The 55920-nt window shown below is 72.7% G+C and carries 54 protein-coding genes (2 of these 54 running past the window's edge); 31 read left to right on the top strand and 23 right to left on the bottom strand.

Annotation, left to right across the window (positions count from 1 at the left end):
* Both ABZ622_RS03215 and ABZ622_RS03220 read right to left on the bottom strand, forming a co-directional pair.
* Nucleotides 1–1956: the 5' portion of a molecular chaperone Hsp90 gene (locus ABZ622_RS03215; protein ID WP_360540264.1), read on the bottom strand. Its footprint begins 1251 nt before the window's first position; only the first 1956 of its 3207 coding nucleotides appear in the window; it begins with the start codon at nt 1954–1956; the stop codon falls past the left edge of the window.
* 725 nt (nt 1957–2681) lie between these two features.
* Complete coding sequence (locus tag ABZ622_RS03220) at nt 2682–3617, bottom strand: DUF3027 domain-containing protein (protein ID WP_360539780.1); 936 nt, start codon at nt 3615–3617, stop codon at nt 2682–2684.
* Nucleotides 3618–4085: 468 nt separating this feature from the next.
* Here ABZ622_RS03220 and ABZ622_RS03225 point away from each other — a divergent pair, with 468 nt between their 5' ends.
* The 4 genes from ABZ622_RS03225 to ABZ622_RS03240 are packed head-to-tail and all read left to right on the top strand — an operon-like array spanning nt 4086 to nt 7670.
* Nucleotides 4086–5513, top strand: coding sequence for an MFS transporter (locus ABZ622_RS03225; protein ID WP_360539782.1), 1428 nt, complete (start codon nt 4086–4088; stop codon nt 5511–5513).
* 27 nt (nt 5514–5540) lie between these two features.
* Entirely contained in the window at nt 5541–6020 is a 480-nt protein-coding gene (locus tag ABZ622_RS03230) for a DUF2771 domain-containing protein (protein ID WP_360539784.1), read from the top strand.
* Between the two features lie 35 nt (nt 6021–6055).
* Nucleotides 6056–6763 carry a futalosine hydrolase gene (locus ABZ622_RS03235; RefSeq protein ID WP_360539786.1) on the top strand — a complete coding sequence of 236 codons (708 nt, stop codon included), beginning with the start codon at nt 6056–6058 and terminating at the stop codon, nt 6761–6763.
* Nucleotides 6744–7670: a 1,4-dihydroxy-6-naphthoate synthase gene (locus tag ABZ622_RS03240; RefSeq protein ID WP_360539788.1), complete on the top strand. Its 927-nt coding sequence runs from the start codon at nt 6744–6746 to the stop codon at nt 7668–7670. The genes ABZ622_RS03235 and ABZ622_RS03240 overlap by 20 nt, the downstream gene beginning before the upstream one ends.
* Nucleotides 7671–7692: 22 nt before the next feature.
* On the opposite strand, the gene ABZ622_RS03245 is transcribed toward ABZ622_RS03240, so the two are convergent.
* The gene (locus ABZ622_RS03245) at nt 7693–8076 is read right to left on the bottom strand and encodes a cold-shock protein (RefSeq protein WP_360539790.1); all 384 of its coding nucleotides are present in this window, start codon (nt 8074–8076) and stop codon (nt 7693–7695) included.
* 238 nt (nt 8077–8314) lie between these two features.
* On the opposite strand from ABZ622_RS03245, the gene ABZ622_RS03250 reads away from it, so the two are divergent.
* Complete coding sequence (locus ABZ622_RS03250) at nt 8315–8539, top strand: hypothetical protein (protein ID WP_259931620.1); 225 nt, start codon at nt 8315–8317, stop codon at nt 8537–8539.
* A gap of 36 nt (nt 8540–8575) precedes the next feature.
* Here ABZ622_RS03250 and ABZ622_RS03255 read toward each other — a convergent pair whose 3' ends face one another.
* A complete protein-coding gene (locus tag ABZ622_RS03255; protein ID WP_360539792.1) occupies nt 8576–9604 on the bottom strand; it encodes a hypothetical protein in 1029 nt (342 codons plus the stop codon).
* Between the two features lie 11 nt (nt 9605–9615).
* A complete protein-coding gene (locus ABZ622_RS03260; protein ID WP_360539794.1) occupies nt 9616–10236 on the bottom strand; it encodes an HAD family hydrolase in 621 nt (206 codons plus the stop codon).
* Between the two features lie 178 nt (nt 10237–10414).
* On the opposite strand from ABZ622_RS03260, the gene ABZ622_RS03265 reads away from it, so the two are divergent.
* The 4 genes from ABZ622_RS03265 to ABZ622_RS03280 all read left to right on the top strand — a co-directional run bounded on the left by ABZ622_RS03265 (nt 10415) and on the right by ABZ622_RS03280 (nt 14444).
* Nucleotides 10415–11425, top strand: a complete 1011-nt coding sequence (locus ABZ622_RS03265; protein WP_360539796.1) for an iron ABC transporter permease — start codon at nt 10415–10417, stop codon at nt 11423–11425.
* A complete protein-coding gene (locus tag ABZ622_RS03270) occupies nt 11422–12504 on the top strand; it encodes an iron chelate uptake ABC transporter family permease subunit (RefSeq protein ID WP_360539798.1) in 1083 nt (360 codons plus the stop codon). The genes ABZ622_RS03265 and ABZ622_RS03270 overlap by 4 nt, the downstream gene beginning before the upstream one ends.
* Nucleotides 12501–13361 (top strand): ABC transporter ATP-binding protein, encoded by an 861-nt coding sequence (locus tag ABZ622_RS03275; RefSeq protein WP_360539800.1) that lies wholly within the window; start codon nt 12501–12503, stop codon nt 13359–13361. The genes ABZ622_RS03270 and ABZ622_RS03275 overlap by 4 nt, the downstream gene beginning before the upstream one ends.
* Nucleotides 13362–13448: 87 nt before the next feature.
* The gene (locus tag ABZ622_RS03280) at nt 13449–14444 is read left to right on the top strand and encodes an iron-siderophore ABC transporter substrate-binding protein (RefSeq protein WP_360539802.1); all 996 of its coding nucleotides are present in this window, start codon (nt 13449–13451) and stop codon (nt 14442–14444) included.
* Nucleotides 14445–14750: 306 nt separating this feature from the next.
* On the opposite strand, the gene ABZ622_RS03285 is transcribed toward ABZ622_RS03280, so the two are convergent.
* Nucleotides 14751–15902 carry a hypothetical protein gene (locus tag ABZ622_RS03285; RefSeq protein ID WP_360539804.1) on the bottom strand — a complete coding sequence of 384 codons (1152 nt, stop codon included), beginning with the start codon at nt 15900–15902 and terminating at the stop codon, nt 14751–14753.
* A 107-nt stretch (nt 15903–16009) separates the two neighbouring features.
* On the opposite strand from ABZ622_RS03285, the gene ABZ622_RS03290 reads away from it, so the two are divergent.
* The 3 genes from ABZ622_RS03290 to ABZ622_RS03300 all read left to right on the top strand — a co-directional run bounded on the left by ABZ622_RS03290 (nt 16010) and on the right by ABZ622_RS03300 (nt 21066).
* Nucleotides 16010–18478, top strand: coding sequence for a helicase C-terminal domain-containing protein (locus ABZ622_RS03290; RefSeq protein WP_360539806.1), 2469 nt, complete (start codon nt 16010–16012; stop codon nt 18476–18478).
* Between the two features lie 132 nt (nt 18479–18610).
* A complete protein-coding gene (locus ABZ622_RS03295) occupies nt 18611–19153 on the top strand; it encodes a hypothetical protein (RefSeq protein WP_360539808.1) in 543 nt (180 codons plus the stop codon).
* A 269-nt stretch (nt 19154–19422) separates the two neighbouring features.
* On the top strand, nt 19423–21066 hold the full coding sequence (locus tag ABZ622_RS03300) for a DNA repair helicase XPB (protein ID WP_360539810.1): 1644 nt from the start codon (nt 19423–19425) through the stop codon (nt 21064–21066).
* Between the two features lie 54 nt (nt 21067–21120).
* Here the strand turns inward: ABZ622_RS03300 and ABZ622_RS03305 are convergent, their stop codons facing one another.
* Both ABZ622_RS03305 and ABZ622_RS03310 read right to left on the bottom strand, forming a co-directional pair.
* Nucleotides 21121–21525: a hypothetical protein gene (locus tag ABZ622_RS03305; protein WP_360539812.1), complete on the bottom strand. Its 405-nt coding sequence runs from the start codon at nt 21523–21525 to the stop codon at nt 21121–21123.
* 71 nt (nt 21526–21596) lie between these two features.
* Nucleotides 21597–21797, bottom strand: coding sequence for a hypothetical protein (locus ABZ622_RS03310; protein WP_360539814.1), 201 nt, complete (start codon nt 21795–21797; stop codon nt 21597–21599).
* Nucleotides 21798–22239: 442 nt separating this feature from the next.
* On the opposite strand from ABZ622_RS03310, the gene ABZ622_RS03315 reads away from it, so the two are divergent.
* Nucleotides 22240–24345, top strand: a complete 2106-nt coding sequence (locus tag ABZ622_RS03315; protein ID WP_360539816.1) for a UvrD-helicase domain-containing protein — start codon at nt 22240–22242, stop codon at nt 24343–24345.
* A 148-nt stretch (nt 24346–24493) separates the two neighbouring features.
* On the opposite strand, the gene ABZ622_RS03320 is transcribed toward ABZ622_RS03315, so the two are convergent.
* On the bottom strand, nt 24494–25183 hold the full coding sequence (locus tag ABZ622_RS03320) for a copper homeostasis protein CutC (RefSeq protein WP_360539818.1): 690 nt from the start codon (nt 25181–25183) through the stop codon (nt 24494–24496).
* A gap of 258 nt (nt 25184–25441) precedes the next feature.
* On the opposite strand from ABZ622_RS03320, the gene ABZ622_RS03325 reads away from it, so the two are divergent.
* Nucleotides 25442–27727, top strand: a complete 2286-nt coding sequence (locus ABZ622_RS03325; RefSeq protein WP_360539821.1) for a heavy metal translocating P-type ATPase — start codon at nt 25442–25444, stop codon at nt 27725–27727.
* Between the two features lie 69 nt (nt 27728–27796).
* Here the strand turns inward: ABZ622_RS03325 and ABZ622_RS03330 are convergent, their stop codons facing one another.
* The 3 genes from ABZ622_RS03330 to ABZ622_RS03340 form a co-directional block, all read right to left on the bottom strand.
* Nucleotides 27797–28693: a biotin-dependent carboxyltransferase family protein gene (locus ABZ622_RS03330; protein WP_360539823.1), complete on the bottom strand. Its 897-nt coding sequence runs from the start codon at nt 28691–28693 to the stop codon at nt 27797–27799.
* Nucleotides 28690–29388, bottom strand: coding sequence for an allophanate hydrolase subunit 1 (locus ABZ622_RS03335; protein WP_360539825.1), 699 nt, complete (start codon nt 29386–29388; stop codon nt 28690–28692). Before ABZ622_RS03335 ends, ABZ622_RS03330 begins: the two co-directional genes overlap by 4 nt.
* Before the next feature lie 134 nt (nt 29389–29522).
* A complete protein-coding gene (locus ABZ622_RS03340) occupies nt 29523–30272 on the bottom strand; it encodes a 5-oxoprolinase subunit PxpA (RefSeq protein WP_360540266.1) in 750 nt (249 codons plus the stop codon).
* 180 nt (nt 30273–30452) lie between these two features.
* On the opposite strand from ABZ622_RS03340, the gene ABZ622_RS03345 reads away from it, so the two are divergent.
* Both ABZ622_RS03345 and ABZ622_RS03350 read left to right on the top strand, forming a co-directional pair.
* Nucleotides 30453–31124, top strand: coding sequence for a hypothetical protein (locus tag ABZ622_RS03345; RefSeq protein ID WP_360539827.1), 672 nt, complete (start codon nt 30453–30455; stop codon nt 31122–31124).
* Nucleotides 31125–31284: 160 nt separating this feature from the next.
* Complete coding sequence (locus ABZ622_RS03350; RefSeq protein WP_360539829.1) at nt 31285–32517, top strand: Cmx/CmrA family chloramphenicol efflux MFS transporter; 1233 nt, start codon at nt 31285–31287, stop codon at nt 32515–32517.
* 192 nt (nt 32518–32709) lie between these two features.
* Here ABZ622_RS03350 and ABZ622_RS03355 read toward each other — a convergent pair whose 3' ends face one another.
* On the bottom strand, nt 32710–32994 hold the full coding sequence (locus ABZ622_RS03355; protein ID WP_360539831.1) for a DUF4031 domain-containing protein: 285 nt from the start codon (nt 32992–32994) through the stop codon (nt 32710–32712).
* A complete protein-coding gene (locus ABZ622_RS03360) occupies nt 32991–33359 on the bottom strand; it encodes a hypothetical protein (RefSeq protein ID WP_266913734.1) in 369 nt (122 codons plus the stop codon). Before ABZ622_RS03360 ends, ABZ622_RS03355 begins: the two co-directional genes overlap by 4 nt.
* A gap of 209 nt (nt 33360–33568) precedes the next feature.
* On the opposite strand from ABZ622_RS03360, the gene ABZ622_RS03365 reads away from it, so the two are divergent.
* The 3 genes from ABZ622_RS03365 (at nt 33569) to ABZ622_RS03375 (ending at nt 37111) form a co-directional block, all read left to right on the top strand.
* Nucleotides 33569–34486, top strand: coding sequence for a MurR/RpiR family transcriptional regulator (locus ABZ622_RS03365; protein ID WP_124717189.1), 918 nt, complete (start codon nt 33569–33571; stop codon nt 34484–34486).
* Between the two features lie 90 nt (nt 34487–34576).
* Nucleotides 34577–35542, top strand: a complete 966-nt coding sequence (gene murQ, locus ABZ622_RS03370) for an N-acetylmuramic acid 6-phosphate etherase (RefSeq protein WP_360539833.1) — start codon at nt 34577–34579, stop codon at nt 35540–35542.
* A gap of 48 nt (nt 35543–35590) precedes the next feature.
* On the top strand, nt 35591–37111 hold the full coding sequence (locus tag ABZ622_RS03375; protein WP_360539835.1) for a PTS transporter subunit EIIC: 1521 nt from the start codon (nt 35591–35593) through the stop codon (nt 37109–37111).
* An 87-nt stretch (nt 37112–37198) separates the two neighbouring features.
* Here ABZ622_RS03375 and ABZ622_RS03380 read toward each other — a convergent pair whose 3' ends face one another.
* Nucleotides 37199–37804, bottom strand: coding sequence for a Uma2 family endonuclease (locus ABZ622_RS03380; RefSeq protein ID WP_360539837.1), 606 nt, complete (start codon nt 37802–37804; stop codon nt 37199–37201).
* Nucleotides 37805–38069: 265 nt separating this feature from the next.
* On the opposite strand from ABZ622_RS03380, the gene ABZ622_RS03385 reads away from it, so the two are divergent.
* The 4 genes from ABZ622_RS03385 to ABZ622_RS03400 are packed head-to-tail and all read left to right on the top strand — an operon-like array spanning nt 38070 to nt 42752.
* On the top strand, nt 38070–38669 hold the full coding sequence (locus tag ABZ622_RS03385) for a hypothetical protein (RefSeq protein ID WP_360539839.1): 600 nt from the start codon (nt 38070–38072) through the stop codon (nt 38667–38669).
* Entirely contained in the window at nt 38669–39352 is a 684-nt protein-coding gene (locus tag ABZ622_RS03390; protein ID WP_360539841.1) for an ABC transporter ATP-binding protein, read from the top strand. The genes ABZ622_RS03385 and ABZ622_RS03390 overlap by 1 nt, the downstream gene beginning before the upstream one ends.
* Nucleotides 39349–40119, top strand: a complete 771-nt coding sequence (locus ABZ622_RS03395) for an ABC transporter ATP-binding protein (RefSeq protein WP_360539843.1) — start codon at nt 39349–39351, stop codon at nt 40117–40119. Before ABZ622_RS03390 ends, ABZ622_RS03395 begins: the two co-directional genes overlap by 4 nt.
* Nucleotides 40116–42752: an ABC transporter permease gene (locus ABZ622_RS03400; RefSeq protein ID WP_360539845.1), complete on the top strand. Its 2637-nt coding sequence runs from the start codon at nt 40116–40118 to the stop codon at nt 42750–42752. The genes ABZ622_RS03395 and ABZ622_RS03400 overlap by 4 nt, the downstream gene beginning before the upstream one ends.
* Here ABZ622_RS03400 and ABZ622_RS03405 read toward each other — a convergent pair.
* Nucleotides 42738–44123 carry an ATP-binding protein gene (locus ABZ622_RS03405; RefSeq protein WP_360539847.1) on the bottom strand — a complete coding sequence of 462 codons (1386 nt, stop codon included), beginning with the start codon at nt 44121–44123 and terminating at the stop codon, nt 42738–42740. The two genes, ABZ622_RS03400 and ABZ622_RS03405, sit on opposite strands and share 15 nt — an antisense overlap.
* A 25-nt stretch (nt 44124–44148) precedes the next feature.
* The gene (locus tag ABZ622_RS03410) at nt 44149–44838 is read right to left on the bottom strand and encodes a response regulator transcription factor (RefSeq protein WP_360539849.1); all 690 of its coding nucleotides are present in this window, start codon (nt 44836–44838) and stop codon (nt 44149–44151) included.
* A 164-nt stretch (nt 44839–45002) separates the two neighbouring features.
* Between ABZ622_RS03410 and ABZ622_RS03415 the strand changes: the two genes are divergently transcribed.
* Together ABZ622_RS03415 and ABZ622_RS03420 are read left to right on the top strand one after the other, a co-directional pair.
* Nucleotides 45003–45677, top strand: a complete 675-nt coding sequence (locus tag ABZ622_RS03415; RefSeq protein ID WP_360539851.1) for a response regulator transcription factor — start codon at nt 45003–45005, stop codon at nt 45675–45677.
* Between the two features lie 38 nt (nt 45678–45715).
* The gene (locus tag ABZ622_RS03420; protein WP_360539853.1) at nt 45716–47089 is read left to right on the top strand and encodes an ATP-binding protein; all 1374 of its coding nucleotides are present in this window, start codon (nt 45716–45718) and stop codon (nt 47087–47089) included.
* Here the strand turns inward: ABZ622_RS03420 and ABZ622_RS03425 are convergent.
* The 3 genes from ABZ622_RS03425 to ABZ622_RS03435 all read right to left on the bottom strand — a co-directional run bounded on the left by ABZ622_RS03425 (nt 47070) and on the right by ABZ622_RS03435 (nt 48615).
* Nucleotides 47070–47915 (bottom strand): hypothetical protein, encoded by an 846-nt coding sequence (locus ABZ622_RS03425; protein WP_360539855.1) that lies wholly within the window; start codon nt 47913–47915, stop codon nt 47070–47072. The two genes, ABZ622_RS03420 and ABZ622_RS03425, sit on opposite strands and share 20 nt — an antisense overlap.
* 228 nt (nt 47916–48143) lie before the next feature.
* Nucleotides 48144–48377: a hypothetical protein gene (locus tag ABZ622_RS03430; protein ID WP_360539857.1), complete on the bottom strand. Its 234-nt coding sequence runs from the start codon at nt 48375–48377 to the stop codon at nt 48144–48146.
* Nucleotides 48367–48615 (bottom strand): hypothetical protein, encoded by a 249-nt coding sequence (locus ABZ622_RS03435; protein WP_360539859.1) that lies wholly within the window; start codon nt 48613–48615, stop codon nt 48367–48369. The genes ABZ622_RS03430 and ABZ622_RS03435 overlap by 11 nt, the downstream gene beginning before the upstream one ends.
* 114 nt (nt 48616–48729) lie before the next feature.
* Here ABZ622_RS03435 and ABZ622_RS03440 point away from each other — a divergent pair, with 114 nt between their 5' ends.
* Complete coding sequence (locus ABZ622_RS03440; protein WP_360539861.1) at nt 48730–49572, top strand: helix-turn-helix transcriptional regulator; 843 nt, start codon at nt 48730–48732, stop codon at nt 49570–49572.
* Nucleotides 49553–49819, top strand: coding sequence for a DUF397 domain-containing protein (locus ABZ622_RS03445; protein WP_360539863.1), 267 nt, complete (start codon nt 49553–49555; stop codon nt 49817–49819). Before ABZ622_RS03440 ends, ABZ622_RS03445 begins: the two co-directional genes overlap by 20 nt.
* A gap of 21 nt (nt 49820–49840) precedes the next feature.
* Here the strand turns inward: ABZ622_RS03445 and ABZ622_RS03450 are convergent, their stop codons facing one another.
* Complete coding sequence (locus ABZ622_RS03450) at nt 49841–50374, bottom strand: SMI1/KNR4 family protein (protein ID WP_360539865.1); 534 nt, start codon at nt 50372–50374, stop codon at nt 49841–49843.
* 208 nt (nt 50375–50582) lie between these two features.
* Between ABZ622_RS03450 and ABZ622_RS03455 the strand changes: the two genes are divergently transcribed.
* Both ABZ622_RS03455 and ABZ622_RS03460 read left to right on the top strand, forming a co-directional pair.
* Entirely contained in the window at nt 50583–52196 is a 1614-nt protein-coding gene (locus ABZ622_RS03455) for an adenosine deaminase (protein WP_360539867.1), read from the top strand.
* Nucleotides 52197–52648: 452 nt separating this feature from the next.
* The gene (locus tag ABZ622_RS03460) at nt 52649–53266 is read left to right on the top strand and encodes a hypothetical protein (RefSeq protein ID WP_360539869.1); all 618 of its coding nucleotides are present in this window, start codon (nt 52649–52651) and stop codon (nt 53264–53266) included.
* Between the two features lie 31 nt (nt 53267–53297).
* On the opposite strand, the gene ABZ622_RS03465 is transcribed toward ABZ622_RS03460, so the two are convergent.
* Entirely contained in the window at nt 53298–53882 is a 585-nt protein-coding gene (locus tag ABZ622_RS03465) for a TetR family transcriptional regulator (RefSeq protein WP_360539871.1), read from the bottom strand.
* 112 nt (nt 53883–53994) lie between these two features.
* Here ABZ622_RS03465 and ABZ622_RS03470 point away from each other — a divergent pair, with 112 nt between their 5' ends.
* Together ABZ622_RS03470 and ABZ622_RS03475 are read left to right on the top strand one after the other, a co-directional pair.
* Nucleotides 53995–55185, top strand: coding sequence for a cytochrome P450 (locus tag ABZ622_RS03470; RefSeq protein WP_360539873.1), 1191 nt, complete (start codon nt 53995–53997; stop codon nt 55183–55185).
* A gap of 5 nt (nt 55186–55190) precedes the next feature.
* On the top strand, nt 55191–55409 hold the full coding sequence (locus tag ABZ622_RS03475; protein ID WP_360539875.1) for a ferredoxin: 219 nt from the start codon (nt 55191–55193) through the stop codon (nt 55407–55409).
* 153 nt (nt 55410–55562) lie between these two features.
* On the opposite strand, the gene ABZ622_RS03480 is transcribed toward ABZ622_RS03475, so the two are convergent.
* On the bottom strand, nt 55563–55920 hold the 3' portion of the coding sequence (locus ABZ622_RS03480; protein WP_360539877.1) for a MerR family transcriptional regulator. The gene runs 98 nt beyond the window's last position; 358 of the gene's 456 nt are visible here — the last part of the coding sequence; its start codon lies beyond the right edge, outside the window; it ends in the stop codon at nt 55563–55565.

Consider the following 55920-nt stretch of genomic DNA (forward strand, 5'->3'; position numbering starts at 1 on the left):
CTCGTCGGGGAGGGCGAGCGCGCCGAGCCAGGGCTCGTCGCCGGGTGCCAGATCGGCGTCCCGTACGAGGGCGAGCACGGTCTCGGCGAGCTCGTCGGCGTCCAGCGCGTCCTCGTCCCAGATCTCGCCCGCGTCCAGCGACCCGGCGACGGCGGCCCGCACCTGCGGGGTCGTCAGCACGGCGCGCGGGGTGGCGGGCAGGGCGCCCAGCTTCTCCAGCAGCGGATGGGCGGCGTCCGGGTGGGCGACCTTCAGCCCGAGCCGGGCGAGGCGCTCCAGCACCGGTCCGGCGAGCGCGTCGGGCAGCGGCAGCAGCACCTGGCGGGGCCCGATGGTGGTGCGGGGCATGGCCGGGGCGCCGGAGGCCGCGGCTTCCGGTGTTCCGGCCAGCGGCACGGGCAGGCCGGAGAGGCGGTCCGGGTCGATGCCGGAGAGGCTGTCGTACAGCCGCCGCCACCAGCCGGCGTCGCGCTCCAGACCGGCGAGGCGGTCGATCGCCTCGGTCAGCGGGACCCGGGCGACCTGGAGCGTACGCAGCTCACTGCGGCGTTCCAGTCCGGCGGGCAGCAGACACGGCAGGACCTCGGCGAGCACCCGTACGGTCTCGGCGCCAACCCCTTCCAGCACCTCGGCCTCGATGGGCCGCAGCGCCGCGGTGGCCGTCTCGGGGACGCCCTCGGCCCCGGTGTCCCAGCTGTCCCACCGGTCCGGTTCGGCGGTGGTGTCGCGCGGGGCGGCGGGGGCCAGGAACGCGACGCGCGGCAGCCGCTCCAGGATCGCGCCGCGCAGCGCACCGTCCAGTTCGCCCTTGCCGAGCGGTCCCGGTACGAGGTCGATGGTGTCGACGGACACCGGCTGCCAGCCGGCGAGCAGTTCGGCGTACGCGTCGGCGGCGCGCTGCACCAGGAAGTCGGTGAGCGGTCCCGGGGCGAAGTGCCGGCGGGCGGTGTCGAGCGGCAGCGAGGCGATGAGCAGGGCGGGGATGCCGAGGGGTTCGTCGGTGGGGGTGGGCGCGTGGACGACGGGAAGGGTACGGGGGCGTACCGGGGCGCCCTCCGCGTCCACCGGAACCGCCCAGGTGACCGACCAGTGCGGGCGCAGCCGCTCCTCGCGGGGGCGGTCGGCGAGCAGCGCGGGCTCGACGGGGCCGTGGTGGGCGACCGTGCGCCAGCGGTTCGTACCGTGTGCGGAGTCCTCGACGTGGGTGTACGGGCCGTGCTCGGTGCGGCGCAGCGTCCGTACGGTGTCCGGGGTCTCGATCACGATCTCTTCGAGGCCGCGCAGGGTGAGCAGCAGGGCGTCGTCGACCGCGTCGAGCAGCCGGGCCACGAGGTCCTCGGCGCCGCCGTCGCGCAGCGGGAGGACGACGACGGTGTCGTACCCGTCGGGTGCGGTGCCCTCGGCGGGCAGCGGGAGCCGGAGCAGCGGTACGTGGCCGTCGCGGCGGCGCAGTTCGTCGCCGAGGCCGGGGCTGGCGACGGCCGTCCGGGCGGCGAGGTCGCGGGCCTCGGCGAGGGACCAGCGGACACCGCCGTGCCGGCCGACGACGGCGGGCTCGTCACTCACCGCGAGCACGGCGGCGAACCCGACGCCGAACCTGCCGACGGCTCCTTCGTGGCCCTCGCGCTTGGCGGAGGCGCGCAGGGTGGAGAGGGACTCCACGCCGGTGGCGTCGAGGGGCGCGCCGGTGTTGGCGGCGGCGAGGACGGCGGGGTTGTCCGGGGTGGCCGGGTGCAGGGTGAGCCGGAGCCGGCCGGGGACCCGGGCGCGGGCGGCGGCGTCGGCGGCGTTCTGGGCCAGCTCGACGACGAGGCGGTCGCGGTAGCCGCCGAGCGCGAGGTCCTCCTCGGCGTTGGCGTCCTCGCGGAACCTGGCGGGGCCGGCGCCCCAGGCGTCGAGCACACCGCGCCGCAGCCGTGCGGTCCCGAACGGATCGGCCCCCTCGGTCGCATTCATGCTCACGCTCTGACTCCGCTCTTTTCGATAGCGCACTGCCCGTGCCGCCAAGTGTGCGCCCGAAGGTACCGGGTCCTCGCACCGGACGGGGCCCGCCGAACAGTGCTTCGGCCGGTTCGGGCCCTTGGGCTCCGCGTTTGGCTTCCGCGTTGGCTTCTTGCCTTGGCTTCTGCCTTGGCCGGAGGTTGCCGCACCGCCCTCCACGGCAAGAGTTCCGTCCTCAATCGCCGGACGGGCTGGGTTGGCCGGGCCGGAGCGGATCGCCCGGCCCGGGTTGGCCGGGCCGCACGCGGATTACCCGGCCTCGGTTCGGTGAGCCGACGCGGATTGCCTGGCCCCGGTCGGTGAGCCGACGCGGATTGCCCGAACGGACGGAAGATCCTCGGACGCGCTGAAGATCCCCCGGACCGGCGGAAGCCCCCAGGACCGGCGGAAGATCCCCGAACCGCCGGAGGATGCCCGGACCGCCGGAAGACCCCCGGACGACGAAATCCCAGCCCTCGGCGAATCCCCGGACCGACGGCAAAACCCGGGGCCGCAGAAAGTCGGTCCCGGTCCCCGGACGAGCGACAAGGTCAAGCCCGTCCGGCGATTGAGGACGGAACCGGTCCGCCGGGGGTGCCCGGCATCCCGCTCAAGCCCGTCCGGCGATTGAGGACGGAACCGGTCCGCCGGAGCAACCCGCACCCGCGCGCCGCGGGAAGCCCCGCCGCCCCGGCCACCGCCTACGAGTGGCCGAGGTCCTCCGTCGGCGCGTCCGCCTCCGCCGGGACGGAACCGGAGTCCCGGGCCGGCCGCAACGGATACTCGTCCACCTGCATCGTGTCCAGCGCGTGCGGCGCCGGCTTCGGCGGCTTCGGCATCACCGCCGCCTCCGAGTGCCCACCGCACCCGTACGACAGCGACACGACCCGCCCGTCCGCCGGACCGAACTCGTTCGCGCACACCCCGAACGCCTGCCGCAGCGAGCCCGCCAGCGGCACCAGGAACGCACAGGTCACGCAGGAGGCCGGGGCCGCCTGGGCCATCGGCGTCTTCGCGCCGAACGCCTCGTCCCACCGGTCGGCCGCCGCGTGCAGCCCGTACCGGGACAGCACCCGCGCCCGCCGCATCCCGAGCTCGTCCGCGACCGCCGCGATCGAGCCCCGGCTCGTCGTCGCGCGGCGGGTCGTCAGCTCCGCGTCCTCCGCGTCGACGAGGTCGGCCAGCTCCTGCGAGACCTCGGAGACCGCGGAGTTCGGCGGCGGCTCGTCCTCACCGGTGTAGCCGGGCTCCAGGCGGATGTCGTCCGCCTCGGTGGGCAGCAGATCGCCCGGTCCCATGTCGCCGGGGCGCAGCCGCTCGCTCCACGGCACCCACTCCGGGGCGAGGATCGCATCACTGCCGGGCAGCAGCACCGTTTCGTCGAGGGTGACGTTCTTCGCGCGGGAGGCCCGCGCGACGGTCACCGCCCAGCGCCAGCCCCGGTAGCCGGGCTCCTCGCACTCGAAGAAGTGCGTGACGACCCGGTCCCCCTCGGAGACCACGGCCACATGCTCACCGACGGCCCCCGGCGCGGCTGCCTCCTCGGCCGCCGCGCGGGCCAGATCTACCGCCTCGGCGCACAGACGGTCGGGAACAGGGGTACGGGCCGTACGGCTTCGCGTCGTCGCAGCACTCACAGGTCTCGCTTCTCTCCTACGCCAGTCTCACGAGCGCGCCAGCACATCCATCGATTTCGGCCATGACGGGTGAGGGCGGAGCGGACCTGGGGGCCGCGTCGACGTCCACACCCGTTACTGCCTGCCTCGGGCACACCTTCTGCAACCCATTCTGCGGGATCGCCGAGAGGCGCGCGGCCGAGAACAACCGCCGGTGGCGCGCTACGCACGCTACCCTCTCCGCCGCCCCCCGCCCACCTGCCCGTCCCAAACAACGCCGGATCCCGTGCCGAACAACGCCGGATCCGGTGGTGAACAACGCCGGATCCGGTGCCGTGTCGCCCACGGGGAACGCCCGCCGGAGCCCCCGTCCGGCCACCGTCCCGGCCCCGTCCGGCCGGGGCGGATCACTGACCCGACAGGGCCAAGTACGCCGCGCCCCGTGCCGATGCCGGTTCACCGCCATCGCGGCTGGGGCACTATGACGAAGTGACTTCCGCCAGGTCGCACGAAGAACCCGGCCCGCTCCGCAGGACGGGCCGGGCGGTCGGTCATGCCCTCCACAAGCCGTTCACCGGCACCGCGAAGGGCATCCGGAAGGCGACACACGCGCACGGCGCCGGAGAGTCCGGGCTCGGGAAACTGATCGAGCTGCATGCCGTGAACGGCGCGGGCGACGTGATGATCACGGTCGCGCTCGCCTCGACGGTCTTCTTCTCCGTACCGACGGACGAGGCCCGCGGCCGGGTCGCCCTCTACCTCGCCGTCACCATGGCCCCCTTCACGCTCCTGGCGCCCGTGATCGGCCCGCTCCTGGACCGGCTGCCGCACGGCCGCCGCGCCGCGATGGCCGGGGCGATGCTGGCCCGTGCGGTGCTGGCGCTCACCATGTCGGGCGCGGTCGCCACCGGCGGCCTGGAGCTGTATCCGGCCGCGCTGGGCGTACTGGTCTGCTCGAAGGCGTACGGGGTGGTGCGCAGCGCTGTCGTACCGCGCCTGCTGCCGCCGCGTTTCTCCCTGGTGAAGGCGAATTCCCGGGTCACCCTGGCCGGGCTCCTGGCGACCGGGATCGCGGCCCCGATCGGGGTGGGGCTCCAGACCGTCGGGCCCGGCTGGCCGCTGTACGGCGCGTGCGTGATCTTCCTCGGCGGGACCGTGCTCGCCTTCACGCTGCCGCCCAAGGTCGACTCCGCGAAGGGCGAGCGGAAGGCCCAGCTGGTGGAGCCGCACGCCGTGGCGGTCTCCCGGAGCGAGCCGGGGCGCGGCGGAGGCGGGCGGCCGGGCCGGGCGTGGCGCCGGGAGCGGAACGGCGAGAAGCGGCCGGGTCTGCGGTCCGTGGGCCCGTCCGTGCTGAACGGGCTCCAGGCCAACTCCGCGCACCGGGCGCTCTCCGGCTTCCTGATCTTCTTCCTGGCGTTCCTGCTGCGCGAGCACCCGTTCTCCGGGCAGAGCGCCGCCGTCTCGCTCGGCATCGTCGGCGTCGCGGCCGGTGTGGGCAACGCGTCCGGTACGGCCGTCGGCTCCTGGCTGCGGGCCCGCGGCCCCGAGGTGATCGTCGTCTCCGTGCTGGCCCTGGCCCTGCTCGTCGCGGTGCTCGCCGCGCTCTTCTTCAGCACGGTCATGGTCGCCGCGCTCAGCGCCACCGCGGGTTTCACGCTGGCGCTGTCGAAGCTCTCGCTGGACGCGATGATCCAGCGCGACGTACCCGAGGAGGTGCGCAGCTCGGCGTTCGCCCGGTCCGAGACCGTGCTGCAGATGGCCTGGGTGGTCGGCGGCGGCATCGGCATCGCCCTCCCCCTCAACGGCGTACTGGGCATGTCGGTCGCCGCGGGCATCCTCGCCCTCGGCGCCGCAACGTCCGTACGGGGTCTGCTGAGCACTGCGCACCGCGGCTCGCCGCACCCCCGCGTGGCGTGAACCGGAGCGACCGATAGCCTTCGGCCCATGACCGTTGCGTTCTTCTCCGGTAAGGGCCGCCGAATCGGCGTCGCTCTTGGTGCCGTGTCCGCGGGACTCCTTGTCCTCTCCGCCTGCGACAAGCCGACGCCGCTCGCGACCGTAACGGTCGGCGGCAACTCGGTGAGCACCGAGGCGTCCTGCTACAACGACGGCGAGGCCCTCAAGAAGTCCGAGTACCAGAGCTGCCTCAACAAGAAGGCGGAGAAGTCCGTCGAGGTCGCGATGGACGACAAGGTCCGCTTCGGCGTCGACCCCGAGGTCGCGGACAACGGCTGGACCCTGTTCATCAACGGTCAGCAGGCCGAGCAGGAGCCGTACAAGAAGACCTACCGGTCCATCCCGGGCAGCGCCTTCTTCTCCAGCCAGACCGGCGAGACCACGAACAAGACGCAGATCAGCATCGTGGAGACGAAGGGCAAGGAGCTCGTCGGCATCTGGCACTTCGAGCTGAAGAAGACCTCCTGATCCCCTCCCCCTCCTGACCTCGGAGGATTCGCCCCGTGCGTGTACTCGTCGTGACCGCTGTCCCAGCAGAACGGGACGCGGTCACGCGTGCGTCCGGGGCCGCCCCCGAGACGCCGGTGCGCCGGGTTCCGGGCGCGGAGATCCACCGAGCGGGCCCCTTCGACGTCCTCGCGGGCGGCGCGGGACCGGGTGCCGCGGCGGCCTCGGCGGCCTTCGGTCTGGCCTCGGACGAGGGCTACGGACTGGTGATCTCGGCCGGTATCGGCGGCGGGTTCGCCGGTGTCGCCCCGGTCGGCTCCCTCGTGGTGGCCGACCGTATCGGCGCGGCGGACCTGGGCGCCGAGACCGCGACGGGCTTCGTACCGGTCACCGAACTCGGTTTCGGCCGCACCTGGCATCTCCCGCCCCAGTCGCTGGTACGCGCGACGGCCGCCGCCACCGGTGCCCTCACCGGCGACATCCTCACCGTCTCCACCGTGACCGGTTCCGCCGACCGCGCCGCCGCCCTGCTCGCCGCGCACCCGCGGGCCGCCGCCGAGGCGATGGAGGGCTTCGGGGTCGCGGAGGCCGCCGAGCTCGTCGGCCTGCCCGTCCTGGAGATCAGGGCGGTCTCGAACGCCGTGGGCCCGCGCGACCGGGACGCCTGGCGCATCGGCGACGCGCTGGCCGCGCTCACCGGGGCGTTCGGGAAGCTCGTACCCGTACTGGAAGGTTGGACCCACCATGACCGACACGACTCCTGACCCGTCGAACGATCTGCCGGACAGCCCGTCGGGCACTCCGTCCGCCACCCCGTCGAACGCCTCGTCGGCCCCGCTGCAGATCGCTTTCTCGCCCTGCCCGAACGACACCTTCGTCTTCGACGCCTGGGCGCACGGAAGGGTCCCCGGCGCGCCCGCCCTCGATGTCACCTTCGCGGACATCGACATCACCAACGGGATGGCCGAGCGCGGCGAGCTCGACGTCCTCAAGGTCTCGTACGCGGTGCTGCCGTGGGTGCTCGACGAGTACGCGCTGCTGCCGTGCGGCGGGGCGCTGGGGCGGGGCTGCGGTCCGCTGGTCCTCACCAAGGAGGCGGGCACGGACCTGACGGGGAAGACCGTCGCCGTACCGAGCGAGCGCTCCACCGCGTATCTGCTCTTCCGCCTCTGGGCGGCCGAGGTGGTGCCGGGCGGGGTCGGCGAGATCGTCGTGATGCCGTTCGACGAGATCATGCCCGCCGTGCGCGACGGCAAGGTGGACGCCGGTCTCGTCATCCACGAGGCCCGGTTCACGTACCAGAACTACGGGCTGCACAACCTCGCGGACATGGGCCGGCACTGGGAGGAGACGACCGGGCTGCCGATCCCGCTCGGCGCGATCATCGCCAAGCGCTCGCTGGGCGCGGACACGCTGAGGCTGCTCGCCGACTCGGTGCGCACCTCGGTGCGGATGGCCTGGGACGACCCGGAGACGTCCCGGCCCTACGTGCTGGCGCACGCCCAGGAGATGGACCCGGCCGTGGCGGACCAGCACATCGGGCTGTACGTCAACGAGTTCACCGCCGACCTGGGCGAGGACGGCTATGCGGCGATCCGCGGACTGCTGACCCGCGCGGCGGCCGAGGGACTGGTACCGCCCCTCGGCCCCGACGCGCTGTCGTTCGTCTGAGCCGCGCTCCTTCTGTCGGTTCTCAGACGTCGAGCTGGTCGGCGACCGCGCGCAGCAGGCCGCCGATCTGCTTCCCGGCCGCCTTGTCGGGGTAGCGGCCGCGCTCCAGCATCGGCGTGATGTTCTCCAGCAGGGTGGTCAGGTCCTGCACGATGGACGCCAGCTCGTCCGGCTTGCGGCGCTGCGCGGCCGCGACGGACGGGGTCGGGTCCAGGACCGCCACCGAAAGCGCCTGATCACCTCGCTGACCTGCGACGACCCCGAATTCGACGCGTTGGCCGGGCTTGAGGGCGTCGATGCCGTCGGGGAGCACGGAGGAGTGCACGAAGACGTCGCCGCCGTCGTCGCGGGAGAGGAAGCCGAAGCCCTTCTCGCTGTTGAACCACTTGACCTTGCCAGTCGGCAAAGTACGCACCCCATCTCAACCCGTATGCAACCTGTATGCCGAACCCGGAACAAAGCCTCAGCAGGTCAGGCTATCCAGTGGTGGTGCTCCCCTGCTGGCAGCAGCCTCCCCAGGGGGAGTACCCCTCGTCAAGCCTGGTCATCCGGACTCTGTCCGGAAACGGCGCTTGCTTTCCGCGCCGGTGGCCGCGGGGTTGACCGCGGGGCGGTTCTCCGCCGCCGGGAACTACCCTGGCCGGGTGAGTACTACACCTTCTGGCGCTGGTGACCGGCTGGTCAGGATCGGCGCGATCGTCTTCTTCCTCGGCGCACTGTCCACCCTGGTCACGATGGCGCCCCTCTTCCTCGGCACCCACCCGCTGCCGTCCATCGCCTGGTCGCTGTGCATGCTGATGGGCGTCGGCTTCCTGATCGCCGCGGCAGGCGTGATCCGGTCGGTGCGCGCGGGAGCGGCGAAGCGGTAGCAACCGCGGCGAAGGCGTAGGGGTTCGGCCGCTGCGTCAGGGGCAGTTCATGGTGGCGGCGACCGTGGTCAGGACGGCGCGCTTGATCGCCGTGTACTGGGCGTCCGTGCCCGAGGCGTACACGTGCACGTACCTGTTCCCGGAGCCTTCGGCGCACACCAGAGCCGTGACGGCGTCGCGGTCGTAGCGGAGGGCCTCGGCCGTCAGGTTCAGGGGTTTGCCCGATGACACCGGTACTTCGGCGCGTACGCCGGTCGGCGAGAAGGCGTCCACGGTCGCCCTGTCACGCAGGACGACCGCCGAGAAGAGTCCCAGGTCGTGCTCGTCCTCGCCGTCCTGGAGCACGGAGCACCTGCTGACCGGGGCGTCATCGAATGCGCCGAGCCGGGTCACCTCGCCGCCGGCCCATTTCCGTACGGTTTCGGCGTCCGCCACGCCGCAGGGCGACTCTCCCGCGGAAGGGCGCACCGGCTTCAGCGCGGGCCAGTCGAAGCTCTTGGGCACGGGGAAGGGCTTGCCGCCGCACTCGGCGATCCGGGCATTGCCGACGGCGACCAGGGTCCTGGCGGCGAGGTCCGCCGCGCCGCGCAGGTCCGCCTTCGCGCCGGGGACGTCGACGTTCACCAGTTTGTCCGGGCACTGCGGGAGATGGAGCCAGCCGTCCACCCGGTCGCCGTTCGTCTTGATCATCCCGGGCAGGTCGTGGGGCAGCGGAAACCTGCCGAGGTCCCACCACAGATGCGACGTGAGAGGGGTTTTCATCACGGTGGTGCTGAGCTGCCAGTCACCCCTGCTCACCGTGCACTCCGGGTCGCCCCAGTGGTCCTTGCTCTCCGTGACCTTCCAGGAGCCGTCGCCCGACGGGGCCGCCCCGGTCAGCAGCGACTGGTCGATGGAGTTCCAGCACGCGCGGTCCGGCAGGCCGCCGCTCCAGGGCCACTTGTCGCCCACCGCGGCCCATACGGCGACGAGCAGTGCGACCGTTCCCAGTGCGACGGCCGCCCGGAGCCGCTTGGTGCGTGGGGCGCGGTTGCCGGTGCCTGCCGAGTGTTCGAATTCCCCCATGGATGATCAACCTAGTGCTGGGCCGCGTACGTCTCCAGCCACGCCGGGAACTCCGCCAGCGACGACAGGACGACGTCCGCCCCCGCCGCCCGGAGTTCCGCCGCGTCGCACGGGCCCGTGGTGACCGTCACCGACAGGGCGCCGGCCGTGCGGGCTCCGCGTACGTCGCCGGTGTGGTCGCCGACGTAGATGTGGGCGCCGTGCTCGCGCAGGGCGTGGCCCTTCGCCTCGGCCCACAGACCGCCGATGACCGCGTCGGGGGCGATGCCGAGGTGGGTCAGGTGGAGTTCCGCGTTGGGGTGGTGCTTCGCGGTGACGACTATGGCGCGGCCGCCGCGCTTCCGGATCGCCGCCATCGACTCCCGCGCACCCGGCAGCGCCGGGCTCGGGGTGATGGCGTGTGTGGGATAGATCTCCCGGTAGCGGTCGGCGGTGGCGGCCACCGCGTCGGCCGGGAACCAGTTCCGCAGCTCCTCCTCGACCGGCGGGCCGAGCCTGCTCACCACCAGATCGGCATCGATCGGCGTCCCGGTTTCGGCGGAGAGCGCCAGGTAGGCGGCCTTGATTCCGGGGCGGGAGTCGATGAGCGTCATGTCGAGGTCGAAGCCGACCGTCAGGGGGTGTGAGGGCATGACGTCCATTGTCGCGGGGGCGGGCGCCGGGTCCATCCCCCGGTGCGGCGGGGGCGGGCGCCGGGTCCGTCCCCCGGTGCGGCCTTCGGGCCCGAAACGGTGATGCTTAGACTTAGCCAAGCCTTACCTTCGCATTGTTCTTCGCCATTTGATGTTCTTCGCCATGTGATTGGGTCCGATGTCAGCCGCCGCACCACGCCGCTCCAGACGCGCACTCGCGACGGCGGCGGCCGTCGTGGCGCTGCTCGTGGCGGTACTCCTCAGCCTGGCCGTGGGGGCCCGTTCCATACCCCCGTCCGAAGTGTTCGACGTCCTGCTGCACGGCGGGCACTCCGACAACGCCGAAGTCATCCGGAACATGCGCGTGCCGCGCACCCTGATCGGGCTGATGGTCGGCGCCGCGCTGGCCATCGCGGGCACGGTGCTCCAGGGCATCACCCGTAACCCCATCGCCGACCCCGGCATCCTCGGCATCAGCCAGGGTGCCTCGGTGGGTGTGGTGCTGGCCATCGCGTTCGCCGGGGTGCACAGCCTGACGGGGTACGTGTGGTTCGGCTTCGCGGGGGCGGCGATCGCCTCCGTCGCCGTGTACGCGATCGCTTCGAGCGGGCGCGGCGGCGCCACCCCGGTGAAGCTCGCGCTGGGCGGTGCCGCCATCAACGCGCTGCTGGTGTCGGTGGTCTCGGCGGTGCTGACGACCAAGGCGTCCGCGCTGGACGAGTTCCGGTTCTGGCAGGTCGGCTCGATCGCCGGACGCGAGGCCGAGGTGGCACAGCAGATCTGGCCGTTCCTGCTGGTGGGGGTCGTGCTGGTGCTGTCCGTCGCCCGTGGGCTCGACGCGCTGGCGCTCGGCGAGGACGTCGCGAAGGGGCTCGGGCAGAACGTCGCGACGGTCCGGGTCGTCGGCGGTGTCGGTGCCACGGTGCTGACCGGTGTCGGTGTCGCGGCGGCCGGGCCGATCGCGTTCATCGGGCTCGCCGTCCCGCACATCGCCCGCGCGGTCGTCGGCTCCGACCACCGCTGGGTGCTGCCGATGGCGGCCCTCATCGGGCCCGTGATGCTGCTGGTGTCGGATGTGATCGGCCGCGTCCTCTTCCCGCCGAGCGAGATTCCGGCGGGTGTGATGACTGCGCTGATCGGGGTGCCGTTCCTGGTCGCCCTCGTACGCCGGAAGGCGGTGCCCGCATGAGTGCCAAGACCGCGGTCCGAGTGCGGCCCGCCGGGTATCAGGTCGTACGGATCGGGGCGCGGGGAAGGTTCCTGCTGCACCGGCGGGCGGCCCTCGTCGCCACCGCCCTCGTCGTGCTGCTGGCCGCCGTCTGTGTCGCGTACCTCTGCGTCGGCGAGAGCTTCGTCGCGCCCGGCGAGGTCGTGAAGGTGGTGCTGGGGCAGCCGTCCCCGGACGGACTGGTCGTGGGCACGCTGCGGCTGCCGCGGATGACCGTGGGACTGCTGGTCGGCGTCGCCTTCGGGATCGCCGGCGCACTGATCCAGACCGTCGCCCGCAACCCACTCGCCAGCCCCGACATCATCGGCATCAGCCAGGGCGCGAGCGCGCTCACGGTCGGCGCGATGACCTTCGGCATCACCTCGTACACCGTGCTGCCGTACCTCTCCGTGATCGGCGGGGTGGCCGCGGCGGCGCTCGTGTACGTCTTCGCCTGGCGGGGCGGGCTGCACGCCACCCGCTTCGTCCTCATCGGCATCGGCTTCGCCATCGCGCTGCGCTCGGTCACCACGCTGTTCCTGACGAAGGGCGACTACCTGGTCGCCCAGCAGGCGCACATCTGGATGACCGGCTCGCTCAACGGCCGCGGCTGGTCCGAGGCCGCGCCGATCGGCTGGACGCTGCTGATCCTGCTGCCCGCCGTGCTGTGGGCGGCCCGCGCCCAGCGCACCGTATCGATGGACGACGACACCGCGACCGCCCTCGGAGTACGGCTGGGGCGGGTACGGCTGGGTCTGGTCGCGCTCGGCGTGGTCCTGGCGTCCGTGGCGACGGGCACGGCCGGCCCGGTCGACTTCGTGGCGCTCCTCGCCCCGCAGATCGCCCGCCGGATGACGCGGACCGCGCAGATCCCGCTGCTCTGCTCGGCGCTGCTCGGCGCGGTGATCGTGGTGTTCGCGGACCTGCTGGCGCGCAGGCTCTTCTCCCCCACCGAACTGCCGGTGGGCGTACTGACGGCGGCGGTCGGCGCCCCGTATCTGATCTGGCTGATCATCCGCGGTCAGGGCGGCGGTCGTGGCCGTAGTGGAGGCACAGCATGAGTTCGACCCCGATGTCCGGCACCACCGTCGCCGGGACCGCGACCGGCCGGCTCACCGCACGGGAGCTGACGCTCGCGTACGAGGACCGCACCGTCGTCGACTCGGTGGACCTCGACATTCCGGACGGCCGGGTCACGGTCATCGTCGGCCCGAACGCCTGCGGCAAGTCGACCACCCTGCGCGCGCTCGGCCGGCTCCTCAAGCCGCGCGGCGGGGCGGTCCTCCTCGACGGCACCGAGCTGTCGAAGATCCCCACCCGCAGGATCGCCCAGTCGATCGGGCTGCTGCCGCAGACCCCGGTGGCCCCCGAGGCGATCACCGTCAGCGACCTCGTCGCCCGTGGCCGCCAGCCGCACCAGCACTGGTGGCAGCAGTGGTCGGACGAGGACGAGCGGGCGGTGACCGACGCGATGGAGCGCACGGACGTCATCGCGCTCGGCGACCGGTCCGTGGACGAGCTGTCCGGCGGTCAGCGCCAGCGGGTCTGGATCGCGATGGCGCTCGCCCAGGAGACCGACCTGCTGCTGCTCGACGAGCCGACCACGTATCTCGACATCGCCCACCAGGTGGAGGTCCTGGACCTGGTGCGCCGGCTCACCGCCCCGGCGGCGGACGGCACCCGCGGCCGGACCGTCGTCACCGTGCTCCACGACCTCAACCAGGCCGCCCGGTACGCGGACCACCTGGTCGCCATGAAGGCCGGCCGGATCGTCGCCGAGGGCCGCCCCGACGACATCGTCACGGCCGGTCTCGTACGCGAGGTCTTCGGCCTGGAGGCGGTGATCGTCCCGGACCCGGTGACCGGTTCGCCGCTCGTGGTGCCGGGCGCGCCGTGGCAGGCCGGACCGGCCTCGTGAGCCCGCGCACCGGCCCCGGTCGCCTCGGGGCACATCCCCACTCCTGACTCCTGGTTCCTGACTCCTCACTCCTACGAAAGGCATCCGATGGCCCCCTCCGTCCGCCGTCCCGTCCACCGCCGCGCCCTCGCTCTCGGCGCCCTCTCCCTGGCCGGCGCCCTCACGCTCTCCGCCTGCGGATTCTCGGAGTCCGGCGGGAGCGCCAGCGGCTCCTCCGACTCCGGAGAGGCGAAGACCCACACCGTCAAGACGGCCATGGGCGACATCGAGGTCCCCGTGCACCCCGAGCGCGTCGTGGTCCTGGACACCGGTGAGCTGGACTCGGCGCTGACCCTCGGCGTGCAGCCGGTCGGCGGGACGCACTCGGCGTCGGAGGACAGCTTCCCCTCGTACCTGCCCGCGAGCCGGACGAAGGACATCAAGCAGGTCGGCGAGATCGCCAACCCCAACCTGGAGACCGTCGCCTCGCTGAAGCCGGACCTGATCCTCACCAGCAAGGTGCGGGACGGGGACCGTTACGAGCAGCTGAAGGCGATCGCCCCGACCGTGATGACGGAGTCCACCGGGTCTGCCTGGAAGGAGAACTTCCAGCTGCACGCGGAGGCGCTCGGCAAGCAGGCCGAGGCGAAGAAGGTCGTGGCCGACTACGACGCCCATGTCGCGAAGGTGACCGAGGCGGTCGGCGGCAAGGAGAAGGCCGCCGCCACCGAGGTCAACTTCGTCCGCTTCGTCGAGGGTGCCGACATCCGCATCTACGGCAAGCAGAACTACATCGGCTCGATCCTCGCCGACCTGGGCATGGGCCGCCCCGCGATCACCGACAAGGCCAAGGACGGCTTCTCGTACGACGTGTCGCCCGAGAAGATCGACCTCGCGGACGCGGACGTCGTCTTCACGTCGACGTACGGCGACCCGGCGAAGGCGGGCACGACCAAGACGATGAACAGCGGTCTGTGGAAGAACCTGAAGGCGTCCAAGGACGGCAAGGTCTTCAAGGTCGACGACCGGCTGTGGATCGCCGGCATCGGCTACACCGCCGCGGACAAGATCCTCGACGAGTTCCAGGCGAAGATGACCGGCTGAGACCGGGGAGCGTCGATGGACTGGACTGGACTGGACTGGGCTGAGCGGGGCGGGGCTGGGCCGTCGGCCGAGTCCGGGACGCACCTGCGGATGGGGCGGCCGGCTCAACCCAGCGGCCGGCTCAAGCCGGACGAGCCCCGGGGCGAAGGACAGCCGGCTCAGACCCGGCAAACCCGCGGGTGAAGAACAACCGGCCCGCGCCCGGCCCGCAACGGACGGGAACAGCCGACCCACGCCCGGCATGCAACGGGCGGGAACAGCCGGCCGACTCCGGCGGCCGGAGCCGGCCGACTCGCCGCCCGGTCGTCAGGTGCGTGGCCTCCGCGACCGCCACAGCAGGTAGAGCGCGGACGCGACGGCCGCCCCCCGCACCACCCACGGCCACATCTCGCCGATCGCGTCGCCCAGCTGCCCGGCCCCGATGGGCTCGCCCCAGCGGCCTTCGGTCCTGCCCCACAGCCAGACCAGGGCGCCCGCCGCGACCACGCCCGGCAGCCCCATCGCGGCCCACTTCGCTTCGGCGCGGGACAGTGTGCGTGAGCTGTACGCGAGGAGCCAGCCGCCCGCCAGGGCCAGCCAGGAACCCGTCGCGACGCCCGCCACCAGCAGTACGGCGGCGAGCAGCAGCAGTGGGTGGGAGAAGCCGTGGCCGCCCGCCCCGCGCTCGCGCGGCGCGCGGCGGCGCAGTCCCGGAAGCCGGCGCCGCCTCGGCGCCGCCTCCTCGTCCTCCTCCGGGCCGCCGTCCTCGGCCCCGTCACCGTCACCGGCCCCGTCCTCGTCACCGCCACCGGACGCCGGTCCGTTCCCCGCCGTGCGCGGGCGCGGCACCGCGTCCCGGGCCGGGGGCGGCTGCATCATGTCCGGGATCTCGACGCCGCCGAGGAACCCCGGTACATCGACCCCCTCGCCGAACGGCCCCGGCTCGACCCGCCACCAGTCGGGCTCGCTCCCGGACGGACCCAGCTCGTCCGTACCGGCCGTGTGCGGCGGCGACGGCGCCCGGCCGCCCCGCGCCCCGGGTACGCCGGGCGCACCGGGTGCATCGGGTGCGTCCGGCGCGTCGGGTGCGTCCGGCGCATCGGGTGCGGGCTCCGGCGGCCGCGACGCGCCCTTGCCGGAACCGTCTTTCCGGCCGTCCTTGCGGAGCATCCCCTTGCGCGGACGCGGAATGCCCCGCGCCTCGTCCGGCACGGGCTCCGGCCGCCCCGCGAGCTCCACCGTGCCGTCGCCCGACGCGGCCGCGGCGGCCACGAGTTCGTCCGGCTCGCCGAGCCTTCCGATGATGCGGCGGACCGCTGCCGGGCTGTCCCCGGACTGCTTTCCGCGCTGCCGGTCGATCTCACCCCGGAGCGTCGAGACCAGCCTCATCCGGGCGGCCGAGGACAGCTGTTGCTGCTGTGCCAGGTCCCCGACCCGGCTCAGATAGTCGTAGACCAGCTGGTCGCTCTCGATCCCCACGCGATCGTTCCCCTCTACCGCCCTGCACCGACGGTAGCGCCCCCGGGCCTGCCCGGGGGCCTCCGGACAGACCCTCGGGCCGGTCCGGAGCGGCTACCGTGGGACGGATGGGGATGACCACACCACCGCGGACGCTCGCCGAAGCTCTCCGGGCCCGGGACGACGAGTCGTTGGCCGGGCTGCTGCGCGCCCGCCCCGATCTCCTCAACCCGGTGCCGGGCGACATCACCCAGCTCGCCACCAGGGCCGGCACCCGTGCCTCGGTCGTACGCGCGCTGGAGCACCTCGACCGGTTCGCGCTGCAGACCGCCGAGGCGCTCGCGGTGGCCACCGACCCCGCCACGTACGAGACGCTGCTCGGCCTGCTCACCGGCGACGGCCGGGACGACGGCGAGCGCCTCGACGACGCGGGCGGGGCGATCTCCGACGCGCTGCCCGGCGCCCTGGCCACGCTGCGCGAGCAGGCCCTCGTCTGGGGCGAGGACGAGCGGCTGCGGCTGGTGCGCACGGCACGCGAGATCCTCGCGCCGTCCCCGCAGCACGCCTCCCCCACCGGCCTCGGGCCGACCGTCGCCGAGGCGACCTCCGGCATGTCCCCGGGCCGCCTCCAGGAGATCCTGACCGCGGCCGGGCTGCCCGCCACGCACGACCCGGTCTCCGCCGTGACCGCCCTGGCCGCGCTCTTCACCGACCGGACCAGGATGGGCGAACTGCTGGACTCCGCCCCGGCCGAGGCCCTGTCCGTGCTGGACCGGCTGGTGTGGGGGCCGCCGTACGGGGAGGTGACCCCGAACCCCACCCCGCCGGTGAAGTGGCTGCGCGACCACGGGCTGCTGCTGCCGGTGTCGACCCGCACCGTGGTGCTGCCCCGCGAGGCCGCCCTGCATCTGCGGGCGGGACGCGCCCACCGCGTACCGGAGCCGCGGCCGCCGGCCGTGGATGCGGTCGCCAACCGCGATCCACAGGCTGTGGACAGCGCGGCGGCCGGTCAGGCGCTGCTGGCCGTGAACACCGTCGAGGAGCTGCTGAAGAGCTGGAACGGCGGCGGGCCCCCGATACTGCGGGCCGGCGGGCTCAGCGTCCGCGAGCTGAAGAAGACCGCCACCGCCCTGGAGGTCCCCGAGCCGGTCGCCGCGTTCTGGGCCGAACTCGCCTTCGCGGCCGGGCTGCTGGCCTCCGACGGCGAGGCCGACGAGCGGTACGCGCCGACGCCCGCGTACGACGACTGGGCCGAGCTCCCCGCGCAGGACCGCTGGACGCACCTCGCCACCGCCTGGCTCGCCGCCACCCGCACCTCGGGCCTCGTCGGCGGTCAGGACGCCAAGGGCCGGGCCCTGTCCGCACTGGGCCCCGAGCTCGACCGCTCCGCCGCCCCGGAGGTACGGCACCGGGTCCTGGCCCTGCTCGCCGCCCTGGAGCCCGGCACCGCCCCCGACCCGGAGTCCGTCCTCGCCCGGCTGCGCTGGGAGCGCCCCCTGCGCGGCGCCTCCGTCTCCGCCGGGGACACCACCGATCTGCGGTCCCGGATCGCCCTGTGGACGCTCAACGAATCCGAGCTGCTCGGCATCACCGGCCGCGGCGCGCTCGCCACGCACACCCGCGCCCTGCTCGACGCCGGACCGGCCGAGGCCGCCGCGCTGCTCGCGCCGCTCATCCCGGAGCCGCTGGACCACGTCCTGCTCCAGGCCGACCTCACGGCCGTCGCCCCCGGCCCGCTGGAGCGCCCCCTGGCGGACATGCTCTCCGCCCTCGCGGACATCGAGTCGAAGGGCGGCGCGACGGTCTACCGCTTCACCCCCGGCTCGGTGCGCCGCGCCCTGGACGCCGGGCAGTCCGCGGCCGACCTGCACGCCTTCCTCGCCGCGCACAGCCGCACGCCCGTCCCGCAGCCGCTCAGCTACCTCATCGACGACGTCGCCCGCCGCCACGGCCATCTGCGGATCGGCGCCGCCTCCTCGTACGTGCGCTGCGACGACGAGGCCGTGCTGAACGAGATCCTGGCCGACAAGCGCTCGGTCACCCTGCGGCTGCGCCGTCTCGCGCCGACCGCCCTGGCCGCGCAGGTCGACCCGGCGTCCCTGCTCGAAGGGCTGCGCGAGATGGGTTATGCCCCGGCCGCCGAGTCCGCCGAGGGCGACGTGCTGATCACCCGCGCGGGCGCCCGCCGCACCCCGCCCCGCGCCGCCCCCGTCCCCGTGCCGGAGGGCCCTCCGGTGCCGGACGCCACCCTGCTCGGCGCGGCGGTACGGGCGATCCGGTCCGGGGACACGGCCGCCACGGTGGTCCGCAAGGACGCCCCGGAAGCCCCCGGTGCCCCTGCGGCCGCGCCCGGCTCACTGCCCCGTACGACCTCCGCCGAGACCCTCGCCACCGTCCAGGCCGCCGCGATGACCGGCTCGGCGCTCTGGATCGGCTACGTCAACGCGGACGGCGCCGCCAGCCAGCGGGTCATCGCCCCGGTCCGGGTCGAGGGCGGCTTCGTCACGGCGTACGACCACACGGCGGACGAGGTCCGCACGTACCCGCTGCACCGCATCACGGGCGTCGCGGAACTGGCGGACGACGCCACGGCGTAACCCTCGGCACGTCCCTGTCCCCGTCCCCTCCCCGTCGGCCGGCGCCGAACGTGGCAGTGCGTGCGAATCGAGGGCGGGCCGGGCCCCCGCAGGGCAAACTCTGACGTGTTCACGACGCTGGAGGGGGATGTCATGCGGCGCACCGAAGCGGCCAGACAGCTGGGGGGATTCGTCCGCGAGCACCGTACGGACGGAGGCAGACGGCTGAGTCACGCCGGAATCATGCTCCTCGTCGGAGCGGTGGGCACGGCTTTCGGGGTGCCGGTGGCCGTCGCGTCGATCGGCACCACCGACGGGGCTCCGGAGCTGGCCGGGCTGCTGCTCGGCGTCGGGCTGGTGGGGCTGGGCCTGGGCATCTGGCGGCTGGTCCAGGGGTTCCGTACCCGTGAGCAGTGCTTCGACGTCCACGAACGGGGGCTGACCCACCGCGTGGCGGGCACCGCCACTCTGATCCCGTGGCAGGACATCGCGTCCGTCGGCGCGCACGGCGAGGACGGCCGGCCGCTGGCCGAGGCCCGCGGGATGGGCTTCACCTGCAACATCGTGTTGACCGATGGACGCAGGATCCGCGTCGACACCTTCACCGAGGACGTCCGGCAACTGGCGCTGACCGTCCACGCCGCCGTACATCTGGGCCGGCTCCCCGAGGGACGGGGCCGCCGCCGGACTGACTGACCGGCGGACCACGGGAGGACCGGCCCGCGCCGGCACGACCACGCCGCCACGACCAGGTCCGTGACGACACGACCACGCCCGCGCCCACGCCGTCACGATCGCGTCCGCCCGGCGCAACCGCGTCCGCCCCGGCACAACCATGCCTGCGCCCACACCCGCGCCCGCGCTCACACCCGTGCCCGACAACACACGCGCCGCGGCCGCGGCATGCGGCACACTGGACGTTTGGCCGCATCCGTGGCCGCACCCCGCAGAAAGGGCCGACGCGCGTGACCGGACCCCTCATCGTCCAGAGCGACAAGACACTCCTCCTGGAAGTCGACCACGACCAGGCCGATGCCTGCCGCCGTGCCATCGCGCCCTTCGCGGAGCTGGAGCGTGCGCCCGAGCACATCCACACCTACCGGCTGACCCCGCTCGGGCTGTGGAACGCGCGGGCCGCCGGGCACGACGCCGAGCAGGTCGTCGACGCACTCGTGCACTACTCGCGCTATCCCGTTCCGCACGCGCTGCTCGTCGACATCGCCGAGACGATGGCCCGGTACGGCCGCCTCACCCTGTCCAAGCATCCGGTCCACGGACTGGTGCTGACCTCCACCGACCGGCCCGTGCTGGAGGAGATCCTCCGCTCGAAGAAGGTGCAGCCGCTGGTCGGGGCGCGGATCGACCCGGACACCGTGGCCGTGCACCCGTCCGAGCGCGGGCAGATCAAGCAGACGCTGCTGAAGCTGGGCTGGCCGGCCGAGGACCTCGCCGGTTACGTGGACGGCGAGGCGCACCCCATCGAGCTGGCCGAGGACGGCTGGGCGCTGCGGCCGTACCAGAAGCAGGCCGTCGAGGGGTTCTGGCACGGCGGCTCGGGCGTCGTGGTGCTGCCCTGCGGTGCGGGCAAGACGCTGGTCGGGGCCGGTGCGATGGCCGAGGCCAAGGCGACCACGCTGATCCTGGTGACGAACACCGTCTCGGCCCGGCAGTGGAAGCACGAGCTGGTGAAGCGGACCTCGCTGACCGCGGACGAGATCGGCGAGTACAGCGGTACCCGCAAGGAGATCCGGCCGGTCACCATCGCCACGTACCAGGTGCTGACGACCCGTCGCAAGGGCGTCTATCCGCACCTGGAGCTGTTCGACTCCCGCGACTGGGGGCTGGTGATCTACGACGAGGTGCACCTGCTGCCCGCGCCCGTCTTCAAGTTCACCGCCGATCTCCAGGCCCGGCGGCGGCTCGGACTGACGGCGACCCTGGTGCGTGAGGACGGCCGCGAGTCGGACGTCTTCTCGCTGATCGGGCCCAAGCGGTTCGACGCCCCGTGGAAGGAGATCGAGGCGCAGGGCTACATCGCACCGGCCGACTGTGTCGAGGTGCGGGTCAATCTGACGGACTCGGAGCGGCTCGCGTACGCGACGGCGGAGGCCGAGGAGAAGTACCGGTTCTGCGCGACGACGGCGACGAAGCGGAAGGTGACGGAGGCGCTGGTGCGCAAGCACCGCGGCGAACAGACCCTGGTCATCGGGCAGTACATCGACCAGCTCGACGAGCTGGGCGAGCATCTGAACGCCCCGGTGATCAAGGGCGAGACGAGCAACGCCCAGCGCGAGAAGCTCTTCGACGCGTTCCGTGAGGGCGAGCTCAACGTCCTGGTGGTCTCGAAGGTCGCGAACTTCTCGATCGACCTGCCGGAGGCGACCGTCGCCATCCAGGTTTCGGGGACGTTCGGCTCCCGCCAGGAGGAGGCACAGCGGCTGGGCCGGGTGCTGCGGCCGAAGGCGGACGGGCACGAGGCGCGGTTCTACTCGGTGGTCGCACGCGACACGATCGACCAGGACTTCGCGGCGCACCGCCAGCGGTTCCTGGCCGAGCAGGGGTACGCGTACCGGATCGTGGACGCGGACGAGCTGCTCACGGACAACTGAGGGCGGTGGCCGGTGGCCGGTCCGTGTGCGCGGACCGGCCGCGTCCTGACCGGGTCAGCCGCCGAGCGTCACGAGCAGGGCCAGGCCGCCCACCGCCGTCAGCCCCGGCAGCACGGCGATCGCCGCTGCGCACAGGCGGGCGGTGGTCCAGCGGGGACGCCACCAGGGCAGCACCCAGGCGGCGATCAGGGCGAGGGGCGTGACGAACGGGGTCGCGTACAGCCCGTAGACCATGAGGCTCAGCGGAACCGTGATGTCCGAGGAGCAGTTGTCCGGGCCGCAGCTGTCGGTCGCCATCGCCGCGAAGCCGATGGCGAACATGCCGAAGCAGGTCATGAAGAAGGAAAGGGCCGTGGCGATCGCGGGGGCGACGAAGGCGTACGAACTGCGCGCGGGGACGACGGGACCGGCGGGGCCGACGAGGGCGGGACGCATCACGTGGACGTGGCTGTTCTCCATGCCGCTACCCAACCGCGGGGCAGGGCCGGTCCACCTCCGGTCCGATACTCACACCGGGAGGTTCTGGGTACTCAGTGCTCGCGGCGGCGGACGCCCGCCTTCTCCGCCTCCTCCGCGTACTCGCCGAGCACGAGCACGCCGAACGCGGCGCGGGTGAAGACCTTGACGGCGCGCACGGCGTCGCCGACGCGGTGGCTGCGGTGGTGACCGGTGGCCGCGGTCGCGCCGTGCGCGGGGCCGGTCCTGCGGGGGTTCAGCATGACGGTGCTCATGTGTCCATGGTCCTGCGCCCGGCCGGTACGGGCATCGGCCCGCGGGCTGAATCCCGCGGGTGGGCGGGTAGACCCACGGGCGGAACCCGGCGGTGGTCCGGGTAGGTCTGCGGTCGCATGCCGTCCCCTACGGGATGGACCCGGCGGTAATCCGTTCGCCCCCGGCGGGCGCGGTCGATACAATCGCCGGTCTGCCCGCCTCCCGCACCGTGGTACCGGCGACCCGCAAGGCCCTGACCGACCGTGATCCGCCGGACAGGCCCTGGGGTCCGCGCCGGCAGCCGGGGGAGCGCCGCCGACCGGACGGAAACCGGCCGACAGCCATACGCGCACCTGCTGCGCGTACCCGTGATCGATCCCCGAGCGGACCGCATCGCCCCCGAGCACCGACCGGGGCCGGATGCGGTCCGCCGTCCTGCGTTGAACAGCCGGAGGCAACACCGTGCCCGCGCACGAACACGAAAGCGACACCACCACCGATCCACTGGCTCGCGAACGCGCCCATCTCACCGCGTCCCGCGCCGCGCTGCGCGCCATGCGCGAGGACGCCCAGGCCCTGGACATCCGCGATGTCACCGCGAACTGGGTCAACGCGGCCGTACTTCAGTCCCAGATCGACGAGCGCATCAAGTCGCTCGCCGATCTCGCCCACACCCCGCTCTTCTTCGGCCGCCTGGACTATCTGCACCGGGTCGGTGCCGAGCAGGCGGAGGGGGCGGAGGGAGAGCAGTTCTACATCGGTCGCCGCCATGTCCACGACTCCGACGGCGACCCGATGGTCATCGACTGGCGCGCGCCCGTCTCGCAGCCGTTCTACCGGGCGTCCAGGAAGGACCCCCAGGACGTGGGGCAGCGCCGCCGGTTCGGCTACACCGGCGGTGAGCTGACCGCGTACGAGGACGAGCACCTCACCGACCCCACCGAGACCGCGCAGACCAGCAAGCTCCTCCAGGCGGAGATCGAGCGGCCGCGCGTCGGCCCGATGCGCGACATCGTCGCGACGATCCAGCCGGAGCAGGACGAGATCGTCCGTAGCGAGCTGGGCGGAACGGTCTGTGTGCAGGGCGGGCCCGGCACCGGCAAGACGGCCGTCGGCCTGCACCGGGTGGCGTATCTGCTGTACGCGCACCGCGAGCGGCTGGCCCGTACCGGCACGCTGGTCATCGGGCCGAACCGGTCCTTCCTCCAGTACATCGAGCAGGTGCTGCCGGCCCTGGGCGAGCTGGCGGTGCAGCAGGCGACCGTCGACGACCTGGTCACGGCCGGCACCGAGGTGCGCGGTACGGACCCGGCGGCCGCCGCCGTCGTCAAGGGCGACGCCCGGATGGCCGAGGTGCTGCGGCGGGCGATCCGTTCGCATGTGACGCCCCCGGTGGAGCCGGTCGTGGTGGTGCGCGGTTCGCGGCGCTGGCGGGTGCCCGCGTACGAGATCGCGGAGATGGTCGACGAGCTGCTGGCCCGGGACATGCGGTACGGGGCCGCCCACGACGCGCTTCCGCAGCGCATCGCGCACGCCGTCCTGGTCCGGATGGAGGAGGCGGGCGAGGCCCCCGACGACCGGGTGCAGAACGCGGTGGCCCGCAACCCCGCGGTGAAGGCGGCCGTGAAGGCGATCTGGCCGGCCGTCGACCCGGCGAAGCTGGTGCTGCGGCTGCTGTCGGACGCGGAGTTCCTGGCCGCGCACGCGGCGGGTCTGCTCACCGAGGACGAGCAGAAGACGGTCCTGTGGGAGAAGCCGGCCCGGAGCGTGAAGTCAGCGAAGTGGTCGGCGGCGGACGCGGTGCTCATCGACGAGGCCGGCGATCTGGTGGCGCGCACGCACTCGCTCGGCCATGTGGTGCTGGACGAGGCGCAGGACCTGTCCCCCATGCAGTACCGGGCGGTGGGCCGCCGCTGCACGACCGGTTCGGCGACGGTCCTCGGTGACCTGGCGCAGGGCACGACGCCGTGGTCGACGGGGAGCTGGGCGCAGGCGCTGCACCATCTCGGCAAGTCGGACGCGGTGGTGGAGGAGCTGACGGCGGGCTTCCGTGTGCCGCGCGAGGTGATCGCGTACGCCTCCCGGCTGCTCCCCGCGATCTCGCCGGGCCTCGCCCCGGTGGAGTCGGTGCGTGAGTCGCCGGGTTCGCTGGAGGTACGGCGGGTGGCCGGCCCGGCGGAGCTGGACGCGGCGGTGCTGGCGGCGTGCGACGAATCGTTGACGCGGGAGGGCTCGATCGGCCTGATCGCGGCCGACGCGCGGATTCCGGCGCTGGCGGAGGCCCTGGCAGCGGCGGGGCACTCGTACCTCTCCCCCGGCGAGGAGACGACCGCCGAGTCCCGTCTGACCCTGGTCCCCGCGTCGCTGGCGAAGGGCCTGGAGTACGACTACGTGGTACTGGACGAGCCGGCCGCGGTGGTCGACGGCGAACCGGACGTACGCACGGGCCTGCGCCGGTTGTACGTGGCACTGACCCGGGCGGTGTCGGGCCTGACGGTGGTGCACGCGGCGGAGCTGCCGGACGAGCTGGCGCCCGTGAGCCCCGTTTCGGGCCCCTCCGGCGTTTGAGGGGCGGGGGTCCGGGGCGGGCGCCCCCGGACCCCCGACACTCGTACTCCCGGAGCCCCGGACACTCGGCCTCCCGGACCCTCGGAGCCCCGGGCCCTCGGACCCCCGGGGCGGAGCCCCCGGACCTCGTCCGCTCCCCCGCACCCCGCTACGCGTCGAGCACCGTCCGCCACTCCCGCACCGCCGCCGGGTCCACCGGCCCCGACCACCCGTGCGGGCGTGCCGCACCGCCGATGTGCACCGCGTCGATGCCCGCGGCCAGCAGCTCCGGCAGGTGTTCGAGCCGCAGCCCGCCGCCCACCAGGATCTGCGGCTCGTACCCGGGTTCGCCCTGGCGCGCCGCCTCCACCAGCAGCGTCGGGATGCCGTCGTCGACGCCCTTGGCCGAACCTGCGGTGAGGTACGTGTCCAGGCCGGGCAGGTCCGCCAGCTGCTTGCGCAGGGCGTCCCGGTCGACGGCCCGGTCGATCGCGCGGTGGAAGGTCCAGCGGCAGCCGTCCAGCTCGGCGACGAGCCGTTCGACGGCGACCAGGTCCGGGTGCCCCTCGGCGTCGAGGAAGCCGAGCACGAATTCCTCGGCGCCCGCCGCGCGCAGCTCGCGCGCCTTCGCCACCAGCACCTCGATGTCGCCGGCCGCGAAGCCGTCGGCCACCCTGAGCATCACCCGCAGCGGAATGTCCACCGCCGCCCGGATCTCCGCGAAGGTCGCACAGGACGGGGTCAGGCCGTCCGCCGCCATGTCGGTGACCAGCTCAAGCCGGTCTGCACCACCCGCCTGGGCTGCGATCGCGTCCTCCGCGTCGAGAGCGATCACCTCCAGGACTGCACGGTTGCTCATGGGATCCCAATCCTCCAGGAAGCATCAATAGGTCTAGTCCAATGGCCAGCCTACGGGTCGGTACACCGAGGATGCAGCCTCAATGCCAGGTGAAGATACGTGAGGCCGGCCGCACATCGCGTGATCGAACGCTCACGATCCGGGCCCGGACGGCAGATCCGCCCTTGCTTTTCATAGGGGAGGGGGGTATACCTGAATCATCAGCACATACCCCCCAGGGGTATAAACGCTCCGAACGCCACCGCCAGGGAGGACATCGTGTCCGCGCACACCGCCACAACCGGCACCGGTACCGCCACCGGTACTGCCGCAGAGGTCGAGCTCGCGATCGGCGGCATGACCTGCGCCTCCTGCGCGGCCCGTATCGAGAAGAAACTCAACCGGATGGACGGCGTCGAGGCCACCGTCAATTACGCCACCGAGAAGGCCAAGGTCAGCTACCGGGGCGAGGACATCTCCGTACAGGACCTGATCGCCACCGTCGAGAAGACCGGCTACACCGCGCACGAGCCCGCTCCTTTGGCGCGCACCGCCGAGGGGGGCGCCCCCGAGGCCGCGGAGGCCGACGAGCTGCGGCCCCTGCGGCAGCGGCTGCTGACCGCCGTCGCGCTCGCCGTGCCGGTGATCGCGATGTCGATGATCCCGGCGCTCCAGTTCGACTACTGGCAGTGGCTCTCGCTGACGCTGACGGCTCCGGTCGTCACGTACGCCGCCTGGCCGTTCCACAAGGCCGCGTTCACCAACGCCCGGCACGGCGCGGCGACGATGGACACGCTGATCTCGGTCGGCACCACGGCCGCGTTCCTCTGGTCGCTGTGGGCGCTGTTCTTCGGGACGGCGGGCATGGTCGGCATGACGCACCCCTTCGAGCTGACCATCGGACGGAGCGACGGCGCGGGCAACATCTACCTGGAGGCCGCCGCCGGGGTCACCGCGTTCATCCTGGCCGGCCGCTACTTCGAGGCCCGGTCCAAGCGGAAGGCGGGCGCGGCCCTCAAGGCGCTGCTCGAACTCGGCGCCAAGGAAGTGACCGTACTGCGCGACGGCCACGAGGTGACCGTGCCGACCGCAGAACTCCAGGTCGGGGACCGGTTCCTGGTACGCCCCGGCGAGAAGATCGCCACCGACGGCACCGTCGTCGAGGGTGCCTCGGCCGTGGACGCGTCGATGCTGACCGGTGAGTCCGTGCCCGTGGAGGTCGGCGTCGGCGACTCCGTCACCGGGGCGACGCTCAACGCGGGCGGCCGGCTCGTCGTCGAGGCCACCCGGATAGGCGCCGACACCCAGCTCGCCAGGATGGCGAAGCTCGTCGAGGACGCGCAGAACGGCAAGGCGGCGGCCCAGCGCCTCGCGGACCGGATCTCCGCCGTCTTCGTACCCGTCGTCATCGCCCTGGCGCTCGGCACGCTCGGCTTCTGGCTCGGCAACGGCGGGGGCCTGACCGCCGCGTTCACCGCGGCCGTGGCCGTACTGATCATCGCCTGCCCCTGCGCCCTGGGCCTCGCCACCCCCACCGCCCTCATGGTCGGCACCGGACGCGGCGCCCAGCTCGGCATCCTCATCAAGGGCCCGGAGGTCCTGGAGACCACCCGCCGCGTCGACACGATCGTCCTCGACAAGACCGGCACCGTCACCACCGGCCGGATGACCCTCCTCGACGTCCACACCGCGGAAGGCACCGACGAAACCGACGTACTGCGGCTCGCGGGCGCACTGGAACACTCCTCCGAGCACCCCATCGCCCGGGCCGTCGCCGCCGGAGCCACCGAACGCACCGGCGCACCCCTGCCCACCCCCGAGGACTTCGCCAACATCGCCGGCCTCGGCGTCCAGGGCACCGTCGAGGGCCACGCCGTCCTCGTCGGCCGCGAACAGCTCCTCGCCGAGTGGGAGATCCACCTCCCGGTGGAGCTGGCCCGGCGCAAGGCCGAGGCGGAGGCCGCCGGCCGGACGGCCATCGCGGTGGCCTGGGACGGCGAGGCTCGGGCGGTGCTCGAAGTCGCCGACGCGGTGAAGGACACCAGCGCGGAGGCCATCGAGCGGCTGCGGGCCCTGGGGCTCACCCCGATCCTGCTCACCGGCGACAACCGGGCGGTGGCCGAGGCGGTCGCGGCCGAGGTCGGGATCGAGAAGGTGTACGCGGAGGTCATGCCGGAGGACAAGGTCGACGTCGTCAAGAAGCTCCAGGCGGAAGGCCGTTCGGTCGCCATGGTCGGTGACGGCGTCAACGACGCGGCCGCCCTCGCCCAGGCCGACCTGGGCCTGGCGATGGGGACCGGCACGGACGCCGCGATCGAGGCCGGTGACCTGACGCTGGTGCGCGGGGACCTGCGGGCCGCGGCGGACGCGATCCGGCTGTCGCGCAAGACCCTCGGCACCATCCGGACGAACCTGTTCTGGGCCTTCGCCTACAACGTGGCCGCTCTGCCGCTCGCCGCGGCCGGGCTGCTCAACCCGATGATCGCGGGCGCCGCGATGGCGTTCTCGTCGGTCTTCGTGGTCGGCAACTCGCTGCGGCTGCGGGGCTTCAGGGCAGCGGCGTAGGACCTGTTCCCGGCCCGCCCGTTTCTCCACCCGTCCGCTTCTCAGTCCGTCCGCTTCTCCACCCGTCCGCTACTCCACCCGCCCGCTTCTCAGTCCGTCCGCATCCCGACCCGCACACACGAACCGCACCCGGGTTCCCGGCACCGCCTGTGCCGCCCCCGCGAGTGCGGTTTCGTGCACCACGCCGACGACCGGGTAACCCCCGGTCGTCGGATGGTCGTTGAGGAAGACCACCGGGAGCCCGTCCGGCGGCACCTGGACCGCGCCGAGCACCATCCCCTCGCTGGGCAGCTCGCCCTCGCGGGCCCGGGTCAGGGCCGGGCCCCGGGTGCGCAGCCCGATCCGGTTGCTGTGCGCCGAGACCTGGTAGTCGGCCGTGGTGAGCGTGCGCAGCGCCTCGTCGGTGAACCAGGTGTGGCGGGGGCCGAGGTGCAGCGGGAGGACGAGTTCGCCGGGCGCGCCCGGCCAGGGCACGGCATCGGCGCCCGGGAGCCCCGCCGGGGCCTGTCCCAGGGGCAGTACGTCCCCGTCGCGCAGGGGGGCCGGGCCCAGCCCGGAGAGCAGGTCGGCCGATCTGCTGCCCAGCACCGGTTCCGGCAGCAGGCCGCCGCCGAACGCCAGATAGCTGCGCAGGCCCCGGACCGCGTGCCCCGCGTCGAGCACCGCGCCGGCCGGTACCCGTACCGGAGTTCCCCAGGCCACCGGCCGCCCGTCGACGGTGACCCGGCAGGGCGCCCCGCCGACGACGGCGACAACGGGCCGGTCCGGGCGGACCGCGCAGCCGGTGACCGTCGTCTCCAGCACCGCCGCGTCCGCCCCGTTCCCGGCCAGCCGGTTGGCCAGCCGCCGGGCGGGAGCGTCCAGCGCGCCGGCCCGTGGCACCCCGAGATGCGCCCAGCCGATGCGGCCGGCGTCCTGAACGGTGGTCAGCGCACCGGCCCGGACCACCTCGACGGCGCCGTTCACGACCGCACCTCCGCCGCGACGAAGCGCACCCGCGCCCCGGGGCTCAGCAGCGCGGCCGGTTCGCGGGCCGGGTTCCACAGCTCGCCCGGCTCGGGCATCCGCCCGATGAGCTGCCAGCCGCCGGGCGACGGGCGCGGGTACACCCCGGTGTACGCCCCCGCGAGCGCCAGCGCACCGGCCGGGACGCGGGTGCGCGGGGTCGCACGGCGCGGCAGATGCAGGCGCTCGGGGAGCCCGGTGAGGTAGCCGAAGCCGGGGGCGAACCCGCAGAAGGCCACCCGGAATTCGGTCCCGGCGTGGATACGGGGCACTTCGGCGACGGTGACGCCCCAGGCCGCCGCGACGTCCGCGAGGTCCGGGCCGTCGTAGACCACCGGGATCTCGACGGTTTCCGCGGTGTCGCGGCGCAGCGCCGGTATCCGCCAGGAGGCGAGTTCACGGGCGAGCCGTGCCCGGCCGTCCGGGGTGCGGTCCGCGAGGCCGTCGAGGAGGACGGTCCGGGCACCGGGGACGATCTCGCGCACGGCGGGCAGTTCACCGAGCGTCCGGCGCCGCAGCAGCTCCGCGTGGAACGCCTCGGCGTGCTCACCGCAGGACAGCTCGACGAGCAGCGCGCCGGGCCCGGCGGGGAGCACCTCGACGCCCACGCCCGCGTGACCCCTCGCGCCCGCGCTCGTACCTACGCCCGCGCTCATGCCCGTATCCACGCCCGCGCCCCCACTCACGCCCACGCCCGCGCTCGCGCTCGCGCTCGCGCCCACACTCGTATCCACGCCCGCGCTCGCATCCGCGTCCACACCCGTCCCCGTCCCCGCGCCCGCGCCCGCACTCATGCGAACGCCTGCACGGTCACGCCCGCCGCCTCCAGCGCCGCCCTGACCCGGCGCGCCAGTGCCGCCGCGCCCGGGGTGTCGCCGTGGACGCAGAGCGAGCGCGCCGCGACCGGTACCCGGCTGCCGCCCGCCCCGAAGACGCCGCCGTCCACCGCCATCCCGACACTGCGGCGTACGACCTCGTCCGCGTCGTGCACCACCGCGCCGGGCTCGCCGCGCGGGACCAGCGTGCCCTCGGGCGTGTACGCGCGGTCGGCGAAGGCTTCCGGCACGGCGGTGAGGCCCGCGGCCCCGGCGTGGGCGAGCAGGCGCGACCCCGGGAGCCCGAGGACCGCGAGCTCCCCGCCGGCCAGCCGGACGCCCTCGACCACGGCGGCGGCCTGGTCGTCGTCCCAGACGGCGCGGTTGTAGAGGGCCCCGTGCGGTTTGACGTACGAGACCGCGGAACCGGCCGCCTCGGCGAACACCCGCAGGGCACCGATCTGGTAGGCGACCTCGGCGGTCAGCTCGGCGGGCGGCACGTCCATCGAGCGGCGCCCGAAACCGGCCAGATCGCGGTACCCGACCTGGGCGCCGATCCGTACGCCCCTGGCGGCCGCGGTGTCGCAGACCCGCCGCATCACGGAGGCGTCGCCGGCGTGGAAGCCGCAGGCCACATTGGCGCTGGTGACACAGTCGAGCAGCGCGTCGTCATCGGTGAGGGTCCAGTGCCCGAACCCTTCCCCGAGATCCGCGTTGAGATCCATCGGGGCCGTCCGGCCCTCCGGGTACGCCGGGTCCGGCTGATCCATCACATCCATCGTGTCCGTCACGGGCGCACGCTAGCGGACTGCCGTCCGTCGGCGGCGGTCCCGGCGGACGACCGCCCTCGCCCCCGATGCGGCCGGATGCCTGAAACCCGGGGCCCGACGCCTTAACCTCGGGGCATGGATGACACGGGCCGGGCCCCTCGCAGCAGCGCCGAAGACGGTCTGCGCGACCGCTGGCGCGCCTGTCTCGTCGCCGCCCGGGGCGGCGCCGAGGACCCCGACCCGTTGCCGTACGCCGCCGACCTGCTGGCCCGCTGGGCGGAACCGCAGCGCAAGTACCACACCACCGCGCACCTGGTCGCGGTGCTCGATCACATCGACACGCTCGCCGGGTACGCGGCCGACCCGGACGCGGTGCGCCTCGCCGCCTGGTTCCACGACGCGGTGTACCGGCCCGACCGCTCCGAGAACGAGGAGCGCAGCGCGGCACTGGCCGAGCGCGCCCTCCCGGAGGCCGGTGTGCCGGACTCCGTCACGGCCGAGGTGGCCCGTCTCGTACGGCTCACCGTCACCCACGACCCGGCGGCCGGCGACACCGACGGCGAGGTGCTCTGCGACGCGGACCTGGCCATCCTCGCGGCGTCCCCGAGGCAGTACGCGGCCTACGCGGCGCAGGTCCGCGAGGAGTACGGATTCGTGCCTGACGACGCGTTCCGCGAGGGGCGGGCGACCGTGCTGCGCCAGCTGCTCGGGCTGCCCCGGCTGTTCCGTACGCCGTACGGGGCGGAGCACTGGGAGCCGCGCGCGCGGCAGAACCTGCTGACCGAGCTGGAGCTGCTCAGCCACTAGGACCGTCCACAACCCCCGGCAGCGGAGAACGCACGACAGCGGGAAACGCACGGCAACGGGAATACCCGCGGCAGCGGAGAACGCGCGGCAGCGGGGAATGCGCGGGCCTCGATCGCTGTTGGCAGCTGTCATGCCCGACTCTGCCACTCCTCGCTCTCGCATGCCCCTGGCCGTGTACATCCTGGGTCTCTCGGTCTTCGCCCTGGGAACCAGCGAGTTCATGCTCTCCGGGCTGCTGCCGCCCATCGCCGACGACATGAACGTGTCGATACCCCGCGCCGGGCTTCTCATATCCGCCTTCGCGATCGGCATGGTGATCGGCGCCCCGCTGCTCGCCGTCGCCACGCTCCGGCTGCCCCGCCGCACCACACTGATCACCCTGATCTCCGTCTTCGGCCTCGGCCAGATCGCGGGCGCACTGGCCCCGACGTACGAGGTGCTCTTCGCGTCCCGGGTGGTGAGCGCGTTCGCCTGTGCCGGGTTCTGGGCGGTGGGGGCGGCCGTCGCCATCGCGATGGTGCCGGTGAACTCGCGGGCCCGTGCGATGGCCGTGATGATCGGCGGTCTGTCGATCGCCAATGTGCTGGGCGTGCCGCTGGGCGCGTTCCTCGGTGAGAACTTCGGCTGGCGGTCGGCGTTCTGGGCCGTGGGCGCGGCGTCGGCCGTGGCGCTGGTCGGGGTGACGACGCTGATTCCGCGCATTCCGCTGCCGGAGCAGAAGCCCCGGCTCAAGCAGGAGCTGAGCATTTACCGGGACCGGCAGGTGTGGCTGTCGATCGTGATCACGGCGCTCGCCGCGGGCGGTGTCTTCTGCGCGTTCAGCTATCTCGCCCCGCTGCTGACGGATGTCGCCGGGCTGGACTCGGGCTGGGTGCCGACGGTGCTCGCGCTGTTCGGGATCGGGGCGCTGGTCGGTACGACGATCGGCGGCCGGGTCGCGGACGCGCATCTTTTCGGGGTGCTGATGAGCGGTATCGCGGCCTCGACGGTCTTCCTGGCCGCGCTGGCCCTGTTCGCGTCGAGCCAGGTCGCGGCAATCGGCCTGTCGTTCCTGCTGGGACTGTCGGCGTTCTACACGGCCCCGGCGCTCAACGCCCGGATGTTCAATGTCGCGGGCGCCGCCCCGACGCTGGCCGGTGCGACGACCACCGCCGCGTTCAACCTGGGCAACACGAGCGGCCCCTGGCTGGGCGGCGCGGTGATCGACGCGGACTTCGGTTTCGCGGCGGCCGCGTGGGCCGGGGCGGCGATGACGGTACTGGCGCTGGTGGCCGTGGTGTTCTCACTGCGGCTCCAGCGCAGCAGGGCCACCTCGTCCCGGCTGGTGACGGGCGCCCCGGCCGTCGCGGTGCAGGACCCGGTGGAGGCGTGCGCCCCCTCGACGGGCGCCTGACGCCCGGGATCTGTCCGAGCGGTCTCGGCCCCGGTCCCGGCGCTGGTCCCGGCCCTGGTCCCGGGGCTGGTCTCGACCCTGGTACCGGCCCTGGTACCGGCCCTGGTACCGGCCCTGGTACCGGCCCCGGTCCCAGCGCTGGTCACAGCCCCGGTCCCAGCGCTGGTCACAGCCCCGGTCCCAGCCCTGGTCTCAGCCCTGGTCCCAGCCCGGTGCGGGCCGCCCCTTGGGCCGTCGCAGCCCCGCCTCCGTGATCCGGCGGACGAGCTCCTTCGAGCCGATCTGCCGGGCCCCGGCCCGCACCGCGTCCTCGTACCGCGTCTCCGGTACGTCGTAGTGGTCCCGCTCGAACGCGCGCGGCGGGCAGCCGATGGACGCCGCGAAAACGTGCAACTCCTCGAAGGAGACATCGCTGACCAGGTGCGACCAGAGCCGCCCATGCCCCGGCCACTCGGGCGGGTCGATGTAGAGCGTCACCGCCGCAGTATCCCGCTCAGCGAACCGACCGGCGCCACGGCCACCGCGGCCTTGGTGCACACCCAGTGCGGGTCCGGCCCCAGTTCGGGTTCCACGTCGAGGGCGTGCGGGTCGCCCGCGTCACAGACCGGGCAGAGCGGCCACCGCCCGTACCGTTCGAGCAGCGCGTCCTGTACGTCCTGGGCGACCAGGCCCACCACGAACGCGACACCGTCGGGCCACTGCTCGACCCACCAGCGGCGGTGCGTCACCGCGTCCTCGACCAGCGAGACGATCCCGGCCTCGGCGACGTCACCTGCGGCGAGATCTGCCATGACCAGCGCACGGGCCGTGTGCAGCGCCTGTTCCAAGGGGTTCATCTCCATGCGCCCATTGTCACCCGGCCCGCAAAGGCGCCTCACGCGCTCGCGATCACCGTTTCCGCACTGTCGGAGGTTTCCGCGCTCTCGAAGGCGGCCGGGCGCGGACCGGTGAGGCGGCGGCCGCGAACCCGTGAAGCGGCGTGGCGCGGACCGGTGAAGAAGGGGACCAAAGGGGGGTTGACGACCAACCCGGTTGAAAATATCTTTCAAAGGTGACCCATGACCTGAAGGAAAGTTTCAACGCTGACTCCCCGCCCGCCCCGGCGGCCCTCGCGGCCAAGGTTCGTACGCTCGCGCCGTCCATGACCCGTTCCATGCAGCGCGTCGCCGAGGCCGTCGCCGGTGACCCGGCCGGCTGCGCAGCCCTCACGGTCACCGGTCTCGCCGAGCTCACCGGCACCAGCGAGGCGACCGTGGTCCGCACGGCCCGCCTGCTCGGCTACCCCGGCTATCGCGATCTGCGCCTGGCCCTCGCCGGGCTCGCCGCGCACCAGCAGTCCGGCCGGGCCCCTTCCGTCACGGCCGACATAGCGGTCGACGACCCGATCGCCGATGTGGTCGCCAAGCTGGCCTACGACGAGCAGCAGACCCTCGCCGACACCGCCGCCGGGCTCGACACCGTCCAGCTCGGTGCCGCCGTGGCCGCCGCCGCCACCGCCCGGCGCATCGACATCTACGGCGTGGGAGCCTCCTCCCTCGTCGGCCAGGACCTCGCGCAGAAGCTGGCCCGGATCGGCCTGATCTCGCACTCCCACACGGACCCGCACCTCGCGGTGACCAACGCCGTGCAGCTCCGCTCCGGCGATGTGGCCATCGCGATCACGCACTCCGGCTCCACGGTCGACGTGATCGAACCGCTGCGGGTCGCCTTCGACCGCGGCGCGACGACGATCGCGATCACCGGCCGCCCCGACGGCCCGGTCACGCAGTACGCCGACCACGTACTGACCACGTCCACCGCCCGGGAGAGCGAGCTGCGGCCCGCCGCCATGTCGAGCCGTACGAGCCAGCTCCTCGTCGTCGACTGCCTCTTCATAGGCGTCGCGCAGCGTACGTACGAGACGGCCGCACCGGCCCTCGCCGCCTCCTACGAAGCGCTGGCCCACCGCCACACCCCACGCCCCCGCTGACCGGCCCGCCGATCCGCACTCCCGTTCCGGCACCCGCAACCCCCCGCACCCGCTGAACCGCACGAGACCGAGAAAGCAGAGCCGCCCTCCATGACCTCCACCACCGACGCCGACGCCACCGCCCCCGACGGCTACGGGGAGCTGCGCGCCCAGCTCGCGACGCTCACCACCGAGGCGTTCCGGCCCGAGCTCGCCGAGATCGACCAGCTCGACACGATCGAGATCGCCCGCATCATGAACGGCGAGGACCAGACCGTCCCGGCCGCCGTCGGCGCCCGGCTGCCCGAGATAGCCGCCGCCATCGACGGCACGGCCGAGCGCATGGCCCGCGGCGGCCGGCTGATCTACGCGGGCGCGGGCACCGCCGGACGGCTCGGCGTGCTCGACGCCAGCGAGTGCCCGCCCACCTTCAACACCGACCCCTCCGAGGTCATCGGCCTGATCGCGGGCGGCCCGACCGCCATGGTCAAGGCCGTCGAGGGCGCCGAGGACAGCAAGGAGCTGGCCGCCGCCGACCTCGACGCCCTGGGCCTGACGGCCGACGACACCGTGGTCGGCATCTCCGCCTCCGGCCGCACGCCGTACGCGATCGGAGCCGTCGAGCACGCCCGGAGCAAGGGTGCGCTGACCATCGGCCTGTCCTGCAACGCGGACTCCGCGCTGGGCGCCGCGGCGGAGCACGGCATCGAGGTCGTCGTCGGCCCGGAGCTGCTCACCGGCTCCACCCGGCTCAAGGCCGGCACGGCCCAGAAGCTCGTCCTCAACATGCTCTCGACGATCACGATGATCCGGCTCGGCAAGACGTACGGGAATCTGATGGTCGACGTCCGCGCTTCCAACGAGAAGCTGCGCGCCCGCTCCCGCCGGATCGTCTCGCTCGCCACCGGCGCCTCCGACGAGGAGATCGAGGCCGCCCTCGCCGCGACCGACGGCGAGGTGAAGAACGCCATCCTCACCATCCTCGGCCAGGTCGACGGCCCCACCGCCGCCGCTCTGCTGACCGCGTCCGACGGCCACCTCCGCGCCGCCCTCGCCGCCGCCCCCCGCACCACCTGACCCACCGGCTCCACCTCCGTACCCCCGCACAGCAAGGCACCACGCACCATGGCAACAGAAGACAAGAACCGCGCCACCGCCGCCGCGATCCTTCCGCTCGTCGGTGGCGCCGCGAACGTCAGCTCCATCGCCCACTGCATGACCCGGCTCCGGCTGGGTCTGCACGACCGCTCGCTCGTCGACGACGAGGCCCTGAAGGCGGTCCCCGCCGTCATGGGCGTGGTCGAGGACGACACGTACCAGATCGTCCTCGGCCCGGGCACCGTCGCCCGGGTCACACCGGAGTTCGAACAGCTGGTGGAGGAGGGCCGGGCAGCGGCCCCCGAACCGGGCGAAGCCGCACCCTCCGTCTCGGCGGAGGAACTGGCCGCCCAGGGCGCCGCGATGAAGGCGGCCCGGAAGACGAAGAACGCCACCCCGTTCAAGCTGTTCCTGCGCCGGATCGCGAACATCTTCGTCCCGCTGATCCCGGCTCTCATCGGCTGCGGCATCATCGCCGGCCTCAACGGCCTGCTGGTGAACCTGGGCTGGCTGACCTCGGTCACCCCCGCCCTGGCCGCGATGGCGTCCGGCTTCATGGCGCTGATCGCCGTCTTCGTCGGCTACAACACGGCGAAGGAGTTCGGCGGTACGCCGATCCTGGGCGGTGCGGTCGCCGCGATCATCGTCTTCCCGGGCGTCGCGAACATCGAGGCGTTCGGCCAGAAGCTCTCCCCCGGACAGGGCGGCGTGCTGGGCGCGCTCGGTGCGGCAGTGCTCGCGGTGTACGTGGAGAAGTGGTGCCGCCGCTGGGTGCCCGAGGCGCTGGACGTGCTGGTCACCCCGACCCTCACGGTCCTGATCTCCGGCCTGGTGACGATCTTCGGCCTGATGTACGTGGCCGGCGAGATCTCCACCGCCATCGGTACGTTCGCCGACTGGCTGCTCTCCAACGGCGGCGCGGGCGCGGGCTTCGTGCTCGGCGGCCTCTTCCTGCCCCTGGTGATGCTGGGTCTGCACCAGGCGCTCATCCCGATCCACACCACCCTGATCGAGCAGCAGGGCTACACCGTGCTGCTCCCGATCCTCGCGATGGCGGGCGCCGGCCAGGTCGGCGCGGCCGCGGCGGTCTACTTCCGCCTCCCGCGCAACGAGTCGATCCGCCGCACCATCAAGTCCGCCCTCCCGGCCGGTCTGCTGGGCGTCGGCGAACCGCTGATCTACGGCGTCAGCCTCCCGCTCGGCCGCCCGTTCATCACGGCGTGCGTGGGCGGCGCGTTCGGCGGCGGCTTCATCGGCCTGTTCAACCAGCTCGGTGACAAGGTCGGCTCCACGGCCATCGGCCCGTCCGGCTGGGCCCTGTTCCCCCTGCTCGACGGCAACCACGGCCTGGGCACCACGGTCGCGATCTACGCGGGCGGCCTGCTGGTCGGCTACTTCGCCGGATTCCTCGCGACGTACTTCTTCGGCTTCAGCAAGGACCTGCTGACGGAGTTCAACGTCTCCCAGGAACCCGCCGAATCCACGGTCGCGGCAACGGGCGGCCCGACGACACCCGACGCACCCGCGAAGGAACCGGCCGGGGTCTGACCCCAGCACGCGGACATGGACGAGGGCGGCACCCGGCGACCGGGTGCCGCCCTCACTCGTATCCGCTCTCCGCTACCCGCTGTCCGCTCAGACCGGGAACTCATCCGTGAGGAGCGCCGTACCGAACGGCTCGGGCAGGCTGAGCGGCTTCCCGAACGGCACCGGGTCGGAGTGCTTGTACGTCCCGTCCTCATTGGGCTCCGTGAACAGCGTGGCCATCGCCCCGCGCGTGTCGAACCGGTCGATCAGCAGATACATCGGCACGCCCGCGCGGGCATAGGCGCGGTACTTCTTCGTCCGGTCGTCCCGGGCGTTGCCCTTCGAGGTGACCTCGACGATGAGCAGCGCGTCCGCTGCATCCATCGGGTCGCTGACCTCCGGGTCGGCGGCCATGATCAGTTCGCGCTCCATGATGACCAGATCGGGCACGTAGAGCCTGTCAAGGGGCGCGACGTGGACCCCGAGGGTCTGGTAGATGCCCAGCTCTTCGGGGAGTGCCCGATACAGGCGATGCTGCACCATTTCGGCGATGCCACTGCGATGTGCATGAGGCGGAGGCACCAAGAAGATCCGCCCTTCGTCGATCTCGGCGCGCCATCCCTCGGGCGCGTCCAGTTCACGCCACGTCTGCAGCAGGTAATCCCACAGGCTGTCCTCAGAGGCCTGCTCCTTCTCGACCATCTCGGCAGTCATCGCGGGTCCCTTCTCCTGTGGCCTGTCGTGGGGAGCGTAGATCGACGGTTCCGCGGCGGTTCGCCGCTTCCGTCAGCGCCCCACGATCGTGTGAGGTACGCAGCGACCCGCCGCCGTCCCCGCGGCCGCGGCGGTGCCCCGCACCCGGTCGCCCCTGCGTTAACCCTCCGCTAACCCTCCACGGCCACAGCGCTGGCCGGCGGCCTCCTAGCGTCGGAACAGAGACGACGTCCCGGTCGGCTCCTTCCGTGCAGAGGTGGTCCCCATGCGTCGTACCGTGTCAGCCGTGGTGACCGGCCTGGTGGTCATCACCGGAGCCGCGGCCTGTTCCTCCTCTTCCGGTTCGTCCGGCTCCTCCCACTCGTCGTCCTCCACCGCCACACCTCCCAAGGAAGTGAATCCGGCCGGGGACATCCCCGACAACCAGGTGTACGTCGCATGGTCACCGGCGGGCGGCGGATACACGGTGAAGGTTCCCGAAGGGTGGGCCCGCCAGCAGGCAGGCGGAGCCACCGTGTTCAGCGACAAATTCAACAGCGTCCGGATCGAGCGGAGTGCGGTCAACAAGGCGCCCACCGTCCGGTCGGTGCAATCGGTCGATCTGCCGGCGATCCGGCGTGGCGCCAAGAACGTCGTGGTGGGGGCCGTCAGCACCGTGAAGCGCGCGGGCGGCACCGCCGTGCTGGCCACCTACCGGGCCGACTCGACGCCCGACCAGGTCACTGGCAAGAGCGTGCGCCAGGACGTGCAGCGGTACGTGTTCTGGAGGAACGGCAGCCAGGTCGCCCTGACCCTGTCCGGCGCGGTGGGTGCCGACAACGTCGATCCCTGGCACATCGTGACGAACTCCTTCCGGTGGGCATGATGACCGCGCAGACGACCACCCCGCCGCCCCGCCTCACCGCCGATTCCCTGTACCGGTTCTTCCGCGCGGGCGAGGAGGAGACGTTCGCACTGCGGGGCGTCGGACTCCGGGTCGAGAAGGGCGAGATCGTCGCCGTGACCGGCCCTTCCGGCTCCGGGAAGACGACGTTGCTGAGTTGTCTGGCCGGGCTCGACGAGCCCGACGGCGGCACGGTCCACGTCGCCGGTGAACGCCTCTCGCACCAGCAGGAACATCTGCGCAGCCGACTCCGCGCCCGGTACATCGGGGTGCTGTTCCAGTCCGGCAACCTGCTGGACCACCTCACAGTCCGCGACAACGTCCGGCTGGTGCAGCGGCTTTCGGACGGGGCCGGCCGGCCCGGCGCGCAGGAACTGCTCCGGGACGTCGGGATCGCGCCGCGTGCCGGTGCGCTGCCCCGGCAGCTGTCCGGCGGGGAGGCTGCCCGCGCCGGCCTGGCCGTCGCGCTGGCCAACGACCCGGCGGTCCTGCTGGCCGACGAACTGACCGGCGAGATCGACGGGGAGACGGAGCGCCGCGTTCTCGCGCTGCTGCGCGAACGCGCGACGGCGGGCACGGCGATGGTGCTGGTCACCCATTCACGGGCGGTGGCTGCCGTCGCGGACCGGGTGCTCCGGCTGCGTGACGGGAGGTGGGTGCGATGACGGATGTCGGTACCAAGGCGGGCGAACCCCTCGTCGTCTGTGTGGACGCGGCCCGTACCTACGGCTCGGGCCCGAACGCCGTCGTCGCCGTGCACGGGGTGAACTGTGCGGTGTCGGCGGGTGCGCGGATCGCCGTGGTCGGCCCTTCCGGCTCCGGCAAATCGACCCTGCTGCACCTGATGGCGGCCCTGGACCGGCCCACGGCCGGAACGGTCAGCCATCCGGGACTGTCCGCGGACACCGGCGGCGTCGCGGACATCCTGCCCGCCCGGGACATCGGGGTCGTCTTCCAGGGGCCGAGCCTGCTGCCGCCGCTCACCGCGATGGAGAACGTCGCCCTGCCCCTGCTCATAGACGGCCTCGAAGCGGACGAGGCAGCCGAGCGGGCGTCCGCCGCGCTGGCTGGGCTGGAGCTCGAACCGCTCGCCGCCAAGCTTCCCGACGAGATGTCCGCGGGCCAGGCCCAACGCGTCGCGGTGGCCAGGGTGCTGGCCCGCAGGCCGCGGCTGATCCTGGCCGACGAGCCGACCGGCCAGCTCGATCGCGAGACGGCCAGGCAGGTGATGGCGGTACTGCTCTCCGCCGCCGACACGCTCGGCGCCGCCGTCCTGATCACCACCCATGACGCACGGGTGGCCGGCGCGCTCGACGAGCGTTGGTACATGGCCGACGGCCGTGTCGTACGCCCCGGCATCCCCGACACCCACAGCCGTCCAGACACCCACGAACATCCTGAACCCCCCGACCGGGAACGTGAGTCGCGATGATCAGGATCTGGCTCTCGGGCCTTCTGCGGGTACGCAGCGGACGCCTGATCGGAACGGCGCTGGGGGTCATGGTCGCCGTCGCCCTGCTCGCCGCGCTCGGCGGTTTCCTCTCCACGACGCGGGCCACCATGACGTCCCAGTCGGTGCGCTCGGTGTCCGTGGACTGGCAGGTGCAGGTGGCCACCGGCGCGGACGCCCACACCGTGCTGACCACCGTACGGAGCCTGCCCGGCACCAGGACGGCCCTGCCGGTCGGCTATGCGCAGACCGGCGGTCTGACCGCGCACACCGGCGGAACGACACAGAACACCGGATCGGGTTCGGTTCTCGGTCTCCCGCCCGGGTACGCCGCGACCTTCCCCGGCGAGATGCGGCTGCTGGCCGGACGGGAACAGGGCGTGCTTCTCGCCCAGCAGACCGCCGCCAATCTGCACGCCGCCCCCGGTGACACCATCACCATCGCGCGGGCGGGCGGGCTGCCGCCCGTGCCGGTGCGGGTGAGCGGTGTCGTCGACCTGCCGTACGCGGACTCGCTGTTCCAGAAGGTCGGCGCCCCGCCCCAGTCACAGCCCTCCGCGCCTCCGGACAACGTCGTACTGATGCCCCGGCAGAGCTGGAACACCGTCTTCGGACCCCTCGCATCGGCCCGCCCCGACCTGGTGCAGTCTCAGATCCACACCCTGCGCACCCACTCCCTGCCGAGCGACCCGGCCGCCGCGTACTCCACGGTCTCCGGCAACGCGCACCACGCCGAGGTACAGCTCGCCGGTACCGGCCTGGTGGGCGACAACCTGGGCTCGGTCCTGGACGCCGCCCGATCCGACGCCCTGTACGCACAACTGCTCTTCCTCTTCCTCGGTGTGCCCGGTGCCGCGCTCGCCGCGGCCCTGACCTGGGCAGTCGCCCAGTCCGGTGCGGGCCGTCGCCGCAAGGAACAGGCGCTGCTGCGCACGCGCGGTGCGACCGTCGCCCGGCTGATGGGGCTGGCCGCGGTGGAGGCGGGCGTGGTGGCCGTGCTCGGTGCGGCCGGGGGTCTGGGGCTGGCGATGCTGGTGGACCGTGCCGCCTTCCACGGGATGGGCATCCCGCTGTCCTGGATGCTCGCCGCGTGCGGTGTCGGCGCCCTTGTCGCCGCGGCGACCGTGCTGGTGCCGGCCCGCGTCGACGCCCGCCGGGCCACGGTCGTCTCGGGCCGCGCCGCGGTCGAGCGGCGCACGGTGCCGCGCGCCGCGTGGTGGGTGCTGGGTGTCGGCCTGCTCGCCGGTTCGCTGGCCGTCTTCCGCGCCACGAGCGGCACCAACTACGCCCTGGTCCTGGCCCCCGAGGGCACCCCGACCCTGTCGGTCGACTACTGGGCGTTCGCCGGTCCCGCACTGCTGTGGGCGGGCGGCGCGGTGGTGGCCTGGCTGCTGGTGGATCTGCTGCTGCGCCGCGGCAGGCCGTTCCTCACCCGGGTGTTCCGCCCGGCAGCGGGCGCCCTGTCCGGGACCGTCGCGGCCGGCCTGTCCCGGCAGCGTGGCACCGTGGTGCGCTCGGTGGTGCTGCTGGCACTGGCCTGCGCCTTCGCCGTATCGACCGGCGTGTTCAATTCCACGTACCGCCAGCAGGCAAAGGTGGACGCGGTGTTGACCAATGGCGCCGACGTCACGGTCACCCGGCCGGTCCTCTCGGCGGCGGACACCGCGAAACTGGCAGTGGTGCACGGCGTACGGCATGTGGAGCCGCTCCAGCACCGGTTCGCCTATGTGGGCGCCGACTTGCAGGATCTGTACGGGGTCCGGCCCGCGAGCATCGTCCCGGCAGGACAACTGCAGGACGCCTACTTCGCGGGCGGCACCGCGCGGTCCCTGATGAACTCTCTGGCCAGCCGTCCGGACGGGCTGCTGGTCAGCGCGGAGACCGCGCACGACTTCCAGCTGCACCCAGGCGACCAGGTGCGGCTGCGCCTGACCGACGCCCGGACGGGTCGACTGCGCACGATCGCCTTCCGTTTCCAGGGCGTCGTCAAGGAGTTCCCGACCGCCCCGAAGGACAGCTTCCTGATCGCCAACGCCTCCTACATCGCCCGTACGACGGGCAGCGGGGCCGACGGGACACTGCTGGTCGACACCGGCGGCTCCGGCCAGCGCCAGGTCGCGGACCTGGCGAGGAAAGCACTGGGGCCGAGCGCACACGTCACGGATCTGCCGTCCTCGCAGACCGTCGTCGGATCCAGCCTGACCGCGGTCGACCTCGCCGGCCTCACCCGGGTCGAGCTGGGCTTCGCCCTGGTGATCGGGGCAGCGGCGGGCGGTCTCGTACTGGCCCTCGGCCTGGCCGAGCGGCGCCGCACCCTGGCCCTGGCATCGGTGCTGGGCGCCAGGGGCAGGCAGCTCTCCGGGTTCGTGTGGAGCGAGGCGGCGCTGGTCGCGGTGGCGGGCGGCGCGGTCGGCGCGGTGGCGGGGTGGACCCTGTCGCAGATGCTGGTGAAGGTGCTCTCCGGGGTCTTCGACCCGCCCCCGGACCGGGTGGCCGTGCCGTGGGCCTATCTCGCCGTACTGGCCGGTGTCACCGTGGTCGCGCTGGCGGCGGCGGCCTGGGCGGCAGCCCGGCACGCACGCAGACCCCCGCTGACCGAGCTACGGGAGCTGTGAGGACTCCCGCTCCTCCTCCGGCGATGCCGCGAGGAGCCAGGTGAACCGAGTCCGGGGCCGAGCGCGGGCGACGAAAAGTCTCCCGCCCTCGGCCTCGGCCAGCGATCGCGCCAGCGCGAGACCGATCCCGTGCCCTCCCGCGCCCTCGCTGCCCCGTACTCCCTCCTCACCGCCCCGTCGCGCGAAGACATCGGGCTCACCGCCCTCTGCCCCAGGGACGCACTCCCCCTCGTCCTCGACATCCACGGCGACGACCCCGGCCGTCTCCTTCGCGTGCACGGTCACCGTTCCCCGGCCGTGCGTCGCCGCGTTGGCGAGCAGTACACCGAGGATCTGCCGGGCGGCCCGCCGAGAGCCGAGCGCCTGCGGCAGGTCGTCGTCGACCCTGAACTCCAGACGCCGTCCCTGTGCGGCGAGCGGGCCGTGCCAGTCCTCCTCCGCGCGGGCGAACAGGGCCGCGAGGTCGAGCGGCTCCCGTTCCGGTACGTCCCTGGCCAGGGAGAGCAGATCGTCGAGAGTGGTCTCCATGCGTTCGAGCTGCACGAGGGCCGAGCGGACGGCCGCGTACATTCCGGCATCCGGCCCGGCTCCCGCCCCGGCACCCGGTCCGACGTCCCGGTCCGCCGCGAGGGACATCTCCAGTTCCAGCCGTACGCCGGTCAGCGCCGTACGCAGTTGGTGCGAGGCATCCGCGCTGAACGCCCGCTCCCTGCGCAGGAGTTCGTCGACCCGTGCGGCGGCCCGCGCCAGCGCCCGGCCGACCGCGTCCGGCTCCGGGAGTCCGGAGGGCTCCGCCCGTGCCGCCAAGTCGCCGCCCTCCATCTCCCTGGCGACACCGGCCAGCTCCTCCAGCGGGCGGGCCAGACGCCTGCTGGACCGTACGGCGAGCAGGGCGCCGACCCCCACCGCGACCGCCGCGAGCGCCAGCATTCCGACCCAGGTCAGCACGGCCCGCCGCAAAGGCTCGGAAGCCGGTGAGGCGACCCGTACGACCGCCCGGACCTGCTCCGAACCGCCCACCGGGACGGCCGCGACCAGGCTGTCACCGATCTGCCTGGTGACGACCTGGCCGGCCTCGGCATCCCGCACCGGGGTATCGCCCATCTCCGGCCCCACTCCGAGTACCCGGCGCCCGTCGGGCCCGTACACCGCGATGTCCGTACCGGGCTCGGCGGGCGGCAGCTCGACCGGGTCGCCCCCATGGGTGATCCGCTCGGGCAGGCTGAGCGCGACCCGCTCACCCAGCGACTGGGCCTCCCTCTCCTCGTCCTGCTGGTACAGCCGCAGCGCCGCGAGACCGAGCGGCAGCGCGAAGAGCAGCACCGCGCACACCACGGCGAGAACGGTCGCTCTCAGGATGCGACGGCGCACGGCACGCCCTTTCTCGTGACCGGGCTCAGATCGCGGGCCCGGTGGGGTCTTCCAGCCGGTAGCCGAACTGGCGCAGCGTCGTGATGCGCACCAGGTCGCCGAGCTTGCGGCGCAGTGCGGCCACATGGACATCGAGGGTCTTGGTGGGGCCGAACCAGTTCTCGTCCCACACGTCGCTCATCAGATCCTCCCTGCTCACCGCCTGTCCCGGGTGGACCGCGAGCCGCACCAGCAGGTCGAATTCGCGAGGTCTGAGCTCCACCTCGCCGTCCGGGGCGGTACAGCGCCGTGCCGACCGGTCGATGACCAGCGCTCCCACCCGGATCGAGGGCGCACCGCCGTTCGTGGGGGGTGCGGCGCGCCGCAGGTGGGCGGTGACCCGCGCCTGGAGCTCGGCGAGCCGGAACGGCTTGGTCAGATAGTCGTCGGCGCCGCACTCCAGAGCCTGGATGACGTCCATCTCCCCGGTACGGGCGGTCAGCACGACCAGCACCGCGTCCGGCGCCCGCCCACGGAGTCTGCGGCAGAGTTCGAAACCGTCGATGTCCGGAAGCCCGAGATCGATGAGGAGGAGATCGGCGGGGAGCCGCTCGACGTCCGCCAGGGCGCTCGCCCCGTCGGGGCACCACCGGCTGTCGTGGCCCAGCACCCGGAGGGCCGCGACCAGCCGACTGCCGATCGCCGGGTCGTCCTCGATGACCACGATGCGCGCCACTCGGTCACGCTACCGCGACCGGGCGCCGCCGGTCGGTCCGCACATACCGCTCCGCCCCGGCCACACCCCGATGGTGCCGCCCGCCGCCTGAACAGAACCTGAACGCGCCGAGCAGGGCGAGCACGCACCGGGGTGACCGACGCGGACCGCGCAATACTGGCCGGGTGACCCCAGCACGCATTCTTGTCGTCGAGGACAACCACGGCCTGCGCGACGTCCTGGCCCGTGGCCTGCGCGACGAGGACTTCGACGTCGTGACCGCCGCCGACGGCGCCACCGCTCTGAAGGCGGTCGACGCGTCGGTGCATGCGGTCGTGCTCGATGTGGGGCTCCCGGACTCGGACGGACGGGATGTGTGCCAGGCGATGCGCGGTGCGGGGTTCACCGTTCCGGTGATCTTCCTGACGGCCCACGGCAATCTCACGGACCGGCTCTCCGGCTTCGCCTCCGGGGGCGACGACTACCTGGTCAAGCCGTTCCACCTCAGCGAGCTCGCGGCCCGCGTCCGCGCGGTCCTGAACCGTGCCGGGCACCGCGGCAGCACCCTCGCCGACAGTGCGGGCGCGCTGCGGCTGAACCCGGTACGGCACGAGCTGACGGTCCACGGCCGCCCCGTGGCCCTGACCCCGACCGAGTTCCGCCTGCTGGCGTGCCTGATGGCGGACCCCGGCTCCGTGGTGCGTCGCCGGACGCTGCTGCGGGCGGGATGGCCGGAAGGGGCGCAGGTCAGCGACAACACCCTGGACCAGTACCTGGCTCGCCTGCGCCGCAAGCTCCGGGAGTCGGACAGCCCCCGGGGCATCGCCACGGTCCGGGGCGTCGGCTACCGCTTCGACTGAGGTCCGATGAGCCGAAGCCCCGACGAACCGATGAGCCGATGAACCGCCACTTCACCCCTCGGACCCTCCGCGGCCGCCTCGCCCTGATGGCCCTCGCCACCGGCGCGCTGTGGATCGGTGTCCTGACCACCGTCTTCAACCTCGCCCTCGACAAGCGGCTGCACGGCCAGGCCGACGATGTCCTGCGCACCCGCGCCGAGGCCGTGGCGGCGACCGTGGACGTACGCCGGGACGGCCGGCTCGTCGTCCGGGAACCGGCCGAGGACCAGGCCCTGGACGCCGGCGTCTGGATCTTCCAGGGCGGCACGGTCATCGAGAAGCCCCCCAGCGCACCCGCTGGCCTGGAGGCGCAAGCGGCCCGGCTCGCCGGCCGGGGCGAGACCTTCGCCGACACCGGGGGCCCCGGCTCGTGGCGGCTGTACGCCTTCCCCGTCGACACCCCCGCCCGGAAGGGGCACCCGCCCGTCCGGGCCGGTACCGTCGTCAGCTCCGTGAGCCTCGACCCCTACCGCAGCACTGCGGACACCGCCCTGATCGGCTCGATCGCCCTGGCCGTGCTCCTGCTCGCCACCATCTATCTCCTGACCCGCCTCGTCGTACGGCGGGCCCTGCGCCCCGTGACCGCGATGAGCGAGCAGGCCACCCAGTGGAGCGCCGCGGGTGCCCCGGAACGGTTCGGCGCCGAGGGCAGGCCCGCCGAACTCGCCACGTTCGCCACCAGCCTGGACGCACTGCTGGACCGGCTGGCCGCGGTCCTGCGCCACGAGCAGCAGCAGGCCGCCGAGCTGTCCCACGAGCTGCGCACCCCGCTCGCCAGGATCACCGCCGAAACCGAGTGGCTCACCGGACGGCCGCGCACCACCGAACAGCAGGAGACCTCCCTGGCGGCCATCGCGGGCGCCGCGGCGACCATGCAGCAGATCTGCGACTCGCTGCTCTCGGAGGTCCGTACCCGCAACGCGCTGACCCCCGGCCGCTCCCGCTTCCCCGACATCGCGCACCGCCTGGCGCAGCGCTGCGCGGCCCAGTTCCCCGAAGCCCCACCGGTGACCGTCGGTGCGGACGGCGCGCAGGACGTGACCATCGGCGTCTCGGAGGACGTCGCCGAACGCATCCTGACGCCGCTGCTGGACAACGCCCGCCGCTACGCGAACCAGTCGGTCACCCTCGCCTGCGCACCGGGCGCGGGCGAGATCACGCTGTACGTGTCCGACGATGGCCCCGGCGTCCCGCCGGACTTCGTCGACTCGCTCTTCGAACCCGGCCGTCGTGCCCGCCCCGAGGACGGACACGACGGCGCGGGACTCGGTCTGGCCCTGGCCCGCCGGCTGGCCAGGGCCGCGGGCGGCGACATCACGCTGGACGCCACCGCCCCCGGCGCACGCTTCGCCGTCACCCTTCCTGCGGGATGACTCCCCGCGCGCCAGCCGCCTCCAGGGGGTCGTCCTCCGCCACATCGCGCCGGGTCCGGGTCAGAAAGACGACGAGACCGAGGATGACGAGGAGGAACAGGATGCTGGTGCCGACCGTGCCCAGTCCGAGACCACCGTCCGCGGTGGGCTGCGACAGGTAGTCCCCCAGTGAAGCGCCGAGCGGCCGGGTCAGGACGTACGCGATCCAGAACGACCACACCGCGTTGAAGTCGAGCGTGCGGTGAGCGAGAGCGACGGCCCCGATCAGCGCCGCGAACACGAGTGCGGAGAACCAGTACCCCAGGTTCAGTTTCTCCGCCGTCAGGTCGCCGGCGGACGTGCCCAGGGCGAACGTGAACAGGATCGCCAGCCAGTAGAACGCCTCGCGCCGCGTCGTCCGGATCGAGTGGATCGACAGCGTCCGCTCGCTCGCGTACCAGGCGAAGAACGTGACGGCGAGCGCCACCGCGAACACCACGGTCGTGGTCTGGAGCGGAACGCCGAGGTTGTCGGTGAGGTTGTCGCTGATCAGCGTGCCGACCACGCTGATCAGGACCACGGACAGCCAGTACAGCCCCGGTACGTAGGAGCGCGCCCGGAACTGGAAGACAAGGGTGACGACCAGCAGCGCACTCATCAGGTACGAGGTGTTGGTCAGCCCCATGCCCAGGTTGTCGTTGAGCAGATCGGCCGCGGTCTCACCCACGGTGGTGCACAGCACCTTGATCACCCAGAAGTAGAGGGTCACCTCCGGGACCTTGTTCAGCGCGTGCCGCGCCCGGGAGCGCCCGCCGGGCGCGCAGGTGTCCGTCATGTCGGTTGTCATGGAACGGCACGTTGGCAGGGGCTCCCTGAAATTTTCCTGACTGCGCTCCACCGGCCCGGGAGCGTCTCGACGAGGCAGACGGCGCCTGCCTGCCCGGCCTCGCCCGGAGGCCCTGCTCCGCAGCCGGCGTCGACCGGACCTCATCGGCCCGATCGAAAGGCGGCACCCGGCCCGGGTGTCGCCCTTCCGTGTATCCAAAGCCGAGTCACACCCGGCGCAACGACGCCTTCACGGCAGCCTCCCCTCCCTGTTGACCTCCCTTACCCGGGCCCGCAACACCTCCCGCAGCGGCGCCGGGCGCACCGACTCCGGCGGGCAGTCCCACTCCGCCCCTCCGCCCGGCGCCCGCAGTTGTACGTACGGTCCGACGCGCCCCATCACGCGCCCCACCCGCCCGTCCCGGGTGTCCACCGCGAACGAACCCGGCTCCGGCGCACACGACTCGAGCCCTTCACCTTTCATGGCCGGCCAGCCCCTGCGCCTCCAGCACCACGCTCAACCGCAGCACCGTGTCGAGATTGCACCGGCCGAGGTCGACCAGCGGCGACACCGGGTCGCTCCCCGCACACGACACCGGGTCGATCCGCAGCGACGGCATCGTGATCCCGACACCCGAGAAACCCTCCTTCAACCGCGCCACCGCATCCTCCGCTGCCCGCACTCTGCCCTCCGCCGCCACGCGCCGTTCCTTGATCGTCATGATCCATACCTTTCCACTCTGAGTAATGACAATGCATACCCAGCGTGTCCAACGCGTCGCTAACCTGGAAGAGGCGCATAACCAACAACCGCACATGTGTCACAGGGAGTTGTCATGCCGGGGCCCAAGAAGCTCGATCCGTCCTCCTCGCCACGCGCCTTGCTCGGCGCGGAACTCCGCCATCGGCGGGAGGGCGCGGGCTTATCGCAGGACGAGCTGGGCCAGCCGCTGTTCGTGAGCGGATCGTTCATCGGACAACTGGAGTCCGGTACACGCCGGATGCAGTTGGACCAGGCCCAGAAGCTGGACGAGGTCCTGAAGGCGGACGGGTTCTTCGTCCGCAACTGCGCCGCCCTGAAGAAGTCGAAGTACCCGGATCACTTCGCGGAGGCGGCCGACGCGGAGGCTCTCGCGGAGACGATCAGGGAGTACGCGCCGCAGCTGATCCCCGGGCTGTTGCAGACAGAGGCGTACGCCCGCGCAGTGATCCGTGCCTACCAACCGACGGCTCCGGAGGACGTCATCGACGACCTGGTCGCGGCACGGCTGGAGCGGGCGCGGGTTCTCGCCGACCCAACAACGCCCATGTTCTGGGCAGTTCTCGACGAGACGGTGCTACGCCGAGTGGTCGGCGGTCCGGCGGTGATGGCAGAGGCGCTCCGCCACATCCTGAAGCTCGCCCGCGAACACCGGATCATCGTGCAGGTGCTGCCGTTCAACGCGGGTGCCCACATGGCCATGGAAGGCCAGCTCAAGCTGATGTCCTTCCGGGACGCGCCGCCACTCGCGTACCTCCAGAGCCTCGGTTCAGGGACGTTGCACGACGATCCGGCGACCGTCAGACACTACGAACTGACCTACGATCTGGTGGTGGCCAGCGCATTGTCACCCCAGGCGTCCCTAGCCCTGATCGAGTCGGTGGCGGAGGATTACGCTCATGAAGATCAGCAGTTCTGACTACGACCTTTCCGCCGCGACTTGGCACAAGTCCTCCTACAGCGGGGGCAGCGGCGGCGACTGCCTCGAAGTCGCGACCTGGCGAAAGTCCACGTACAGCGGCGGCGATGGCGGCAACTGCCTCGAAGTCGCCGACGGCCACCCCGGCATCGTCCCCGTCCGCGACTCCAAGGTGACCGACGGCCCGACGCTCATGTTCCGCACCGCCGCCTGGACGTCGTTCGTAGCGGACCTCAAGAACGCGTAGGACGTCCGACAACCGGTTTCGCTACCAGGATTTGCCGTCGGCCCAGTGCTTCACCCAGGCGGCGAAACCGGATCCGTCCCCGGAAGATCCGTCCCCGGAGAAGGGGTAGGCCCCCTCGCCACTGATCCACCAGACGTGCCCGCGCTGCGGGCCGGTGACGATCAGGTGCCAGTACATGCCACACCCATCGGTGCCGAGCACGATCGAGCCATGATCGAAGATGGAGCCGGGAACGCCTTCATCCGGGTCCAGGTCCTCGTCCGTGTCCCAGATCCACGCCTTGGTGAGCGGGAACGGCAGGGCGAGCTGTCGTTCGTCGCGGCCGTCGCCCCAGTCGCGAGGCAGTTCGGCGAGCGGTATGAGGCCGAAGTCCGGCGGCCCCTGCTCGCAGCCGTCCGATATCTCCGCCACGCATGTGCGGTACGGCTCCGGCAGCACGATGCCGTGCTGGGCCTCGAAGGCCCATACCGCATCCCAGCCGCGCGGGGCGGCCCCGCTCTTGAACACGTCTCGGAGCAGGGCCAGTTCCGCCGGGTCGGCCTGATCAACATTCATGGAAAACAGATAACACCCCGCACTGACAACGCTCAGAAGTCCGGCGAACATCGCGACCCCGCCGGGCCGACCGCTCGGCACAATCCGCATGCCGTGACCCTCTGCGGCGAGGCCGGCAAGGAAGGGCTTCCACTCGATCGTGTAGACGTTTCAGGCCATATATACGGTTTGGGAGAGGAACGGGCCCGCCGGACGCAATCATTCGGCGGTGATCTCAACATTCCGGACGGCCAACCGTCCCAAGTCACTGCGCACGGCCGGGTTCGGCGCGCTCGCCGTACTGACTCTGCTCCCGGCGATCCCGGCCGCCGCCGCCTCCACCGCGAAGGACCCGTCGCCGCGGCCCGCAGCGCAGGCGCTGCACCGCCCCACGACCCCGGCCGAGGCCAGGACCTCCGCGCGCCTCGCCTCGTTGCAGGGCCGGCCGGAGCGGCTGAAGGCGTTCTTCAAGGCCCTGCCCAAGGGGGGTGACCTGCACAACCACCTGTCGGGTGCGGTCACCACCGAGTACCTGATCCAGCTCGCCGCCGAGGGCGGGCTGTGCATCGACGCGACGGACACCGCCGTGGCGCCGCCGTGCGGGCCGGGCACGCGGCCGGCGGCCGACGCGAAGCACGACGCCGCGTTCCGGCAGCGGATCATCCGGGCCTGGTCCATGCAGGACTTCCCGGCCGACCAGTCCGGGCACGACCACTTCTTCGACACGTTCGGCAAGTTCGGCATGGCCACCTGGTACACCCGCGGCAAGATGCTCGCGAATGTGGCCAACACCGTGGTCGAGCAGAACCAGTTCTACCTGGAGACCCTGGTCACCCCCGCTTCGGACGCCAGCAGGGCGCTCGCCGACAAGGTGGGTTACGACGCCGATTTCGCCGCTCTGCACCGCAAGCTCGTGGCCGGTGGCCAGCTCGACCGGGTGGTGGACGAGGCGGTCAAGGAGGCCGACGACACCGACGTACAGTTCCGGGCGGCCGCCCACTGCGACACGCACCGCCCCGACCCGGGCTGCAAGCTCCCCGTCAGGTGGATCTCCCAGGTGTCCCGGGGCAGTTCCCCGGTACGGGTGTTCACACAGATGGCGGTCGGCATGCGGCTGGCCGAGCGCGACCCGAGGTTCCTCGCGGTCAACCTCGTACAGCCGGAGGACGGCGAGAGCGCGCTGGCCAACTACAGCCTCCAGATGCGGATGCTGAAGTACCTGCGCGGCCAGTACCCGGACTCCCACCTCACCCTGCACGCCGGTGAGCTGGCCCCCGGTCTGGTCAAGCCCGAGGACCTGACCTTCCACATCCGCGAGGCCGTACTCGTCGCCGGCGCCGAGCGCATCGGTCACGGTGTGGACCTGGTCCACGAGGACGACTGGCGGCAGCTGGCCCGCACGATGGCGCGGCGCAATGTGGCCGTCGAGGTGCCGTTCTCCAGCAACAAGCAGATCCTCGGCATCGCGGGCGACGACCACCCGTTCAACGCCTACCGCCGCTACGGCGTCCCGATCGTGCTGGCCACCGACGACCCGGGCGTCTCCCGGATCGACATCAGCCACGAGTACCAGTACGCGGCCAAGACGTACGGGCTCAGCTACACCGAGCTGAAGGACCTGGCCCGTGCCTCGCTGGAGTACGCGTTCCGCGACGGCCGCAGCCTGTGGGCCACCGGCTCCGCCCCCACCGGCTACCGTCTGGTCCCCGCCTGCCAGGGCAACCGGCCGGGCACCGACCACCCGAGCACGCGCTGCGCCCGCTACCTCGCCGGCAACCCGAAGGCGGCGACCGAGTGGCGCCAGGAGGCGGCCTTCGCCGTCTTCGAGCGCAACAACCGCTGAGGCCCGGTAACCACCGAGGCGCAACAACCGCTGGGATCAGGACAACTGCCTGGAGCAGGACAACCGCCGGTAGCAGGACAACCGCTGAGGCGCGAGCCCCGCTGAGGCACGACGACCTCTGCGCCGGGCCCGGGGCTCAAGTCCCGGGCCCGACGCCCCGGCCCCGGCCCCGGCCCCGGACGTGCGACGTACGGCCTGGAACCTGGCCGCCACTCAGCGGCCCCGATCGCGGGAGTGCGTGTGGAACAGCCGATGGTCGACGAAGCCCTGGTCCCGTCCTACGAGTTGCCCGATCCTCTGGTCCGGGGCAACGGCGCCCACCGGCTGTTCCCGGCCGAGGGCGGCGGGCAGGGCGACGGACGGCGCACGTCCCACACCTGGGGCGCCTTGGGCGCCTGGGCCTGGGGCCTCTCCCGTGCCCTGGACCACTCGGAGACGCCCCCCGGTTCGCGATGGTCGTCAGCAACAACTCCGGTTGCGGCGGCGCGGCGCTGGCCAGGCGGACGTTCGGCGAGCGGATCACGGCCGTCAGTACCCGCTTCCCGCACTGGTCCAGCGTCAACCACCGGCGTTCCAACGGTGCCGAGGCCGAACTGCCGGTCGACCAGCACATGCTGCTGGCCCTGATCGCACCACGCCCGCTGCACGTGGCCGGTGCGACGGAGGACCCGTGGGCCGGCCCGCGCGGCGAATTCCTCGCGGCCCGTCACGCCGGACAGGTGTACCGGTTCCTGGTCGAGACCGGACTGCGCGACTCCGAGCCACAAACGGCGCCCGGCCCGGACGCGTCCGAGCCCCACGCGTCCGAGCCCCATGTGTCCGAGCCACAAACGGCGTCCGGCCCGCGCGCGTCCGAGCCACACACGCCCGGCCCGCACGCGCCCGAGCCACGCACCGAGGATGTCGCCGAGCCCGGCTTCCCGGCCCCGGACACCCCGCTCACCGGTGGCCGCATCGGCTACCACCTGCGATCCGGCGCCCATGACATCACCCCGTACGACTGGGACCGCTACCTGGACTTCGCCGACCGCAACCTGCTCACGCCCCGGGCCGGTCGGACGACGCCGTAGCACCAAAGCCTCGCCTCCCCCGGGCGCCCTCCTACTGCGGGGCTGACCAGAGATGGCCGAGCGTGCCGAGCACAAGGCGGCAGACCTCGTCCGGGTCGGCCCCGGCCAGGGGCTCCCGGGCGACGACCGTCCGCATCAGGCCGATTCCCAGCAGCCAGGCCATGGCAAGATCCGCGCGCAGCGCACCGTCCGGGGCTCCGGACAGCCCGGCCAGCGCGCTCTGGTACGCCTCGCCCAGCTCCCGCAAGGTTCCGGCCGCCTCGTCGCCCCGCCCGACCGACCGCAGATAGACCTCCAAGGAACGGTCCTCCGGGCCCTCCGCGCTCCGGGTCAGCATCGAACGCAGGGCTGTCTCGAACAGCTGCTCCGGCGGCGTCGTCCGCACCTGCTCCAGGCCGCCGAGCGCGACGACTTCCGTGAGCAAACCCCGTTTCGAGCCGAAGTACCTGAACAGCAGGGCCTGGTTGACACCGGCTCGCGCCGCGATGACCCGGACCGTGGTCCCCTCGTAACCCCGCTCCGCGAACAGGTCCCGGGCCGCCTCCAGCAACCGGCGGCGAGTGGCCGCGGCGTCCCGGCGGCGCTCTTCGGACTGCGGGGCGGAAGCGGACTCCATGGCGGCATTCCTCTCGAACGGCCCGTCAGGATAACGGCCGTAAAGCGTCGTTGACTCCCCACGAAGGCCACTCCTACCGTTGTAAGCAGCTGCTTACATCCGGGAGGCCGCAGTGACGACCGCAGACATCGCACCCCTCGCCTACCCCTTCAACACCCCCGACGGACTCCAGCTCGCCGACGCCTACGAGCAGGTACGCGAACGGCCGGGGCTCTTACGGGTCCAGCTGCCGTACGGCGAACCGGCCTGGCTCGTCACCCGCTACACCGACGCCCGGCTCGTCCTGGGCGACCAGCACTTCAGCCGGGCCGCCGCGGCCTCGCACGACGAGCCCCGGCAGTCCGAGGGGCAGCGCGACGGGGGCATCCTCGGCATGGATCCGCCGGACCACACCCGGCTGCGCTCGCTGGTCGCCAAGGCGTTCACCGTCCGCCAGGTCGAGAAGCTGCGCCCCCAGGTCCGGGAGCTGACCGCCGGCCTCCTCGACGGGATGGAGACGGCGGGGCCGCCCGCCGACCTGGTCGACCTGTTCGCGCTGCCGCTGCCGGTCGCCGTGATCTGCCGGATGCTGGGCGTGCCCACCGAGGACCGGCCGCGCTTCCGGGTATGGAGCGACGACGCACTGTCGACCAGCTCCCTCACCGCCGAGGAGTTCGACGCGAGCCGCGACGAACTGCGCGCCTACATGGCCGGGTTGATCGACCAGCACCGCCACGCACCGCAGGACGACCTGATGACCGCACTCATCGAGGCCCGGGACGGCGGCGACCGGCTCTCCGAGCTCGAACTCGTCGATCTGTGCGTGGGCATCCTGGTCGCGGGCCACGAGACCACCGCCTCGCAGATCCCCAACTTCGTCCTCACCCTGCTCGACCACCCGGACCAGCTCGCCAGGCTCCGGGCCGAGCCGGAGCTCGTCCCGAACGCGGTGGAGGAGCTGCTGCGTTTCGTGCCCCTGGGCAGCGGCGCCGGTCAACCCCGTTACGCCACCGAGGACATCGAGGTCGGCGGGACCCTCGTCCGGGCCGGCAGCCCGGTCCTGGTCGCCGTCGGCGCCGCCAACCGCGACGCACTGCGGTTCTCCGCCCCCGGCGTCCTCGACATCGCCCGCGAGGGCAACCAGCACCTCGGATTCGGCCACGGCGTCCACCACTGTCTGGGCGCCCCACTGGCCCGGCTGGAGCTCCAGGAGGCAATGGCCGCCCTCATCACCCGCTTCCCGGACCTGCGGCTGGCCGGTGACGTGACCTGGAAGTCCGAGATGCTGGTACGCGGCCCGCGCGTGATGCCGGTGGAGTGGTGACCGCCATGGCCTGGAACGTACGCGTCGACCACCGGCTCTGCCAGGGTTCGGGCATGTGCGCCGGGACCGTCCCCGAGGTGTTCGCCCTGGACGGCGAGCACGCCCGTGCCCGCTCCGAGGGCATCGAGCCGGACGAACGGGTCCTGGACGCCGCCGACATCTGCCCGGCCCTGGCGATCACCGTCCACGACGGGAACACCGTCATCGGCCCCCGCCGCGACTGACCGGACCGGCCGGGCCCGGAGCTCAGGCCCCGGGCCCGGGGCTCAGCCCCACGACCTGGGAGCTCAGGCCCCGGCCCGGAGCTCAGCTCTCGGGCCCGGAGTTCGAGCCCCGGGCCCGAAGTACGGGCCCCGGGCCCGGTGGGTTGCGGGTGCTCAGCGATCGGCCGGGGTGTGGGCGGGTGCCCACAGACGGTCGGCGTCACCGGCGGCGAGCCGGCCCCGGTAGATGTCGACCTTGTGGGCGATGAGTTTCAGGTTCTCCTGGAGCTCGGCGATCCTGGCCAGCACCTGGTCCTGGTGCGATTCGAGCAGGTCCAGCCGCTGGTCCTCGTTGCCTCGGCCCGCCGCGACGAGTTCGGCGTAGCGCCGGATTCCCTTGATGGGCATGCCGGTCGCCCGGAGCCTGGTGCAGATGTGGATCCACTGCAGGTCGAACTCGCGGTAGCGGCGTCGGCCGCCATGGGTTCGGCCGACGGGGTAGACGACCAGGCCGGCGCGTTCGTAGTAGCGC

The organism is Streptomyces sp. NPDC007164, from assembly GCF_040634135.1.
GTDB classification, from domain to species: Bacteria; Actinomycetota; Actinomycetes; order Streptomycetales; family Streptomycetaceae; genus Streptomyces; species Streptomyces sanglieri.

Bases quoted from the DNA above. Each gene is read 5' to 3' on its own strand.
- ABZ622_RS03345 (WP_360539827.1), top strand. From the start codon at position 30,453: ATGGATGACACGGGCCGGGCCCCTCGCAGCAGCGCCGAAGACGGTCTG.
- ABZ622_RS03400 (WP_360539845.1), top strand. From the start codon at position 40,116: ATGATCAGGATCTGGCTCTCGGGCCTTCTGCGGGTACGCAGCGGACGC.
- ABZ622_RS03385 (WP_360539839.1), top strand. From the start codon at position 38,070: ATGCGTCGTACCGTGTCAGCCGTGGTGACCGGCCTGGTGGTCATCACC.
- ABZ622_RS03335 (WP_360539825.1), bottom strand. From the start codon at position 29,388: ATGAGCGCGGGCGTAGGTACGAGCGCGGGCGCGAGGGGTCACGCGGGC.
- ABZ622_RS03230 (WP_360539784.1), top strand. From the start codon at position 5,541: ATGACCGTTGCGTTCTTCTCCGGTAAGGGCCGCCGAATCGGCGTCGCT.
- ABZ622_RS03360 (WP_266913734.1), bottom strand. From the start codon at position 33,359: ATGGAGATGAACCCCTTGGAACAGGCGCTGCACACGGCCCGTGCGCTG.
- ABZ622_RS03425 (WP_360539855.1), bottom strand. From the start codon at position 47,915: ATGACAACCGACATGACGGACACCTGCGCGCCCGGCGGGCGCTCCCGG.
- ABZ622_RS03320 (WP_360539818.1), bottom strand. From the start codon at position 25,183: ATGAGCAACCGTGCAGTCCTGGAGGTGATCGCTCTCGACGCGGAGGAC.
- ABZ622_RS03295 (WP_360539808.1), top strand. From the start codon at position 18,611: ATGCGGCGCACCGAAGCGGCCAGACAGCTGGGGGGATTCGTCCGCGAG.
- ABZ622_RS03460 (WP_360539869.1), top strand. From the start codon at position 52,649: ATGGTCGTCAGCAACAACTCCGGTTGCGGCGGCGCGGCGCTGGCCAGG.
- ABZ622_RS03390 (WP_360539841.1), top strand. From the start codon at position 38,669: ATGACCGCGCAGACGACCACCCCGCCGCCCCGCCTCACCGCCGATTCC.
- ABZ622_RS03420 (WP_360539853.1), top strand. From the start codon at position 45,716: ATGAACCGCCACTTCACCCCTCGGACCCTCCGCGGCCGCCTCGCCCTG.
- ABZ622_RS03465 (WP_360539871.1), bottom strand. From the start codon at position 53,882: ATGGAGTCCGCTTCCGCCCCGCAGTCCGAAGAGCGCCGCCGGGACGCC.
- ABZ622_RS03280 (WP_360539802.1), top strand. From the start codon at position 13,449: ATGGCCCCCTCCGTCCGCCGTCCCGTCCACCGCCGCGCCCTCGCTCTC.
- ABZ622_RS03475 (WP_360539875.1), top strand. From the start codon at position 55,191: ATGGCCTGGAACGTACGCGTCGACCACCGGCTCTGCCAGGGTTCGGGC.
- ABZ622_RS03395 (WP_360539843.1), top strand. From the start codon at position 39,349: ATGACGGATGTCGGTACCAAGGCGGGCGAACCCCTCGTCGTCTGTGTG.
- ABZ622_RS03270 (WP_360539798.1), top strand. From the start codon at position 11,422: ATGAGTGCCAAGACCGCGGTCCGAGTGCGGCCCGCCGGGTATCAGGTC.
- ABZ622_RS03265 (WP_360539796.1), top strand. From the start codon at position 10,415: ATGTCAGCCGCCGCACCACGCCGCTCCAGACGCGCACTCGCGACGGCG.
- ABZ622_RS03275 (WP_360539800.1), top strand. From the start codon at position 12,501: ATGAGTTCGACCCCGATGTCCGGCACCACCGTCGCCGGGACCGCGACC.
- ABZ622_RS03450 (WP_360539865.1), bottom strand. From the start codon at position 50,374: ATGAATGTTGATCAGGCCGACCCGGCGGAACTGGCCCTGCTCCGAGAC.
- ABZ622_RS03380 (WP_360539837.1), bottom strand. From the start codon at position 37,804: ATGACTGCCGAGATGGTCGAGAAGGAGCAGGCCTCTGAGGACAGCCTG.
- ABZ622_RS03445 (WP_360539863.1), top strand. From the start codon at position 49,553: ATGAAGATCAGCAGTTCTGACTACGACCTTTCCGCCGCGACTTGGCAC.
- ABZ622_RS03340 (WP_360540266.1), bottom strand. From the start codon at position 30,272: ATGGATCTCAACGCGGATCTCGGGGAAGGGTTCGGGCACTGGACCCTC.
- ABZ622_RS03260 (WP_360539794.1), bottom strand. From the start codon at position 10,236: ATGCCCTCACACCCCCTGACGGTCGGCTTCGACCTCGACATGACGCTC.
- ABZ622_RS03375 (WP_360539835.1), top strand. From the start codon at position 35,591: ATGGCAACAGAAGACAAGAACCGCGCCACCGCCGCCGCGATCCTTCCG.
- ABZ622_RS03310 (WP_360539814.1), bottom strand. From the start codon at position 21,797: ATGAGCACCGTCATGCTGAACCCCCGCAGGACCGGCCCCGCGCACGGC.
- ABZ622_RS03440 (WP_360539861.1), top strand. From the start codon at position 48,730: ATGCCGGGGCCCAAGAAGCTCGATCCGTCCTCCTCGCCACGCGCCTTG.
- murQ (WP_360539833.1), top strand. From the start codon at position 34,577: ATGACCTCCACCACCGACGCCGACGCCACCGCCCCCGACGGCTACGGG.
- ABZ622_RS03240 (WP_360539788.1), top strand. From the start codon at position 6,744: ATGACCGACACGACTCCTGACCCGTCGAACGATCTGCCGGACAGCCCG.
- ABZ622_RS03255 (WP_360539792.1), bottom strand. From the start codon at position 9,604: ATGGGGGAATTCGAACACTCGGCAGGCACCGGCAACCGCGCCCCACGC.
- ABZ622_RS03430 (WP_360539857.1), bottom strand. From the start codon at position 48,377: ATGAAAGGTGAAGGGCTCGAGTCGTGTGCGCCGGAGCCGGGTTCGTTC.
- ABZ622_RS03290 (WP_360539806.1), top strand. From the start codon at position 16,010: ATGGGGATGACCACACCACCGCGGACGCTCGCCGAAGCTCTCCGGGCC.
- ABZ622_RS03350 (WP_360539829.1), top strand. From the start codon at position 31,285: ATGCCCCTGGCCGTGTACATCCTGGGTCTCTCGGTCTTCGCCCTGGGA.
- ABZ622_RS03305 (WP_360539812.1), bottom strand. From the start codon at position 21,525: ATGGAGAACAGCCACGTCCACGTGATGCGTCCCGCCCTCGTCGGCCCC.
- ABZ622_RS03435 (WP_360539859.1), bottom strand. From the start codon at position 48,615: ATGACGATCAAGGAACGGCGCGTGGCGGCGGAGGGCAGAGTGCGGGCA.